This is a genomic window from Streptomyces sp. NPDC048392 (genome assembly GCF_043200575.1).
GTDB lineage: Bacteria > Actinomycetota > Actinomycetes > Streptomycetales > Streptomycetaceae > Streptomyces.
This window is the reverse complement of record NZ_JBICYB010000003.1, coordinates 114,742-171,292: the sequence shown is the minus strand read 5'-3', so window position 1 is coordinate 171,292 and position 56,551 is coordinate 114,742. Positions and strand designations below refer to the sequence as shown.

Below are 56,551 nucleotides of genomic sequence, written 5' to 3'. Positions count from 1 at the left end.
CCACCGCACGCCGGCCCCCACCGCCGTACCCCCGATGCGCGGCCCCGTGAAGGCGGCCCTGGCCGCGGCCCGCCTCCGGGACACCGCCCCTCACCACCCCGCCACCGCGCCCGTGCTGGCGGCCTGGGACGCGCTCCCCGCCTGGGCACGCGGCGAGGCCGCCATGCCGGACACGACCACCCTCTGCCACGGCGACCTCCACCTCGGCCAGCTCATACGCCACCCCGGCCCCGAAGGGCCCTGGCTGCTGATCGACATCGACGACCTCGGCACCGGCGTCCCGGCCTGGGACCTGGCCCGTCCGGCGGCCTGGTACGCCTGCGGACTGCTCCCGCCCGACGAGTGGCACCGCTTCCTGACCGCCTACCGCGCCGCCGGCGGCCCCGCCGTCCCCGCCTGCGGCGATCCCTGGCCCGCCCTGGACGTCCCGGCCCGCGCCCTCACCGCGCAGACCGCCGCCCGGGCCGTCACCAAGGCGGTCGCGGCGGACCGGCCGCTGGACGAGGTGGAGCAGTCCCTCGTCGACGCCTGCGCGCGCATGGCCCTCCGCGTCCGGCCCGCCGCCCCACGCGGCTGAACCGAATTTCCGGGCAGTAGGGTGCAACCGACCCGCGGCGGGACAGAGTCTGTCCTGGCGATACGCGAAGCAGGACCGACCGGCGAGGAGTTGAGCCGAGCATGCAGTGCCCCAAGTGCCACGCACCGATGCACACCTACAACCGCAACGGCGTTCAGATCGAGCAGTGCAGCGGCTGCCGCGGCATCTTCCTCGACTACGGCGAGCTGGAGTCGCTGACCCGCCTGGAGGCCCAGTGGTCCCAGCCCGCTCCGCCGCCGCCCGCCGCGCCGCAGGCGTACCCGGCCGCCCAGGCGCCGGCCTGGGGCGCTCCGCACGGCGGGCACGGTCACTACGGCCACCACCGTCAGAAGAGCTTCGGGCGCATGCTCTTCTCCAGCTGACCGGCCCCCGCTGATCCGCCGGGTGCGGGCTCGTCCACGGGCCCGCACACGAAGAACCCCCGGCCGTACGAGACGGCCGGGGGTTCTTCCGGTGTGGACGATACTGGGATTGAACCAGTGACCTCTTCCGTGTCAGGGAAGCGCTCTCCCGCTGAGCTAATCGTCCTGGGAGTGCGGTGTACTGCGTGCGCGATACTGGGATTGAACCAGTGACCTCTTCCGTGTCAGGGAAGCGCTCTCCCGCTGAGCTAATCGCGCGCGGATCCATACGGATCGGTGATCCTTGCGGATCAGTGGACGATACTGGGATTGAACCAGTGACCTCTTCCGTGTCAGGGAAGCGCTCTCCCGCTGAGCTAATCGTCCTTGGAGGTGGAGACGGGATTTGAACCCGTGTAGACGGCTTTGCAGGCCGTTGCCTCGCCTCTCGGCCACTCCACCAGGAGCGCAGGAGACCCGGGAGGTCCCCTGTTCCCGCGAGCGGACGACGAGGCTCGAACTCGCGACCTCAACCTTGGCAAGGTTGCGCTCTACCAACTGAGCTACGTCCGCCTGTCGGTTCGGGTCCGCTTACGCGGCCCGGCGACGTGATGAACTCTAGCGGATTCCGGGGCCAGCACAAAAACGCGTTTGTGCAGCGTGCTGCGGTGCGTCCGCTCGCGGACCTGGTCAGGGCACCCGGAAGGACACGTTCGGGTCACCCCGGGGGACACCGGCCTAGACTCGGTCACGTGCTCGATCTCCCTCCCCTCGCCCGCTTCGGCGACCGTCTCGCCACCGGTCTCCTCGACGTCACGAGCGATCCCGCCGCCCTCGACTCCGAAGGTTTCTGGGCCGTCTGCGCCGACTTCGAAGGCCGCCTGACCTGCGCACGTTTCGCGGACGTACGGACCGAGCCGGTGCCGACGCCCACGCCGGGAGCGTGGCGCGGACCCTCCGTCGGCGACTGGACGTCCTCCCTGGACCGCGCCGCGTACACGGCGGCCGTACGGCGCATCCGCGCGCACATAGCCGCCGGCGAGGTCTACCAGGCCAACCTCTGCCGGGTGCTGACCGCGCCCGTCGGACCCGGCGCCGACGTGGACGCGCTCACCGCCCTGCTGGCCCGCGGCAACCCGGCGCCGTACGCCGGAACGGTCCGGCTGCCGGGGCACGGCGTCGAGATCGCCACCGCCTCGCCCGAGCTGTTCCTGCGCCGGGACGGCCGGACGGTCGAGTCCGGGCCGATCAAGGGCACCGGGCGGACCGAGGCCGACCTGCTGCAGAAGGACTACGCCGAGAACGTGATGATCGTGGACCTGGTCCGCAACGACCTGGGGCGGGTCTGCGCCACGGGCAGCGTGGCGGTGCCCGACCTGTGCGCCGTGGAGAAGCACCCGGGCCTCGTCCACCTGGTGTCCACGGTGCGCGGCGAGCTGCGCGCGGGCACCGGCTGGCCCGAGCTCCTCGCCGCCGCCTTCCCGCCCGGCTCCGTCACCGGCGCGCCCAAGCCGAGCGCCCTGCGGATCATCGAGGCGCTGGAGACCGCGCCCCGCGGCCCGTACTGCGGGGGCGTCGGCTGGGTCGACGCCGGCCGGGGCACCGGCGAGCTGGCCGTCGGCATCCGCACCTTCTGGATCGACCGGCGCGCGGGGCGGCTGTGCTTCGGCACCGGCGCCGGCATCACCTGGGGGTCGGACCCGGAGGGCGAGTGGCGGGAGACCGAACTGAAGGCGTCCCGGCTGCTCGCGGTAGCGTCGGGGGCGTACGAGGTGAACGGAAGCGGAGAGGCGCTGGCGACGTGAAGATCTGGCTCGACGGCGGGTTGCAGGACATCGAGTCCGCCCGCGTCTCCGTCCTCGACCACGGGCTGACCGTGGGCGACGGTGTCTTCGAGACCGTGAAGGCGGTGGACGGCAGGCCTTTCGCGCCGACCCGGCACCTGGACCGGCTGACCCGCTCGGCCCGCGGCCTCGGCCTGCCCGACCCCGACCTCGACGAGGTGCGCCGCGCCTGCGCCGCCGTCCTCGACGCCAACCCGATGCCGCTCGGCCGGCTGCGCATCACCTACACCGGCGGCCACGGCCCGCTGGGCTCCGACCGCGGCGAGTACGGCCCGACCCTCGTCGTCGCCCTCGGCGAGACCGTCCGCCGCCCCGACTCCACGGCAGTGATCACCGTCCCATGGGCCCGCAACGAACGCGGTGCCCTCACCGGCCTGAAGACCACCTCCTACGCCGAGAACGTCGTCGCCCTGGCCCGCGCCCGCGAACGCGGGGCCACGGAAGCGCTGTTCGGCAACACCGTGGGGCAGCTGTGCGAGGGCACCGGGTCGAACGTCTTCGTCGTCCTCGACGGCGAGATCCACACCCCGCCGGTCACCTCCGGCTGCCTCGCCGGAATCACCCGCGCTCTGGCCGCCGAGTGGACCGGTGCGCGGGAGAGCGACCTCCCGCTGGACGTCCTGGAGCGCGCCGACGAGGTGTTCCTGACCTCCACGCTGCGGGACGTCCAGGCCGTGCACCGCGTCGACGACCGCGAACTGCCGGGCGCCCCGGGGCCGGTGACCGCCAAGGCCATGCGGATCTTCGAGGAGCGGTCCGGGAACGACCTGGACCCGTGACCCGCCGATATTCGGCTGCCGTTCTCGTCCCCCGGTGGGTAGAACTGCCGTGATGACCACGACCCTGCGGCCGACCGAGCCGCTCCAGCGCGCCGCCGACGGGACGCGTTCGCGCCACTACCAGGTGTGTGTGAACAGCCGCCCCGTCGGTGTGCTGCACCTCGGCACCTCACCCAGCCTCGGAGACTCGGTGGCCGTGATCCACGAACTGCGCGTCGACGGGCCGGACCGCCGGCGCGGCCGGGGCACGGTCGCCGCGCTGGCCGCGGAGGAGGTCGCGCGCGCGTGGGGCTGCGGGCAGATCGAGGCCGCCGCCACCGACGCCGAGGCGGGAGGCGGCACCGGGGCGGGGCCACGGCTCGCGCAGGCGCTCGGCTACGTCCTGCGCAGCCGCGGCATGACCAAGCCCCTCGGCGGCACCCCGCCCGCCCTGCCCGCGGGCAGCAGGGCACGGCCGATGACTCCGCGGGACTTCGCCGCCTGGCACGCCCACGAGTCGCAGCGCTACGCCCGGACCTGGATGGAGCGGGGCGTGCCCGAGACCGACGCGTACGCGAAGGCCCGCCGCGATCACGAGACGCTGCTGCCGCGGGGGCTGGACACCGAGGGCATGCTGTTCCGCGTGCTGGAGCACGAGGGCGAGCGGGTCGGCGTCCTGTGGCTGGCGCTGCGGGAGGACCGGGCCTTCGTCTTCGACGTCGAGGCGGACGCGGCCCACCGGGGCCGGGGGCACGGCCGCACCCTGATGCTGCTGGCCGAGGCCGAGGCGATCACCGCCGGCCGCCCACTGATCGGCCTCAACGTCTTCGCGGGGAACACCGCGGCCGAGCGGCTCTACGAGTCGCTCGGCTACGGAACCACGCGGTACAGCTACTACAAGCCGCTGCTGTAGCGGCGGACGCGGGCTCGCGCCGCTGCCGGGACCGGCCGCGGGTTGCGGTCCTTCAGTCCTGCTCGGCCAGCAGCCGGTCCGCGATCTCCGCGACGCGCTCGCGCAGCCCTTCCTGGCTCCTGCCGCCGTCGAGGCGTTCGCCGCCGATCACGTACGTGGGGGTGCCGGTCACGCCGATCGCCTTGCCCTCGGCCTGGTCGGCGTCGACGATCAGGATGTGCCGGCCGTCGATGAGGGCCGTGTCGAACTCCTCCGCGTCCAGTCCCAGTGTCCGGGCCACCTCGATCAGGAGGGCCTTCCCCTCGCGGTCCAGATCCGCGGCCCGCTCCAGAACGGCTTCGACGTACGGCCAGCCCCGGCCCTGGGCGACGGCCTCCTCGGCGGCCTGCGCGGCGGCGAAGGCGTGCTGGTGCTTCTCCAGCGGGAAGTGCCGCAGCCGCACCTCCAGACGGTCTCCGTAGCGGGCGCGCAGGGCACGGAGGTCGTCCAGGGCGGTGCGGCAGTCCGGGCACTGAAGCTCGCACCAGACCTCGAGTACGGGCGCGGCGGGGCGGGCGGGGGAGGAGTCGCTCATGCCGCCATCCTCCCAGCCCAGGAGGCGCCGCCCCAACCGCGTCGTGCCTCTCCCACCGGTACCCGCGCAGGAGCCGACCCCGAGATCTCCCTGATCCCGGGCTTTCGGCATGGCCTCACGGCGGGCCGACGGTGCAGGATGGAAGGGACGACGTACTCATGCCCCACCGAGCCCAGCCTGGAGGACCGGATGATTGCCGAGACCGTCTGCTCCGCGGTGTCCGCGGCGGGCCTGGGCATCGCGGCGGTCACCGCGTACCGCAGGCGTTTCCTCACCGCCGCCCGGATCGCCGCCTACTCGCTGGTCCCGATCGGCCTGGTGATGACCGGAGTCGTCGAGTGGCTGGCCGACACGGCCTTCAGCCCGGTGGCCTGGGCCGGATTCGGGGTGCTGGGCGTGGCCTGGGTGCTCTTCATGACCACCCGCGCCGTGGAGCGCCGCCGCGGCGGCACCCGCAAGGAACGCAGGGAGGCCCGCGCCGCGGCGCAGCGCGACGCGGTGGCTCCGGCGGCGTCCGCGCCCTCCCTGGGATCGGGTGCCCGTCCGGCCGCCGAGCCCGCGCCCCGGCCGGCGAAGGCGTCCCCGGGTGGTGAGGACGACTTCGGCGACATCGAGGCCATCCTCAAGAAGCACGGGATATGACGGGGCGACGTCGCAGGCCGAAACGGCACAGCGGTCCGAGGCCGACAGTCCGCGCTCCGGAATGATCACGATCCGACCGGACCTTGCGACATTCAACTAACTCCCGGTCTTTACGGGCGTGTTGATCGCACCGGCCCCGTCCGCTGCGTCATCATCGCGGCGAGATGCCGGACACCACTCAGCTGGATACCCAGCTGGACACGAGACAGAGCGAAACCGCGCGGGTGCAGGACGAACCACGCGGCTGCCTCTTCGCCCTTTCCCAGCCACCGCTCATGATCTTTCTTGCGGTGATCGGGTGTCTGCTGCTCATGGCTTCGTTGCACGATCTGCTGTTGCTGTGAGCCGTACCCGCGCTCCCCGGCGTCACCCGCCGGGGGCCGCGTCGCCCTCCGGGCATCCACAGCCGCTCCGGTCCGGCCCCGTCCCGGCCCGCGCTCCAGGCCAGTCGCGCTCCGGCCCCGCAGGGGCGGCGTCAGCCCGCCGCCTCCTTGCGCCGGGCCCGGTAGGCGGCCACGTGCAGGCGGTTACCGCAGGTGCGGCTGTCGCAGTACCGCCGCGAGCGGTTCCGGGACAGGTCGACGAAGGCGCGCCGGCAGTCCGGGGCCTCGCACCGCCGCAGCCGCTCCCGCTCCCCGGCGACCACGAAGAACGCCAGCGCCATCCCGCAGTCCGCGGTCAGGTGGTCCGCGACGGAGGCGCCGGGCGCGAAGTAGTGGATGTGCCAGTCGTAGCCGTCGTGGTCGGTGAGCCGGGGCGTGGTGCCTGCGGCCGCGACCAGGTCGTTGATCAGTCCCGCGGCGGTCCGGGGGTCGGGGGCGGCGAAGACCGCCGCGAACCGCCCGCGGATCCTGCGCACCGCCGAGAGGTCGATTTCCGAGAGCGCGCCCACGTCGCTGATGTCGTGCGTTCCCACGAATTCCTGGAGGGCCGCGACGTCGGGCAGTCCGTCCGGGGCCGACTCGTCCTCCGGCACGGTGTTCACCAGATCCACCACGGTGTCGAGCGCGCACCGGGTGTCGTGGGTGATCAGCACGTTTCGCTCCCTGGCCTGGGGGTCGGGCGGGCGCCCGCCGATGCTGGCCGATGGTAGTGGCTTCCGCGGCGGGCTGACCGGCCGCGAGCCCGTCCCGGTCGTCGGTCGCTCCTACAACGGCGGCCGGCCCGCCTTCGTTCCCGGGGCCGCGCACACACCGGCGCCGCCCCCGCGGAGACCCGCGGCGACGACGCCGGTGTGTGCCGTATGCGGTTGTCCGGGCCCGTGCCGTCACCCCGAGTCGACGGCGACGGGCGGCTTCACGCGGGGCCCCGCCCTAGCTTTCCGCCAGGATGTGCGAGAGCTCCTGATCGAGATCGAAGTGCCGGTGTTCCGTGCCGGGAGGCACGGCGGCGTCTGTGCGCTTCAGGAAGGACTCCAGGGCCCGCGCCGGGGCCTCGAGCAGCGCTTCGCCCTCCGGGGAGCTGAGAGCGATGCACACGACGCCCTGGCCGTGACTGCGGGACGGCCAGACACGGACGTCGCCGGTCCCGGTGGGGCGGTGGAGACCCTCGGCGAGGAGGTCGCGGGCGAACACCCACTCGACGGTTTCCTCGGCTCCGGTGTGGAAGGTGGCGTGCACGGCGTAGGGGTCGGCCGTGTCGTACCGCAGGCCTGCGGGGACAGGCAGGGAGGACTCGCTCGACACAACGAGGCGCAGGTGCAGCTCGCAGCTGACCGTGGTGTTCATAAGCGCCAGGGCCTTTCGCTCAGTGTGCGCTCGGGGATTCGCACGTCGGCGAAATCGACATGCCACCTACGGTGCCGTTGTAAACCCCTCTGAGTGTTTTGCGTGTGTTTACGTAACTCTTCCGGCCGAGAGATCGTTCGGGTCGTGCGCCCATTCCGGTGACAGGTTTCGCTCCGGTAGTGTTTGGCCGTATGGACACGGGGAGTAACAAGTCCGGCGAGGCAGCCGTGGCGGCGGACCGTACGGGGACGGACGAGGCCACGGCCGAGCGGGCGCTCGGTTCGCGGGCGCCGGAATTCGTCAAAGCGCGTCGTGCTCTGCACGTGAGCTGGCAGGTCGGGGTCTTCGTCGTCGGCCTCGCGGTCGTGGTGGCCGGCGTCATCATGCTGCCGCTGCCCGGGCCGGGCTGGGTCGTGATCTTCGGTGGCATGGCGATCTGGGCGACCGAGTTCGTCTGGGCCCAGCTCGTCCTGCGCTGGACCAAGCGCAAGGTCACCGAGGCGGCGCAGCGCGCGCTCGACCCCAGGGTGCGGCGCCGGAACATCATCCTGACCTCCGTCGGTGTGCTGATCATCGCCGTGCTGGTCGGCGTCTACCTGTGGAAGTTCGGCCTCGAGATGCCCTGGAAGATCGAGGACCAGTGAGCGCCCGCAGGGGTGCCCCGCCGCGGTCCCCGCTGGTCACGGACGCCCCTGACATGGGGTAATGTTCTTCCTGCGTCCGGGCGATTAGCTCAGTGGGAGAGCGCTTCGTTCACACCGAAGAGGTCACTGGTTCGAACCCAGTATCGCCCACCGGATCATCAGGCGGCCCGGCTCACCCTCGTGAGCCGGGCCGCTTCGCCGTGCGGACGCGTGCGGCGGGTGCGGGTACCGGCGCGGGCGCGGTCCGGGTGTCCGGGGCGTTCCGTCCGGGGGTTCCGCTTCTGCCCGTGTTCATTCAACCGTGACCTTCCGCGCCGCGGCCGTGCACGGGCTCGCCGGTGTTCGGCCCGTCGGTCGCGCCGCGCCGACCTGGGTGTTCTCCGGTCCACCGGACGACAGGCCCGGGACGGGTGTCCGGGCCGGCCGCGCTCCGCTCCCATCAATTCCTGTCCGAATCATTGACGCGCTCCCGGGCCCTCCGTACCTTGTGCCAGCAAGCGCTTACTTGAAACGATTCATGAGGCGGAAGCGACGTCGCGGGGAGGCTCGTGTGCAGCAGGGCGGGAACGCGGAACGGCAGACCGGGAGACGGACGATCCTCAAGGCGGCGGGGGCCTCACTGGCCGTCGCGGGGCTGGGGGGCACGGCCACCGCGTGTGGCGGCGGCAGCGGCTCGGGGGACGGAACGGTGACGATCCGTTACTCCTGGTGGGGTGCCGAGGACCGGGCCGAGCGCATCAACAAGACCATCGCGCTCTTCGAGAAGAAGTACCCGAAGATCAAGGTCAAGACCGACTTTCAGCCGTACACCGACTTCTGGAAGAAGTTCAACACCCAGGCCTCCGGGGGAAATCCGCCGGACGTCTTCCAGAATGCCATCGGCTTTCTCCGCAAATACGACGCGAAGAACGTCCTGCTCGATCTGGGCGGACAGGTCGAGGCGGGAAATCTCTCCATGGACGGATTCCGCGCGGGTCTGGAGAAGTTCGGCGAGATCGACGGCAAGCTCCTCGGCGTGCCCGTCGGTTCGAACTCGATGGCGCTGGTCATCGACAAGCCCGTCTACACCCGGTCCGGCGTCAAGCCCGAACAGGGCTGGACATGGGGCGACTTCGACGAGGCGATGACGAGAATCCGCGACAGGACCGGCCGGGCCGGCGACAGCGGCATGTACGGCGTCATGTACCTCTACGACCTGTACCTGCGTCAGAACGGCAGGGCGTTCTTCACCGAGGACGGACTCGGCTTCTCCGAGTCGGATCTGACCGCGTGGTGGACCAAGGCGGAGAAGGGCGTGAAGTCCGGCCTGTTCGCCGACCCCAAGAAGGCCGCCCAGATCAAGCCCAAGTCGGCGCTCTCCGCGGAGCTGGCCGGCAGCGAGTTCACCTGGGACAACTTCACCGTCCGCTACACCTCCGAGGGCGAGAGCGAGTACGGGCTGGCGCCGATCCCCACCACGGACGGCAAGAGGACCGGCCAGTACCTCGGCTCGCTGATGCTCAGCGGCTACAAGCGCACCGAGCACCCGAAGGAAGTCGCCCAGTTCATCGGCTTCATGGTGCACGACCCCGAGGTCGCCAAGATCATGGGCTACGACCGCGGCGTCCCCACCACCCAGGCCCAGTACGACGCGTACCGGCCGACCGACCCGGTCAACAAGGCCATCGCCGCCTACGAGGAGTCCCTCGTCGAGGCCGGCGTCCTGGAGCAGATCACCCCGCACCCGAACGGGGCCGACATTTGCGAGGCCGCGTTCCTGCGCATCGCCGAGGAGATGGCGCTCGGCTCGCGGTCCGTCGAGGACGCCGTCGAGCAGTTCTTCACCGAGTCGAAGACGGCTCTCGCAGGCTGATGGGAAACGCCGTGACACACGCCCCCGCGAGGGAGGGACGGACGGCCTCCGAGCCGCGGCACGGTCCGGTGAAGCCCTCGCGCCCCGCCGAGCTGAAGCGGCGGGGCCGCCGGGAGAACCTGGCCGGGTACCTCTTCATGTCCCCCTGGATCGCCGGTTTCCTGCTGCTGACGGCGGGACCGATGGCCGCCTCGCTCTACTTCGCGTTCACCGACTACAACCTGTTCGACGCCCCCAGGTGGATCGGCCTGGACAACTTCTCCGAGATGTTCGGCGACCCGCGCTGGCGCCACTCGGTCCGGGTCACCCTGTGGTACGTCGTGGTCGGCACGCCGGTCAAGCTGATCGCGGCGCTCGGGGTCGCGCTGCTGCTGGCGCAGAAGCGGCGCGGGCAGGCCTTCTACCGGGCCGCCTTCTACGCGCCGTCACTGATCGGCGCGAGCGTGTCCATCGCCATCGTGTGGAAGGCGATCTTCTCGGACGACGCGGTCGTCGACCGTGCGCAGCAGCTGTTCGGGATCGGTGCCGGCGGCTGGACCGGCGACCCGGAGCTGATCATCTACAGCCTGGTGGCGCTCACCGTCTGGCAGTTCGGCGCCCCCATGGTGATCTTCCTGGCCGGTCTCAAGCAGGTCCCGCGCGAGCTGTACGAGGCGGCCGACGTGGACGGTGCCGGCAAGGCGCGGCAGTTCTGGAACATCACGCTGCCGATGATCTCCCCCGTCCTCTTCTTCAACGTCCTGCTGGAGACCATCCACTCCTTCCAGATCTTCAGCTCGGCCTACATCGTCGGCGGCGGCGCCGGCGGCAACGCCTGCGGTCCCGCGGACGGCACGATGGTCTATACCTGCTACCTGTACGTCCAGGGCTTCGAGAACAGCCGCATGGGCCTGGCCTCCGCGATGGCGTGGATGCTGCTGGTCGCGGTCGCCCTGGTCACCGCGGTGCTGTTCTGGTCCCAGAAGCGCTGGGTGCACTACGAGGAGGGCGGCCGATGAGCGCGCAGGCCACCGACGTCACGCCGGCCACCGACGCCGGGCCGGCCCCGTCCAACGGGGCGGCGGCGCTCCGGCGCGGGCTGCCCGGGTCGCTCGCCTGGCACCTCGGGTCGCTGGCGGTCCTCGCCGTGATCCTCTACCCGCTGCTCTGGGTGGTCGGCGGCTCCTTCAAGGAGAGCGGCGACATCGTCGGCAGCCTGGACCTCTTCCCGGGCGACCCGATCACGTCCAACTACACGAGCCTCGCCGACGGCATCGCGGACATCTCGATCTCTACGTTCTTCTTCAACTCGCTCTTTCTCGCGGTCGGCTCGGTGATCGGGATCGTGGTGTCCTGCTCGCTGACGGCGTACGCCTTCGCGAAGATCGGGTTCGCGGGACGCAACCTGCTGTTCACCCTGATGATCAGCACGCTGCTGCTGCCGTACCACGTGCTGCTGATCCCGCAGTACGTGCTCTTCCGCAACATGGACATGATCAACACCTACACCCCGCTGCTGCTGGGGAAGTACCTGGCCACCGAGGCGTTCTTCGTCTTCCTGATGGTGCAGTTCATGCGCAACCTGCCCAGGGAGCTGGACGAGGCGGCCCGCCTCGACGGCTGCGGGCACCTGCGGATCTACTGGTCGATCGTGCTCCCGCTGTGCAGGCCCGCGCTCATCACCAGCGCGATCTTCACCTTCATCAACTCCTGGAACGACTTCATGGGCCCGCTGATCTACCTCAACGAGCCCGGCAAGTACACCGTCTCCCTGGGCCTGAAGATGTTCGTGGACCAGGAGGGCCTGGCGAACTACGGCGGCATGATCGCCATGTCGCTGGTCGCCCTGCTGCCCGTCCTCGCCTTCTTCCTGGCCTTCCAGCGCTATCTGATCGACGGCATGGCGACGTCCGGCCTGAAGGGCTGAGGTGAACCTCTCATGACCGGAGCGCGTGCCAAGGCCCGTCCGGAGCCGGGGGAGTCCCGGCTCGCCCAGGGCTTCGCCCTGTTCGCCGAGTGCCTGCTCACCGGCGTGTGGATCGCGGTGGCGGCGCTGCCGCTGGTCACCTACCCCGCCGCGTTCGCGGCCGGCGCGCGGCACCTCGGGCGCCGGCTGGCCCACGAGCACGGCGGCTGGCGGGAGTTCGCGGCCGACTTCCGGGCGGCGGTGCGCCGCGGATGGCTCGTCGGGATCGCCGGGTGGGCCGCCCTGGCCGCGGTGTGGGTCGACGTGCAGGCCGTGCGGAACGGTCTGCCGGGCGGCCCGCCGGTCGGCACCGTCGGCGTCCTCGCCCTGATCGGCGCGGCCGTCGCGGGACTGCGCGCGGCGGCGGCCTGGCACCCCGGCGCCTCCTGGCGGTCGCTGTGCGCGCGGGCCGGCCGCCGCACCGTGCTCGACCCCGCCGGTTCCTTCCTCCTCGTCGGCGGACTGGCCGTCGTGGTCTGCTCCGCCTGGTTCAGCGCGCCGCTGGCGGTCGCCGTCCTCGGTACCGTCGCCGCGGCGGCCGTCGCCGTGGAGGAGCGGTACCGGCGCCGCTGACGGGCGACGCCCCCGTACCAGGGCCGGCGTTCCGGTGCCGCGCCCCTCAATCTGTCATGCCCTTGACATACCTGGCACCCGCACGGAAAGGAAAGGCCATGCCCCCCATCCCCCGCAGGTCCCTTCTCAAGGCGGCCGCCGCCGCCGGCGCCGCCGCGCATTTCAGCTGGGCGCTGGGCACCAGGAACGCACAGGCCGCGCCCGCCGCCCCCGCCGCCGACGACAGCCCCGTCACCCTGACCTGGCTGGAGGACGGCGGCCTCGGCGCCGCCCCCGGCTCCACCGTCGGCGTCCCCTGGCCCAGGGGCACCTACCAGGAGGACCAGTCCTTCGCCGTCACGGACGCGGACGGCAGGTCCGTACCCGTGCAGTCCTGGCCGCTCGCGTACTGGCCGGACGGCTCCCTCAAGTGGACCGCGCACGCCGTCAACTCGGGCAGCGGCAGGCTCACCCTGGCCGCCGGTGTCCCCGCCGCACCCGCCAGGAAGGTCACCGTCGACCGGCACGGCGGCACCATCGGCATATCGACCGGCGTCATCACCGCCAGAATCGGCAAGTCCGGATCGACACTGATCAAGTCGGTCACCCGGGGCTCCAGCGAGATCGCGAAGAACGGCCGCCTCGTCCTGCTGCGCCAGCCCGAGATCGAGGACGGCGACCAGGGCTCGGTCAAGTACGAGCGCTTCGACGGCGCGATCGACGACGTGGCGGTCGAGCAGGAGGGCCCGGTCCGCGCCGTGGTCCGCGTCGACGGCAAGCACCGCAAGGGCCACCGCGGCTGGCTGCCCTTCTCCATCCGCCTCTACTTCTACGCGGGCGCCGACTCCTTCCGCATGGTGCACACCGTCACGTTCGACGGGAAGCAGGAGCCCGGCGAGGCGAGCGGCGACTTCATCCGCGGCCTGGGCGTCCGCTTCACCGTGCCCATGCGCGACGAGTCCTACGACCGCCACGTCCGCATCGGCGGCGAGGGCACCGGCCTGCTCCGCGAGGCCGTCAAGGGCATCACCGGACTGCGCCGCGATCCGGGAGCGGCCGTCCAGGCGGCCCAGTTCGCCGGGGAGAGGCTGCCCGACCCGTCCACCTGGGACCAGCGGGTCACCACCCGCCTCAAGTACATCCCCGAATGGGGCGACTACACCCTCTCCCAGCTCTCCGCCGACGGCTTCACCCTGCGCAAGCGCACCAAGAAGGGCCACGGCTGGATCGGTGCCGGCGGCGGACGGCGCGCCTCCGGCTTCGGCTACGTCGGCGGCGCGAGCGGCGGCCTCTCCTTCGGCCTGCGCGACTTCTGGGAGAAGCACCCCGCCCAGCTCGACATCCGCGATGCCCAGACCGACGAGGCCGAGATCACCCTCTGGCTCTGGTCACCCGAGGCCCAGCCCATGGACCTGCGGTTCTACCACGACGGCATGGGCCAGGACACCTACGCCGAACAGCTCGAAGGCCTCAACATCACCTACGAGGACCACGAACCCGGCTTCGGCACCCCCTACGGCATCGCCCGCACCTCGGAACTCCTGTTCTGGGCCAACGACTCCACCCCGAGCGCCGAGAAGCTCGCCGAACAGGTGGCGGCGGTACGCGTACTGCCCCAGTTGGCCGCCCCGCCCAGGCAGCTCATCAAGGCCAGGGTCTTCGGACCCGGCCTGTACTCCGAACCCGACCGCTCCACCCCGGCCAAGGCCCGGATCGAGGACCACCTCGACTTCCTCTTCGCCTACTACAGGGACCAGGTGGAGCAGCGCCGCTGGTACGGCTTCTGGGACTACGGCGACATCATGCACACCTACGACGCCGCCCGGCACGTGTGGCGCTACGACGTCGGCGGCTACGCCTGGGACAACTCCGAACTCTCCCCGGACCTCTGGCTCTGGTACGCCTACCTGCGCTCCGGCCGCGCCGACCTCTTCCGCTTCGCCGAGGCCATGACCCGGCACACCGGCGAGGTCGACGTCTACCACCTCGGCGAATGGGCCGGCCTCGGCACCCGGCACGGCGTCCAGCACTACGCCGACAGCGCCAAGCAGCAGCGCATCGCCAACACCACCTACCGGCGCTTCTACTACTTCCTCACCGCCGACGAACGCGTCGGCGACCTCATGCACGCCAACGTCGACTCCGACGAGACCTTCCTCGCCCTCGACCCGCTCCGCAAGATCCGCACCGAGCCGTACACGCCCGACCGGCACGCCCTGTCGATCGGTTTCGGCACCGACTGGAGCGGCCTGGTCTCGGCGTGGCTGACCGAGTGGGAACGCAAGGGCCCCAAGTGGGAGAAGGCCAGGGCCCGCGTCCTGTCCACCATGGAGACCATCGCCGCCCAGCCCAACGGCTTCGTCCAGGGCAGCGGCCTGTACGACCTGGACACCGGGAAGTTCGCCGTCGCCGACACCCCGAAGGTCGAGGTCTCCCACCTGTCGGCCGTCTTCGGCCTCAACGAACTCTGTGCGGAACTCATCGACCTCGTCGACCTGCCGGAGTTCAACGAGGCGTACTACGACTACTGCCGCTACTTCAACGCGAGCAAGACGGAACAGGCCGAGCGCTACGGCTCCAGCTTCGGCAGTCTGATCCTCTTCCAGGGCCACTCGCGCCTCGACGCGTACGCGGCCGCGCAAACCGGCGACGCACAGCTCGCCACGCGCGCGTGGCGGAAGTTCTACGACTCCGACGGCTACAAGGAGTCGGCGCCCTGGACGACGGAGAAGCTCGGCGGCTCCGTCACGCTGGTGCCCGGCAGCGAGGCGAGCTGGGTGTCCACCAACGACACCGCGCTCTACGGACTCGCCGCCATCGAGAACCTCGCACTCCTGGGGGACCGGATGCCGTAGTTGTCCCGTGGGGGACGCGGGTGCGGGCACACTGCACGGGTGGACTGGAACCATTACCGCTTCCGCAGCCTGTGGCCGCTGCCCGCGCCCGCTCCGGACGTCTACCGCGCTCTGGAACGCATCGAGGACTACCCCCGCTGGTGGCCACAGGTGCGCGAGGTCACCCGGCTCGACGACACGAGCGGGGTCCTACGGTTCCGCTCCCTCCTCCCGTACGACCTGACCGCGACCCTGCGGGAGGGCCGCCGGGACCCGGCGGCGGGGGTGCTTCAGGTCGCCATGAGCGGCGACATGGAGGGCTGGGCGCGCTGGACGGTCGTCCCGCGCGGCTCCGGCACCCTCGTCCGCTACGACCAGGAGGTCGTCGTGCGCAAGCCGCTGCTGCGCCGCCTCGCCGTGCCGGGGCGGCTCCTGTTCCGGGCCAACCACCGGCTGATGATGCGGGCGGGGCGGCGCGGCCTCGCCACGCACCTGGGCGGTGGCCGGCAAGCGGTTTGATGGAAACGCGCGGGGCCCTGTATTGTTCAGTGCGTTCCCGGGCGATTAGCTCAGTGGGAGAGCGCTTCGTTCACACCGAAGAGGTCACTGGTTCGAACCCAGTATCGCCCACTCGGGAAAAGCCGGTCCGTCGCCCGACGGACCGGCTTCTTCGTGTGGTCGCGTTCGTGTGCTCACGCCGCCGCCGGCAGGTCAGGCCGCAGTGGCCAGGCCGGGTCCACCGCTTCCTCGGTGCCGTTGAGCGCGAACCACGCCTGCAGCCCCCGAGCCTGCCCCGCGTGCCACACCGCCTGCAACGTGTGCAGCTCGGCGGGGGAGAGGCGCTCCAGCCGCCCCGGGAAGCGGCGCCCCACCGCCCGTACGACCTCCAGCGCCGCCTGCGCGTCGGCCGCCGCGTCGTGTGCGCCGGTCAGCTCCACGCCGTAGTGCGCGCACAGATCGGTGAGGGTGCGGCGGCCCTTGCGGTAACGGTCCAGGTGCTTGTCCAGCACTCGCGGGTCCAGCACGTGCAGCGACGTCCGCTCCAGCCAGTGGCCGAGCGACGAGGCGCGGTGCCGGCGCAACTCGCGGTCCAGCAGCGTGAGGTCGAACGGCGCGTTCATCACCACGAGCGGGCGACCGGCGCGGGCCTGCTCGCCCAGCGCCTCGGCTATCTCGTACATCACCGGTGCCGGCCAGCGGCCGTTGCGCTGCACATGCTGCTGCGTCAGCCCGTGCACGGCCGTCGCCGCCTCGGGCACCGGCACGCCCGGGTTCACCAGCCACCGGGTCACCCGCGGCCGCAGCCCGGGCGCGTCCTGGACGACGAGGGCCGCCGACACGATCCGGTCGGTCTCGGTGTCCACACCCGTCGTCTCCGTGTCGAAGGCGGCCAGCGGCCCCTCGAACCAGCTCGTCATAGGGCACTCAACTCCTCTTCCGAGCACGGCAGCTGATGCGCCGTCGTCCGTCCCGGTTCGGTGATACCCGGGCTGTTTGCGGCGTACGCCGGAAGGACACAACAGGAGTACGGGTCTTTGCAGTTCACAGACCCGCAGTGGGGATACACCAGTCTCGGAAGGCTGTTGGCCATGGCCGTAGCGCAGCCCGAACGGGGCGGGCTGCTGCCCGAGCGCACCACGCCCGCACGCGGCTCACTCGCCACCGCCGCCTGCATGGAGACCTTGCAGGTCGGCTACCTGCACGCGGTCGCGGCGGCGGCGGGCTGCTCACTCTCCCAGCCCTTCCCGGACAACGGCATCGACCGGCACGTCAGCCACAGCGCCCCCGGGCACACGGTCGACGACGAGGTCACCATCAAGGTGCAGCTCAAGGCCACGTACCAGGTTCCGCCCGGACCGCCCGGCCGCTTCTTCTCCTTCACGCTCGACAACGACCACCTGGCGAAGCTCGCCCGCACCCCCGTCTCGGTGCACAGGATCCTCGTCGTGATGATCGTTCCCCGGTCCCGGGACCAGTGGCTGCGGGCCGGCCACGACCGGCTCGACCTCAGGCACTGCTGCTACTGGACCAACCTCGCCGGACATTTGGTCACCGGCCGGCGGCGCACCACCGTGCGGATACCGACCGCGCGGGTCTTCGACGACCGGGCGCTGTGCGAGATCATGACGCGGGTCGGGACGGGAGGGGCACCATGACGCAGCGCCCGGCCGGCGAACCCCCGCGGTCCGTCGAACCCCGGGAGTCCGTCGAACCCCTGCGGCCCGCGCCGGCGTGCCCGGCCGACGCCCACCACGACCCGCCGCCCGACGGCCGCCCACCCGAGGCGGGCACCGTCGACCCGGCCGTGCTGACCGCCCTCCTCCAACGGCACGGCTGGCGGCGGCGCGGCGGCGCCCCGGGCCGGTACGGCCGCTGGACCCCACCCGGCCCGGCAGCGGGCGTCACCAGCCTGCTGGTGCCCGTCAGCCGTGCCCTCCCCGACAGCGACGACCTGCTCGGCGAGGCGCTGCTCGCCCTGTCCCGCAGCGGCACCCCCGCCGCCCGCGAGATCCTTGTCTCCCTCGCCGTCCCCAGCGACGAGATCCGCTGGAGACGCGACATACCGGCAGGGCCCGGCGACACCGCGTCCTGGACCGCCGAGGAGCGGCTGCGCTCCGCCGCCCGCCGGATGCTGCTCGCCGGAGCGCTCGCCACGCGCGCGCGTGCGGGCTACTACGGCGCCCGGCACCGGCGCGCCGCCGGCGCCGCCCTGGAGAACGTCCTGGTGGGCCCCGCCCCCGGCGGCCGCGGGCTCACGGCGTTCCTGCCGGTCAGCACCGGCCGTCCCCTCGCCGTACGCCTCCATCAGGCCCTGTACGCCGCCCGCGAGGCCATCGACCACCGGCGGGCCACCGGTGGCATGGAGGCCTTCGACTCGGCCGTCGCGGCGGGCGTCAGCCACGAGCTGACCGAGGCGCTCGTCGCCCTGGTCCGGGGCACGGAGGGGGCCCGGATCGCCGTCGGCTGGGCACCGGCCGCGGGCGTCCCCGGGGGCTGCGGCGCCCTCACCGGGCCCGTCGAGTTCTCGCCCGGCGACCTGCCCGCCCTGCGCGAGGCCGCCGCCCGCTATCTGCGCGCGGAGCCCTCCGTGCCGGTGCGGATCACCGGCACCGTCGTCCGTATGCGCCGGACCGGACCGCGCGGCCCCGGCACCGTACGGCTGCGGGTGCTGGCCGGGGCCGACGTACCGCACGTGCGGATCGCGCTGGACGAGGAGGCCTACCGGATCGCCGGGCACGCCCACCTCGTCGGGCTGCCGGTGCGGCTCCTCGGGCGGCTGGAGAGCCGGGGCGGGTTCCGCCGGTTCACCGGGGCCTGCGAGATCGCGCCCGTACAGATCGACGACGCGGAGCGGGACCGGCTGCTGAAGGCCGCCCAGGAGCACGTGGAGGTCGCGGCCCTCTTCGAGGAGGCCTGCGGCGACGGAGGAGGGCACCGACAGCGCTGATTTCGCGGTGGGCGGGCCCGGGTCGGTACGATCGCCCTCACGCGTGCGCTCCGGTATGGCGCCGCGGCCCCACCTTCAGTCAGGAGAGACCGGTGTCAGACGTCCGTGTGATCATCCAGCGGGATTCCGAGCGGGAAGAACGCGTGGTGACGACGGGCACTACGGCCGCCGAGCTCTTCGCCGGCGAGCGCTCGATCGTCGCCGCCCGCGTGTCCGGTGACCTCAAGGACCTCGCCTACGAGGTCAAGGACGGCGAGACTGTCGAAGGCGTCGAGATCTCCTCCGAGGACGGTCTGGACATCCTGCGCCACTCCACCGCGCACGTCATGGCGCAGGCCGTGCAGGAGCTGTTCCCCGAGGCCAAGCTGGGCATCGGCCCGCCCGTCAAGGACGGCTTCTACTACGACTTCGACGTCGAGAAGCCCTTCCACCCCGATGACCTCAAGGCCATCGAGAAGAAGATGCAGGAGATCCAGAAGCGCGGCCAGCGCTTCTCGCGCCGTGTCGTCACCGACGACGAGGCCCGCGAGGAGCTCGCCGACGAGCCGTACAAGCTGGAGCTGATCGGACTCAAGGGCTCCGCCTCCCACGACGACGGCGCGGACGTCGAGGTCGGCGCCGGCGAGCTGACGATCTACGACAACCTGGACGCCAGGACCGGGGGCCTGTGCTGGAAGGACCTCTGCCGGGGCCCCCACCTGCCCACCACCCGGAACATTCCGGCCTTCAAGCTGATGCGCAACGCCGCCGCCTACTGGCGCGGCAGCGAGAAGAACCCGATGCTCCAGCGCATCTACGGCACCGCCTGGCCGACCAAGGACGAGCTGAAGGCGCACCTGGAGTTCCTCGCCGAGGCCGAGAAGCGCGACCACCGCAAGCTCGGCAGCGAGCTGGACCTGTTCTCCATCCCGGAGCAGATCGGCTCCGGCCTCGCCGTCTTCCACCCCAGGGGCGGCGTGATCCGCCGGGTCATGGAGGACTACTCGCGGCGCCGCCACGAGGAGGAGGGGTACGAGTTCGTCTACACCCCGCACGCGACGAAGGGCAAGCTCTTCGAGACCTCGGGCCACCTGGACTGGTACGCCGACGGAATGTACCCGCCCATGCAGCTCGACGAGGGCGTGGACTACTACCTCAAGCCCATGAACTGCCCGATGCACAACCTGATCTTCGACGCGCGCGGCCGCTCCTACCGTGAGCTGCCGCTGCGCCTGTTCGAGTTCGGCACCGTGTACCGGTACGAGAAGTCGGGCGTCGTGCACGGCCTGACCCGGGCCCGCGGCTTCACCCAGGACGACGCGCACATCTACTGCACCCGCGAGCAGATGTCGGAGGAGCTCGACAAGACCCTCACCTTCGTCCTGAACCTGCTGCGCGACTACGGCCTGACCGACTTCTACCTGGAGCTGTCCACCAAGGACCCGGAGAAGTCCGTCGGCTCCGACGAGGCGTGGGAAGAGGCCACCGAGACGCTGCGCCAGGTCGCCGAGAAGCAGGGGCTGCCCCTGGTCCCCGACCCGGGCGGCGCCGCCTTCTACGGCCCGAAGATCTCCGTGCAGACCAAGGACGCCATCGGCCGCACCTGGCAGATGTCGACCATCCAGCTGGACTTCAACCTGCCGGAGCGCTTCGACCTGGAGTACACCGGCGCGGACGGCGCCAAGCAGCGTCCGGTCATGATCCACCGCGCGCTGTTCGGCTCCATCGAGCGCTTCTTCGCGGTGCTCCTGGAGCACTACGCGGGAGCCTTCCCGGCCTGGCTGGCCCCGGTCCAGGCGGTCGGCATCCCGATCGGCGACGCGCACGTGGAGCACCTGGAGAGATTCGCCGCGGCGGCCCGCAGGCGGGGCCTGCGCGTCGAGGTCGACTCGTCCTCGGACCGCATGCAGAAGAAGATCCGCAACGCCCAGAAGCAGAAGGTGCCCTTCATGGTCATCGCGGGCGACGAGGACATGGCGAACGGCGCGGTCTCCTTCCGCTACCGCGACGGCTCCCAGGAGAACGGCATCCCCGTCGACGAGGCCATCGCGAAGATCGTGAAGGTCGTCGAGGAGCGGGCGCAGGTCTGATCGCCGGGTTGCGACAGGGTGTGACGGGCCCCCGGGGGATCCCGGGGGCCTTTCCCCGCCGCCGTGGGCGACGCCATATGCTGCACGCATGACGAGTGAGCCGGAGCAGCAGCTGGGAGTGGGGACGCGGGACGCGTTCCAGCGCCTGTGGACGCCCCACCGGATGGCCTACATCCAGGGCGAGAACAAGCCGAGCGGCCCCGGAGCCGACGACGGCTGCCCCTTCTGCTCGATCCCGGCCAAGTCCGACGAGGACGGTCTGATCGTCCGGCGCGGTGAGCACGTGTACGCGGTGCTCAACCTGTACCCGTACAACGGCGGCCACCTGATGACCGTGCCGTACCGCCACGTCGCCGACTACACCGAGCTGAACACCGTGGAGACCGCGGAGCTGGCCGAGCTGACCAAGCAGGCGATGACGGCCCTGCGCACCGCGTCCGGCGCCCACGGCTTCAACATCGGCATGAACCAGGGCTCGGCGGCGGGCGCGGGCATCGCGGCCCACCTCCACCAGCACGTCGTGCCCCGCTGGGGCGGCGACACGAACTTCATGCCGGTGGTCGGCCACACGAAGGTGCTTCCGCAGCTGCTGGGCGACACCCGCGAGATGCTGGCCGAGGCGTGGCCCTCCGCCGCGTAGCGACGCGGGGCCACCGGGCCTACGCGTTGTAGAGGTCGGCCTTCCCCGGCGTCGGGTCCTGCACGGCCGTGCTGAGGAACGCCGAGCGCGACCCGAACTTCTCCGTGTCCACGCCGTTCTCGTCCAGCACCCTGATCGCCGCCGCGTGCACCACCCGCAGCACCGGTGCCGCCGCCCGCAACGCGTCGTCGGCCATGAAGCGGTGCCGCCACGGCTGGTCGGCCCACGCGTGCCGCAGTCCGAAGGGCTCCGGGAGCCCGATCGTGCCGCCCAGCCAGTTCAGCAGCGGCGGGTACCAGGTGAGCGGGGCGCGGACGGCGAGCCGTACCACCTCGTTCGCGGGGACCAGGGGAAGCATCACCTTGCGCGTCTCCCACGGCTTGAACGACTTGCTGACCTCCTTCGAGGGCGCCTCCGGCTTGGCGGTGAACAGCGGGTTGACCGGACCCAGCGCGTGGCCGGTCACCTCGATGCGCAGCGTCTCGTGCAGCACGGTCACCGTGATCAGCATGGTGATGACCAGCTGGCCGTCCCACAGCGTCCACTGGACGCCCAGGTAGTGCCGGTCACCGGCCCCGAACTGCTGCTTGTTGCAGATCTCCTGTATCGCGTGCGGCTTGACCTGGTACGCCTCGACGTCCGTGCCCTCCGGACGGGACACCGCCTTGGCGCCCTCCCCGATCGGCGTGACGATCCAGTGCCGTATGGACGGCTTCGTGAAACCGCCGGTGTTCAGCGGGCCGCGCTCCAGCATGCGCAGCTGGTCGTGGATGGAACGTATGACGTCCCAGCTGCGGAAGGGGTGGATCTCCCGGGTGGGATCGGCGGGCACCAGATTCTCGGCGAGCTGCCAGCTGCCCCAGCGGGTGCCCATGCCGAGTATGCCCTTGGGGCCGGCGTAGAAGACCGAGTTGGACTGCTGCTCGGCGCCGAGCTTGGCCAGGGACTGGCGCAGCTGCTCGGCCGCGGTCTCGTCGGGATGGCTGGGCACCGCCTCGGGGACCTTGGCACCGACTCCGCTGCCCGACAGCAGACCGTCCCAGCGCTCCCGCAGGTCCCTGGCGGTGCCCTCGCAGATGCGCTTGGCCCAGAACCAGCCCACGACCGGCATGACGACCGCGGCGCGCGCGTACCAGGCCCAGAAACCGGAGAAGGGCATCTTGACGAGGAACAGCGCGGCCAGCGCGGCGATCGCCACGAGGACCGCGGCGCCCAGCGCCCCGGCCTGCCGGTTCTCCGCCTTGGCGACGGTGGTGCGGATCTGGAAGCCGAGCAGCCAGACCAGCATGCCCGGCAGGAACAGCAGACCGCACAGCACGATCACCGTGGCCAGCCGCGCGTCGCGCGCCCTGCGGATGCCGTTGGCCGCCAGGCAGTGCTCGACGACCACCTGCGGTTCCGCGCCGAAGGACTGGATCAGGGGCTTGCGGCCACTGCCCAGCATGCGGTCGGCCACCGCCCGGGAGAAGGCCTCGCCGAGGTTGGGACGGAAGAGCGTGGCCCAGGAGCGGCCCGCGTTCAGGGTCGTCTGGTGCCACTCGTTGTCGGCCTTCTTGATGTCCGCCAGCTCGCTGTCCCGGTAGGCGGCCGAGGCCAGCGCGAAGGTGGCCGTCTGGCCGCCGTCGTCCGTACGCGGCACCTGCGGTCCGAAGAAGTCCGCGTAACCGCCGTCAACGGTCATTCCCGCCCCCGATCGCCACCATTGTCGCTCCTGCGGCCTTCCCGACTTCCCTGCCCCGCACACCTGTTGATCTCGTCATCAGCGTATCCGCCGCCACCGGCACGCGTCACCGGACGCCCGAAGGCGCCCTCGTGCGCGCGGGCCGGCCGCCGCACGCGCCGTCGCACGCCGGGGTGGCGCGGCTCCGGCGCGGACTACCCCCCCCCGGGCGGCCCGCGCCGGTCGCGGGACGCGCTACGAGGCCGCCCGCACCTCCTCCCGCAGCCGGTCCGCGACCTGCGCCGGCATCGGTTCGTGTCGCGCGTACCGGCGGTCGAAGCGCGCGGTGCCGTGCGAGAGGGAGCGCAGGTCCACCGCGTAGCGGCCGATCTCGATCTCCGGCACCTCGGCCCGGACCAGGGTCCGGCCGCCGCTGGTCTGCTCGGTGCCGAGCACCTTGCCGCGCCGTCCCGACAGGTCGCTCATCACGGCGCCCACGTAGTCGTCGCCGACCAGTACGCTCACCTCGGCCACCGGCTCCAGCAGATGGATCCTCGCCTGTGCGGCGGCCTCCCTGAGCGCCAGCGCGCCCGCCGTCTGGAACGCGGCGTCGGAGGAGTCCACCGAGTGCGCCTTGCCGTCCAGCAGCGTGATCCGCACGTCGATCAGCGGGTGGCCCGCGGCGACCCCCTTGGCAGCCTGCGCGCGCACGCCCTTCTCCACGGACGGGATGAACTGCCGGGGCACCGCGCCGCCGACCACCTTGTCCACGAACTCGACGCCCGAGCCGCCGGGCAGGGGCTCCACCTCGATCTCGCAGACGGCGTACTGGCCGTGCCCGCCGGACTGCTTCACGTGCCGTCCGCGCCCGGCCCCCCGGCCGCCGAACGTCTCGCGCAGGGAGACCCGGTGGGGGACGACGTCGACCTGGACGCCGTAGCGGCTGCGCAGTCGTTCCAGCGCGACGTCGGCGTGCGCCTCGCCCAGGCACCACAGGACCACCTGGTGCGTGTCCTGGTTGTGCTCCAGACGCATCGTCGGGTCCTCGGCGGCCAGTCGCGCCAGTCCCTGGGAGAGCTTGTCCTCGTCGGGTTTGCTGTGCGCCTGGATGGCGAGCGGCAGCAACGGGTCGGGCATCTCCCACGGGGCCATCAGCAGCGGGTCGTCCTTGGCCGAGAGCGTGTCCCCGGTCTCCGCGCGGCTCAGCCTGGCCACGCAGGCGAGGTCGCCCGCGATGACGTGCGTGACCGGCCGCTGCTGTTTGCCGAACGGCGTCGACAGGGCGCCGATCCGCTCGTCCGCCTCGTGGAGGGCGCGGTCCTCGTGCCCGCGGCAGGCCAGCCCGTGTCCCGAGACGTGCACCGTCTGGTCGGCGCGCAGGGTGCCGGAGAAGACGCGGACCATCGAGATCCGGCCGACGTACGGATCTGAGGACGTCTTGACGACCTCCGCGACCAACGACTCGCCGGGATCGCACATCCGCAGCTCGCGCCCGGCGCCGTCCGGCGTCGTGACCCGGGGGGCCGCGCGCTCCAGGGGTGTCGGGAACCCACGCGTGATCAGGTCCAGGAGTTCGACCGTGCCCAACCCCTGCCGGGCGCCGCCGGCGGCCGGAGCGGCGGCCAGGACGGGGAAGAACACCCCGCGCGCGACGGCCCGTTCCAGACCCTCGACGAGCGTCCTGACGTCGACCTGATCGCCGCCGAGATAGCGCTCCATGAGGGTCTCGTCCTCGCTCTCCGAGATGATCCCCTCGATCAGCATGGAGCGGGCCTCGTCGAGCTGCGGCAGCTCCGCCTCGCCCGGCTCCGACTCCACGCGCTCGCCCGAGGCGTAGTCGAACAGCTTCCGCGACAGCAGCCCCACGAGCCCGGTCACGGGCGCGTGCCCGTCGGGGGCGGGCGGGCCGTGCAGCGGCAGGTACAGCGGCAGCACGGCGTCGGGGTCGTCCCCGCCGAAGGCCTCCGCGCAGACGCGTGTCATCTCCTCGAAATCCGCGCGGGAGGCCTCGAGGTGCGTGATCACGATGGCGCGCGGCATGCCGACGGCGGCGCACTCCTCCCAGACCGTGCGGGTCGAGCCGTCCACCCCGTCGGAGGCCGAGACGACGAAGAGGGCGGCGTCCGCCGCACGCAGACCGGCCCTCAGTTCACCGACGAAGTCGGCGTACCCCGGAGTGTCCAGGAGGTTGATCTTGATGCCGTCCCATTCGACCGGCACCAGGGAGAGCTGCACGGAGCGCTGCTGCCGGTGCTCCATGTCGTCGTAGTCGGAGACGCAGCCGCCGTCCTCCACGCGGCCCGCCCGGTTCACCGCTCCCGCCGTGAGCGCGAGAGCCTCCACCAGAGTCGTCTTGCCCGATCCGGAGTGGCCGACCAGCACCACGTTCCGTACGGACGTGGGATGGTCGGCCGCCGTCGCCCTTCCGGCGGCTCCGGGATGGGTGTGTGCCTTGTCGCCCATGTCCTTGCCTCCCGTGCACGGTGAGGTCACTGTGGGCGCGGACACGCGGCACCGCGTGCACTGGCGGCTCCGGCGACGCCCGCGGTTCTTCGAGCTTTCCACTCCCGTCCCGCCGCGTCCATACGGAGGCCCCGATCCCGCCGCCCACCGGGCGGCTCCCCGAGGGCTCGGGGTGCCGCCCGGCCACCGTCCACGCGCGCGCGTGACTACGATGGGCCAGCCGGTGGCCAGCAAGGGCCGCACGGCCACACCGACCGTCGGGAAGGCCATGCTGAACAAGTACGCGCGTGCATTTTTTACGCGTGTCCTCACACCGTTCGCCGCGTTTCTCATCCGCCGGGGCGTCAGCCCGGACACGGTCACGCTCCTCGGCACCGCCGGTGTGGTCGTGGGTGCGCTGGTCTTCTACCCCATGGGTGAGTTCTTCTGGGGCACGGTGGTGATCACGCTCTTCGTCTTCTCCGACCTCGTCGACGGCAACATGGCCCGCCAGCTCGGCCGCTCCAGCCGCTGGGGCGCGTTCCTGGACTCCACGCTGGACCGGGTCGCCGACGGCGCGATCTTCGGCGGCCTCGCCCTGTGGTACGCGGGCGGCGGTGACGACAACGTGCTGTGCGCCGTGTCGATCTTCTGCCTGGCCAGCGGTCAGGTCGTGTCGTACACCAAGGCGCGCGGCGAGGCGATCGGTCTGCCGGTCGCCGTCAACGGGCTGGTCGAGCGCGCCGAGCGGCTCGTCGTCTCGCTGGTCGCCGCGGGCTTCGCCGGGCTGCACAAGTTCGGGGTGCCCGGCATCCAGTACCTGCTGCCGACCGCGCTGTGGATCGTCGCCGTCGGCAGCCTCGTCACGCTGGTCCAGCGGGTCGTCACGGTCCGCCGGGAGGCAGCCGAGGCGGACGCCGCGGCCCAGGAGAGCCAGGGCACCGAGGCGGCGAAGTGAGCGCTCGGGACCGGCTGACCGACGGCCTGTACGGCGCCGGCTGGGGCACGGTGAAGAAGCTCCCCGAGCCCGTCGCCGTACGCCTCGGCCGCGGCATCGCGGACCTCGCCTGGAAGCGGCGCGGCGCGGGTGTGCGCCGCCTGGAGAGCAACTACGCGCGCGTGGTGCCCGACGCGGGTCCCGAGCGGCTGGCAGCCCTCTCGCGCGCGGGCATGCGCTCGTACCTGCGCTACTGGATGGAGTCGTTCCGGCTCCCGGCGTGGAGCACCGAGCGGATCAGGAGCGGCTTCTCCCCCGAGGACCTGCACCATCTGACCGACGGCATGGCCGCGGGCAAGGGCGTGGTGCTCGCCCTGCCGCACCTGGCCAACTGGGACCTCGCCGGCGCCTGGGCCACCACGCACCTCGGCATCCCGTTCACCACGGTCGCCGAGCGCCTCAAGCCGGAGACCCTCTACGACCGGTTCGTCGCCTACCGCGAGGGCCTCGGCATGGAGGTCCTGCCGCACAGCGGCGGCACCGCGTTCGGCACGCTGGCCCGGCGGTTGCGCGACGGCGGCCTGGTCTGCCTGGTGGCCGACCGCGACCTGTCCGCATCCGGCGTGGAGGTCGGCTTCTTCGGCGAGACGGCCCGGATGCCGGCCGGCCCCGCCCTGCTCGCCCAGCAGACCGGCGCACTGCTGCTGCCGGTGACGCTCTGGTACGACGACTCGCCCGTCATGCGGGGCCGGGTGCACCCGCCGGTCGAGGTGCCCGAGTCAGGCACCCGGGCCGAGAAGACGTCCGTCATGACACAGGCGCTGGCCGACGCCTTCGCCACGGGGATCGCCGACCACCCGGAGGACTGGCACATGCTCCAGCGCTTGTGGCTGAAGGACCTCGACCCCGCCAAGGCCCCCCGGCCGGACGCGACCCCCCGGCCGGACGCGACCCCCCGGCCGGACACGACCCCCCGGGCGGCCGACGGGCGGGGCGCGTCGTGAGGATCGGCATCGTCTGCCCGTACTCCTGGGACGTGCCGGGCGGCGTCCAGTTCCACATCCGGGACCTCGCCGAGTACTTCATCCGGCTCGGCCACGAGGTGTCCGTCCTCGCTCCCGCCGACGACGACACCCCGCTGCCCCCGTACGTCGTCTCGGCCGGCCGCGCGGTGCCCGTGCCGTACAACGGCTCGGTGGCCCGGCTGAACTTCGGCTTCCTGTCGGCGGCCCGGGTACGCCGCTGGCTGCACGACGGCGCCTTCGACGTCATCCACATCCACGAGCCGACCTCGCCCTCGCTGGGTCTGCTGACCTGCTGGGCGGCCCAGGGCCCGATCGTGGCCACCTTCCACACCTCCAACCCGCGCTCCCGGGCGATGATCGCCGCGTACGCGATCCTCCAGGCCGCCCTGGAGAAGATCAGCGCCCGGATCGCCGTGAGCGAGTACGCCCGCCGCACGCTCGTCGAGCACCTCGGCGGGGACGCGGTCGTCATCCCCAACGGCGTCGACGTCGGCTTCTTCGCGGGCGCGGAGCCGAAGGCCGAGTGGCAGTCGGACACCATCGGCTTCATAGGGCGCATCGACGAACCCCGCAAGGGCCTTCCGGTACTCATGCGGGCCCTGCCCCGGATCCTCGCCGCCCGCCCGCAGACCCGGCTGCTGGTGGCGGGGCGCGGCGACGAGAAGGAGGCCGTCGAGAGCCTGCCCGGGGAACTGCACTCCCGTGTGGAGTTCCTCGGCATGGTCAGCGACGAGGACAAGGCCCGCTTCCTGCGCAGCGTCGACCTGTACGTGGCGCCCAACACCGGCGGCGAGAGCTTCGGCATCGTCCTCGTCGAGGCCATGTCGGCCGGCGCCCCCGTCCTCGCCTCCGACCTCGACGCCTTCGCCCAGGTCCTCGACCAGGGGGCGGCGGGCGAGCTGTTCCCCAACGAGGACGCGGACGCCCTGGCCGACGCGGCGGTGCGGTTGCTGGCCGACCCGGAACGCCGGACCGCGCTGCGGGAGCGGGGCAGCGCCCACGTACGGCGCTTCGACTGGTCCACGGTCGGCGCGGACATCCTGTCCGTCTACGAGACGGTCGCCGCGGGAGCGGCGGCGGTGGCGACGGACGACCGGGCGACGGGGCTGCTGGCGCGCTTCGGACTGGCGAGGGACTGACCCGCCCGCGCACGGGGCCCGGGGCGGGGTCCTCGCTGACGCCCACCGATAGGGTTGCGCCCCGTGACCGCAACCCTCATCTGGATCCTGGTCGTCCTCGTCGCCGTCGGCCTGTACCTGAGCTGGACGGCGGGCCGCCTGGACCGGCTGCACGCCCGGATCGACGCCGCCCGTGCCGCTCTGGACGCGCAACTGCTGCGCAGGGCGTCCGTGGCCCAGGAACTCGCCACCTCCGGGGTGCTCGACCCCGCCGCCTCCATCGTCCTGTACGAGGCCGCACACGCCGCCCGGCAGGCCGAGGAGGAGCCGCGGGAGGTCGCCGAGAGCGAGCTGAGCCAGGCCCTGCGAGCCGTGTTCGCCGAGCCGCAGCAGGTGGACGCCCTGCGCGAGGCGCCCGGGGGAGAGGCGGCGGCCCACGAACTGGCCGAGGCCGTGCGGCGCGTACCGATGGCCCGGCGCTTCCACAACGACGCGGTGGGAGCCGCCCGCAGGCTGCGCGAACACCGCAAGGTCCGCTGGTTCCGCCTCGCCGGACACGCGCCCTTCCCGCCGGCCTTCGAGATGGACGACGAGCCGCCGGCCGCCCTGGTCGAACGGGCCGCGTAGCGCACTCCGCACCGAAAACGATCCACCGCCTTCCCATTGGCCCTTGCTGTGGCCTGGTCCTCTCGCGTTTGCTCGTTGCTGCACAAACCCCTTCCCTCAGCGAGGTACCCGTGTCCAGCACGCTCTCCGAAAACCAGGCACCCGAGACCGGCACCGCCCGCGTGAAGCGCGGTATGGCCGAACAGCTCAAGGGCGGCGTCATCATGGACGTCGTCACGCCGGAGCAGGCGAAGATCGCCGAGGACGCGGGCGCCGTCGCCGTCATGGCCCTGGAGCGGGTCCCGGCCGACATCCGCAAGGACGGCGGCGTGGCCCGCATGTCCGACCCGGACATGATCGAGGGCATCATCGGCGCCGTCTCGATCCCCGTGATGGCCAAGTCCCGCATCGGCCACTTCGTGGAGGCCCAGGTCCTGCAGTCCCTCGGCGTCGACTACATCGACGAGTCCGAGGTGCTCACCCCGGCCGACGAGGTCAACCACAGCGACAAGTTCGCCTTCACGACCCCGTTCGTCTGTGGCGCCACCAACCTCGGTGAGGCCCTGCGCCGGATCGCCGAGGGCGCCGCGATGATCCGCTCCAAGGGCGAGGCCGGCACCGGCAACGTCGTCGAGGCCGTCCGTCACCTGCGCCAGATCAAGAACGAGATCGCCCGGCTGCGCGGCTACGACAACAACGAGCTGTACGCCGCCGCCAAGGAACTGCGCGCCCCCTACGAGCTGGTCCGGGAGGTCGCCGAGCTGGGCAAGCTGCCGGTGGTGCTCTTCTCCGCGGGCGGCGTCGCCACCCCGGCCGACGCCGCGCTCATGCGCCAGCTCGGCGCCGAGGGCGTCTTCGTCGGCTCCGGCATCTTCAAGTCCGGCGACCCGGCCAAGCGGGCCGCCGCCATCGTGAAGGCGACCACCTTCTACGACGACCCGAAGATCATCGCGGAGGCGTCCCGCAACCTCGGCGAGGCCATGGTCGGCATCAACTGCGACACCCTCCCCGAGACCGAGCGCTACGCCAACCGCGGCTGGTAAGGCACGGAACCCATGAGTGACACCCCCGTCATCGGTGTCCTGGCGCTCCAGGGCGACGTACGGGAGCACCTCGTCGCCCTGGCCGCGGCCGACGCCGTGGCCAGGCCGGTCAGGCGCCCCGAGGAACTCGCCGGGGTGGACGGTCTGGTCCTGCCCGGCGGCGAGTCCACCACCATCTCGAAACTGGCCGTCCTCTTCGGAGTGATGGAACCCCTGCGCGCCCGCGTGCGGAGCGGTCTGCCCGTCTACGGCACCTGCGCCGGCATGATCCTGCTGGCCGACAAGATCCTCGACCCGCGCTCCGGGCAGGAGACGGTCGGCGGCATCGACATGATCGTGCGCCGCAACGCCTTCGGCCGGCAGAACGAGTCCTTCGAGGCCGCCGTCGACGTCGAGGGCGTCGAGGGCACCCCTGTGGAGGGCGTCTTCATCCGCGCCCCCTGGGTGGAGTCCGTGGGCGCCGCGGCCGAGGTGCTCGCCGAGCACGACGGCCACATCGTCGCGGTCCGCCAGGGCAACGCGCTGGCCACGTCGTTCCACCCGGAACTGACCGGCGACCACCGCGTGCACCGCCTCTTCGCCGACATGGTGCGCGCGAACCGGGCGGCTCAGTCCTTGTAGGATTCCCGAGTTCGTTGCAGAGATGGGTTACGCGAAGGAGACAGGCAGATGTCCGGCCACTCTAAATGGGCTACGACGAAGCACAAGAAGGCCGTGATCGACGCCAAGCGCGGCAAGCTCTTCGCGAAGCTGATCAAGAACATCGAGGTCGCGGCGCGCATGGGCGGCGTCGACATCGAAGGCAACCCGACGCTGTACGACGCCATCCAGAAGGCGAAGAAGCAGTCGGTCCCGAACAAGAACATCGACTCCGCGGTCAAGCGCGGCGGCGGCCTGGAGGCCGGTGGCGCCGACTACGAGACGATCATGTACGAGGGCTACGGCCCGAACGGTGTCGCGGTGCTCATCGAGTGCCTCACCGACAACCGCAACCGCGCCGCCTCCGACGTCCGCGTCGCCATGACCCGCAACGGCGGCTCCATGGCCGACCCCGGCTCGGTCTCCTACCTGTTCAACCGCAAGGGCGTCGTGATCGTACCCAAGGGCGAGCTGGGCGAGGACGACGTCCTCGCCGCCGTCCTGGACGCGGGTGCGGAGGAGGTCAACGACCTCGGCGAGTCCTACGAGGTGCTCAGCGAGGCCACCGACCTGGTCGCCGTCCGCACCGCCCTCCAGGACGCCGGCATCGACTACGAGTCCGCCGACGCCAACTTCGTCCCGACCATGCAGGTCGAGCTGGACGAGGAGGGCGCGCGGAAGATCTTCCGGCTCATCGACGCCCTGGAGGACAGCGACGACGTGCAGAACGTCTTCGCCAACTTCGACGTGAGCGACGAGGTCATGGAGAAGGTCGAAGCCTGACGGGCCCCTGCGCAGCGGGCCGACGGGGACACATCCCGTCGGCCCGTCGCTCTGTCGGTGCCACCCGATAACCTGACGCATGTCAGAGATCACCGTCCGCGGACCGCAACCACCGATCGAGCGACCCCGATGGTGACCGGCCGGGTCCGCGAGAGCGGCGGCGGTTCAGCCGCGAAGAGGGAGGCGGGCCTTGCGCGTACTGGGGGTGGACCCGGGGCTGACCCGCTGCGGGGTCGGCGTCGTGGAGGGGGTCGCGGGCCGGCCGCTGACCATGATCGGCGTCGGCGTCGTCCGTACGCCCGCGGACGCGGACCTCGGCCACCGCCTCGTCGCCGTCGAGCAGGGCATCGAGCGGTGGCTGGACGAACACCGGCCGGAATGCGTCGCCGTGGAGCGCGTCTTCAGCCAGCACAACGTCCGCACCGTCATGGGCACCGCCCAGGCCAGCGCCGTCGCCATCCTGTGCGCCTCCCGACGCGGCCTTCCCGTCGCCCTGCACACGCCGAGCGAGGTCAAGGCGGCCGTCACCGGCAGCGGACGCGCAGACAAGGCGCAGGTCGGTGCCATGGTCACCCGCCTGCTGCGGCTCGACGCGCCGCCCAAGCCGGCCGACGCCGCCGACGCCCTCGCACTCGCCATCTGCCACATCTGGCGCGCTCCCGCGCAGAACCGGCTCCAGCAGGCGGTCGCCCTGCACGAAGCACAGGGCCCGCACCGCCCGCGGACCCCCCACCCGTCGAAAGGCCGTACCGCATGATCGCCTTCGTCAGCGGCACCGTCGCCGCCCTCGCACCCGACGCCGCGGTGGTCGAGGTCGGCGGTGTCGGCATGGCCGTCCAGTGCACGCCCGACACCCTCTCGGCCCTGCGGCTCGGCAAGCCCGCCAAGCTCGCCACCTCCCTCGTCGTCCGCGAGGACTCGCTCACCCTCTACGGCTTCGCCGACGACGACGAGCGCCAGGTCTTCGAGCTGCTCCAGACGGCCAGCGGCGTCGGCCCCCGCCTGGCCCAGGCGATGCTCGCCGTGCACCGCCCCGACGCCCTGCGCAGGGCCGTCTCCACCGGCGACGAGAAGGCGCTCACCGCCGTCCCCGGCATCGGTAGGAAGGGGGCGCAGAAGCTGCTCCTGGAGCTGAGGGACCGGCTCGGCGAGCCCATCGGCGCCCCCGCCGTCGGCGCCCCGGTCAGCACCGGCTGGCGCGACCAGCTGCACGCCGCCCTGATCGGTCTGGGGTACGCGACCCGCGAGGCCGACGAGGCCGTCACCGCCGTGGCGCCGCAGGCGGAGGCCGCCGAGGGCACACCGCAGGTGGGCCAGTTGCTCAAGGCCGCCCTGCAGACGCTGAACCGCGCCCGCTGACCGCGGCCGCCGAACCGCGCCCGACGCCAGCCACCACCGACCCACGAGGCACACCATGAACTGGGACGACACGACCGACGCAGAGGCCGCCGCCGAGCGGTTGGTGGGCGCTGTCGCCGACGGCGAGGACCAGGCCGTTGAGGCGGCCCTGCGTCCCAAGGACCTGGGCGAGTTCATCGGCCAGGAGAAGGTCCGCGAACAGCTCGACCTGGTGCTGCGCGCCGCACGCGCACGCGGGGCGACCGCCGACCACGTGCTCCTCTCCGGCGCTCCCGGCCTCGGCAAGACCACCCTCTCGATGATCATCGCGGCCGAGATGGAAGCCCCCATCCGCATCACCTCCGGTCCCGCCATCCAGCACGCCGGCGACCTCGCGGCGATCCTCTCCTCGCTCCAGGAGGGCGAGGTGCTCTTCCTCGACGAGATCCACCGCATGTCGCGGCCCGCCGAGGAGATGCTCTACATGGCGATGGAGGACTACCGCGTCGACGTGATCGTCGGCAAGGGCCCGGGCGCCACCGCCATTCCCCTGGAACTGCCCCCGTTCACCCTGGTCGGCGCCACCACGCGCGCGGGGCTGCTGCCGCCCCCGCTGCGTGACCGCTTCGGTTTCACCGCCCACATGGAGTTCTACGGACCGGCCGAACTGGAGCGCGTCATCCACCGCTCCGCCGGCCTGCTCGACGTCGAGATCGATCCCACCGGCGCCGCCGAGATCGCCGGACGCTCCCGCGGCACCCCTCGCATCGCCAACCGCCTGCTGCGCCGGGTGCGCGACTACGCCCAGGTCAAGGCCGACGGCCTGATCACCCAGGAGATCGCCGCGGCCGCCCTCGCGGTCTACGAGGTCGACGCCCGGGGGCTGGACCGTCTCGACCGGGGCGTGCTGGAGGCCCTCCTCAAGCTGTTCGGCGGCGGACCGGTCGGCCTGTCCACGCTCGCCGTGGCCGTGGGGGAGGAGCGTGAGACAGTGGAAGAGGTCGCCGAGCCCTTCCTCGTACGGGAGGGCCTGCTCGCCCGTACCCCACGCGGGCGGGTCGCCACGCCGGCCGCATGGGCGCATCTCGGCCTCACCCCGCCGCGCTCGCAGACGTCCGGAAACGGACAACAGGACTTGTTCGGGGCGTGACGGCCCGGTCGCGAGGGGCACATTCGCCGGAGCAGGAACCCCGGTGCCATGCTGAGCGTTGTTCCATGCGCGCGGACTCCCTTAGACTCCGCCGATGCCGCCCTAGCCGGTGGCGTACACACCCCCAACCATCAGGCCGCTCCCCATCGCGGTCGTGTGAAGGAAGTACCGACCCGTGAGTCTCGTGACCCTCCTCCCGTTCATCGTGCTCATCGGGGCCATGTTCCTGATGACCCGGTCGGCGAAGAAGAAGCAGCAGCAGGCCGCCAACATGCGCAACGAGATCCAGCCCGGATCCGGTGTCCGCACCATCGGGGGCATGTACGCCACGGTCAAGGAGGTCAACGAGGACACGGTCCTTCTCGACGCCGGCCCGGGTGTGGAACTGCTCTTCGCCAAGAACTCCATCGGTGCCGTCCTCACCGACGACGAGTACAACCGCATCGTCCACGGCATCGAGCACGACCTGAAGTCCGACGCGGACGTCGTGCCGGACGACGCCTCCTCCCTCACCGAGACCGACGCCCCCGCCGACGCCGTCTCCGACGACAAGTCCGTCGACCTCGGCAAGAAGGACGCGGACGACGAGCCGGCCGAAGAGCCGACGGCCGACGCCGCGCCCGCCGAGGCGAAGACGGACGAGAAGGCGAAGAAGTCCGACGGCGGTTCCGAGGCGAAGTAGGCCGCGCCCCGGGGTGCGCGGGAGGCTCCCGCGTGCCCCGCGTGATGCGCGGCTCGCACGGACCCGGACACCATGTGATGGCCGCCGTGACGCCTTCTGGGCGCGAAGCGGCCCGAGAGGGAGTACGCAAAGGTGGTAGCACCTAAAAAGGGAAAGAGTGCGAGCGCTCAGAGTAAGCCCGGGCGCTCGCTGGCCCTGATCCTGATCGCCATCGTGGCGCTCACCGGAGGCATGTTCGCCTCGGGACACACGACTCCGCGTCTCGGTATCGACCTGGCCGGCGGCACGAGCATCACACTCCGGGCGGTCCCGGAGGCGGGCCAGGAGTCCGCGATCAACAAGACCAACATGGACACCGCGGTCGAGATCATGAACCGCCGTGTCAATGGGCTGGGCGTTTCCGAGGCCGAGGTCCAGACCCAGGGCGACCGGAACATCATCGTCAACATCCCCAAGGGCACGAACTCGAAGGAAGCCCGGCAGCAGGTCGGTACCACCGCCAAGCTGTACTTCCGTCCGGTCCTGGCCACCGAGCTGTCCGGCGCCGGCGCGACCGGCAGCCCCTCGCCGAGCGAGACGGGCGGCGCCTCGGACAAGGCGACCGACAAGGCGACCGACAAGGCCGCCGACGGGGACAAGGCCGCCGACGGGGACAAGGCGAGCGGCACGCCGTCCGATTCCGCCTCGGCCGGCGCCACCACCCAGGGCCGCGCCGCCAGCGACGCCCTGAAGGCCGACCCCAGCCCGTCCGCGAAGAGCTCCGACGGCGCCTCCCCGTCCCCGAGCGCCAGCGCCCCCGGCGACGACGCCACCGCCAAGCTGCAGCAGCAGTACGCGGCCCTGGACTGCACCGACGAGGGCGCCCGCGCCAAGGCCGGCGACGGCGCCCGGCCGGGCGACTCGATGGTGGCCTGCGGCCAGAACTCGCAGGGCCAGTGGCAGAAGTACATCCTCGGCCCGGCGGCGGTCGACGGCACCGACGTGGACGAGGCCGACGCGGTCTACAACACGCAGACCGCCGCCGGCTGGACCGTGACGATGAAGTTCACGGACAAGGGCAGCAAGAAGTTCGCGGACATCACCGGCAAGCTGGCGCAGAACCAGTCTCCGCAGAACCAGTTCGCCATCGTCCTGGACAACGAGGTCGTCTCCGACCCGTACGTGAGCCAGGCGCTCACCGGCGGCAACGCGGAGATCTCCGGCAGCTTCGACCAGGAGGAGGCCCAGGGCCTCGCCAACATGCTGTCCTACGGCGCGCTGCCGCTGACCTTCAAGGAGGACAGCGTCACCACCGTCACCGCCGCGCTCGGCGGTGACCAGCTCAGGGCCGGTCTGATCGCGGGCGCGATCGGCCTCGCCCTGGTCGTCCTCTACCTGCTGTTCTACTACCGCGGCCTGTCGTTCATCGCCGTCTGCTCGCTGCTGGTCTCGGCCGGCCTCACGTACGTGATCATGGCGCTGCTCGGCCCGACCATCGGCTTCGCGCTGAACCTGCCGGCCGTGTGCGGCGCCATCGTCGCCATCGGCATCACGGCGGACTCGTTCATCGTGTACTTCGAACGCGTCCGCGACGAGATCCGGGAGGGCCGCACCCTGCGCCCCGCCGTCGAGCGGGCCTGGCCGCGCGCCCGGCGCACCATCCTGGTCTCCGACTTCGTGTCCTTCCTCGCCGCCGCGGTGCTCTTCGTCGTCACCGTCGGCAAGGTGCAGGGCTTCGCGTTCACGCTGGGTCTGACGACCCTGCTCGACGTGGTGGTGGTGTTCCTGTTCACCAAGCCGCTGCTGACGCTGATGGCCCGGCGGAACTTCTTCGCGAGCGGTCACAAGTGGTCCGGCCTCGATCCCAAGGCCCTGGGTGCCAAGCCTCCGCTGCGCCGCACCCGCCGTCCGTCCCGTCCTGCCGCCGGCCCTGTCGACCCGAAGGAGGCGTGAGAGATGTCGAAGCTCGGCAACCTCGGCGCCCGACTGCACCACGGCGAGGTCGGCTACGACTTCGTCAAGAACCGCAAGATCTGGTACGGCATCTCGATCCTCATCACCATCACCGCCATCGTCGGCCTGGCGGTGCGCGGACTGCACATGGGCATCGAGTTCCAGGGCGGTGCGGTCTTCACCACCCCTAAGAACATGAGTGCCTCGGTCTCCCAGACCGAGACCTGGGCGGAGGAGGCCTCCGGCCACGACGCGATCGTCCAGAAGCTCGGCGACGGCAGCCTCCGTATCCAGATCGCGGGCACCGACACCCAGCAGTCGGACCGGATCAAGGAGGAGCTCTCCAAGGACCTGGACGTACCGGCGGAGAAGATCAACGCCGACCTGGTCGGCCCCAGCTGGGGTGACCAGATCGCGAACAAGGCCTGGCAGGGTCTCGGGATCTTCATGGTCCTCGTGGTGATCTACCTGGCGATCGCGTTCGAGTGGCGCATGGCGCTCGCCGCGTTCGTCGCGCTGATCCACGACATCACCATCACGGTCGGCATCTACGCCCTCGTCGGCTTCGAGGTCACACCCGGCACGGTGATCGGTCTGCTGACCATCCTCGGATACTCGCTCTACGACACGGTCGTCGTCTTCGACAGCCTGAAGGAGCAGACGCGGGACATCACCAGGCAGACCCGCTGGACCTACGCCGAGGTCGCCAACCGGTCGATCAACAGCACCCTGGTGCGCTCCATCAACACCACGGTGGTCGCGCTGCTGCCGGTCGGCGGTCTGCTGTTCATCGGCGGCGGTGTCCTCGGTGCCGGCATGCTCAACGACATCTCGCTGTCGCTGTTCGTCGGTCTCGCCGCGGGCGCCTACTCGTCGATCTTCATCGCCACGCCGCTCGTCGCCGACCTCAAGGAGGCCGAGCCGCAGATGAAGGCCCTCAGGAAGCGGATCCTCGCCAAGCGTGCCCAGGCGACCGCCAAGGGTGAACCGGCGGAGTCCGCGGTCGGCGAGCAGCGGTACGCCGACGACGGGGCCGACGAGTCCGGCGACGCGGCTCCCGCGGTCGTCGGCCCCCGCAACCAGCCCGCGTCCCGCGGCAGGGGCCGCGGCCGTCCCTCGGGAAAGCGCCGATGACCGGCACGACCGACGTCTCCGAGCTGCTCCTCAGCCGCATCCGGGACGTGGCCGACCACCCGGAGCCGGGCGTGGTGTTCAAGGACATCACCCCGCTCCTGGCGGACCCGGTGGCGTTCGCCGCCCTGACCGACGCCCTCGCCGAGGTCGCCGGGGCCACCGGCGCCACGAAGGTCGTCGGTCTGGAGGCCCGCGGCTTCATCCTCGGCGCCCCGGTCGCCCTGCGGGCGGGCCTCGGCTTCATCCCCGTACGCAAGGCGGGCAAGCTCCCCGGAGCCACCCTCAGCCAGGCGTACGACCTGGAGTACGGCTCCGCCGAGATCGAGGTGCACGCCGAGGACCTGAGCGCGGGCGACCGCGTGCTGGTCGTCGACGACGTCCTCGCCACCGGCGGTACCGCCGAGGCATCGCTGGAGCTGATCCGCCGGGCCGGCGCCGAGGTCGCGGGCCTCGCCGTCCTGATGGAGCTGGGCTTCCTCGGCGGGCGGGCCCGACTGGAGCCGGCCCTGGCCGGGGCCCCGCTGAAGGCGCTGCTCACGGTCTGAGAACGCCGCGACCGTGAGCGGGCGCGGGGAGCGCGCTCGCAGCGCCCGTCACGCCCCTGAGGCGGGCCCGGAGGAATCCGGCGCCCGCCTCAGGCGTTGCAGGGGTTGACGGCCCCCACAGCGGCCTGAAGGCGATGCTGCGGCGCAGGATCGCTACCATGGGGTTTCCGGAGCCTGACCGGGGGACCCGGATCGCGCACGAGGAGTCCTCTTGCCAGACGAGGCCCAGCCACTGACCGCCGCTAAGCCCGAGTCCGCCTCGGCGTCCGCGGCGAAGCCCGCGCCGAGCGCGCCCCAGGCGAAGAACGACACGCACGGGCCGATCCAGCACGCCCCGTCCGCGCCGGTCGACAAGCCGGCCGAGCAGCAGGCGCGTCCCAAGCAGCTGCCGCCCGAGCGCCCGCAGAACGCGCCGGTGGTCCGCGCGCCCGCCGGGCAGCCCGCCCGCTCCGGCTCCTCCAACCGCGTGCGCGCCCGGCTGGCCCGCCTCGGCGTCCAGCGCGCGAACCCGTACAACCCGGTCCTGGAGCCGCTGCTGCGCATAGTGCGCGGCAACGACCCCAAGATCGAGGCGGCGACCCTGCGCCAGATCGAGCGCGCCTACCAGGTCGCCGAACGCTGGCACCGCGGCCAGAAGCGCAAGAGCGGCGACCCGTACATCACGCACCCGCTCGCCGTCACCACCATCCTCGCCGAGCTGGGCATGGACCCGGCCACACTGATGGCCGGGCTGCTGCACGACACCGTCGAGGACACCGAGTACGGCCTGGAGGACCTGCGGCGCGACTTCGGCGACGTGGTCACCCTGCTCGTCGACGGCGTCACCAAGCTGGACAAGGTCAAGTTCGGCGAGGCCGCGCAGGCCGAGACCGTGCGCAAGATGGTCGTCGCCATGGCCAAGGACCCGCGCGTCCTGGTCATCAAGCTCGCCGACCGCCTGCACAACATGCGCACCATGCGCTACCTCAAGCGCGAGAAGCAGGAGAAGAAGGCGCGCGAGACCCTGGAGATCTACGCGCCGCTCGCCCACCGGCTGGGCATGAACACCATCAAGTGGGAACTGGAGGACCTCGCCTTCGCGATCCTCTACCCCAAGATGTACGACGAGATCGTCCGCCTGGTCGCCGAGCGCGCCCCCAAGCGCGACGAGTACCTCGCCGTCGTCACCGACGAGGTCCAGCAGGACCTGCGCGCGGCCCGCATCAAGGCGACCGTCACCGGCCGTCCCAAGCACTACTACAGCGTCTACCAGAAGATGATCGTCCGCGGCCGGGACTTCGCGGAGATCTACGACCTGGTGGGCATCCGCGTCCTGGTGGACACCGTCCGCGACTGCTACGCGGCCCTCGGCACGGTCCACGCCCGCTGGAACCCGGTTCCGGGGCGGTTCAAGGACTACATCGCGATGCCCAAGTTCAACATGTACCAGTCGCTGCACACGACGGTCATCGGGCCCGGAGGCAAGCCGGTCGAGCTGCAGATCCGCACCTTCGACATGCACCGCCGCGCGGAGTACGGCATCGCCGCGCACTGGAAGTACAAGCAGGAGGCCGTCGCCGGCGCCTCCAAGGTCCGCTCCGACGCGCCCAGGTCGTCCGGCAAGGGCAAGGACGACCACCTCAACGACATGGCATGGCTGCGCCAGCTCCTCGACTGGCAGAAGGAGACCGAGGACCCCGGGGAGTTCCTGGAGTCCCTGCGCTTCGACCTCTCCCGCAACGAGGTCTTCGTCTTCACCCCCAAGGGCGACGTCATAGCGCTCCCCGCCGGGGCCACCCCCGTGGACTTCGCCTACGCCGTCCACACCGAGGTCGGCCACCGCACCATAGGAGCGCGGGTCAACGGGCGCCTGGTCCCGCTGGAGTCCACCCTGGACAACGGCGACCTGGTGGAGGTCTTCACCTCCAAGGCGGTCGGCGCGGGCCCCTCCCGCGACTGGCTCGGCTTCGTCAAGTCACCGCGCGCCCGCAACAAGATCCGCGGCTGGTTCTCCAAGGAGCGCCGCGACGAGGCGATCGAGCAGGGCAAGGACGCCATCGTCCGCGCGATGCGCAAGCAGAACCTGCCGATCCAGCGCATCCTGACCGGCGACTCCCTGGTCACGCTCGCCCACGAGATGCGCTACTCGGACATCTCCGCCCTGTACGCGGCGATCGGCGAGGGGCATGTCTCCGCGCAGAACATCGTGCAGAAACTGGTCCAGGCGCTCGGCGGCGAAGAGGCCGCCACCGAGGAGATCGACGAGTCGGTCCCGCCGGCCCGGGGTCGCGGCCGCAAACGCCGGACCAGCGCCGACCCGGGCGTCGTCGTCAAGGGCGTCGACGACGTGTGGGTCAAGCTGGCCCGCTGCTGCACGCCCGTGCCCGGCGACCCCATCATCGGCTTCGTCACCCGCGGCAGCGGGGTGTCCGTGCACCGCAGCGACTGTGTGAACGTGGACTCGCTGTCCCGGGAGCCCGAGCGCATCCTCGAGGTCGAGTGGGCGCCCACCCAGTCCTCGGTCTTCCTGGTCGCCATCCAGGTGGAGGCCCTGGACCGCTCCCGGCTGCTGTCGGACGTCACCCGGGTGCTGTCCGACCAGCACGTCAACATCCTCTCGGCGGCGGTGCAGACCTCGCGCGACCGCGTCGCCACCTCCCGCTTCACCTTCGAGATGGGCGACCCGAAGCACCTCGGCCACGTCCTGAAGGCCGTACGCGGCGTGGAGGGCGTCTACGACGTGTACCGGGTGACGTCGGCGCGCAGGCCGTCCTAGGCAGGCCCTGTCGTCGAACTCCCGTCTGCCCGGCGATGTCATGCACGCCCTCTCGCCGTACCGGGCCCTGACCCGGGTACATCCGGTACGAGGCCCGGGACCCGGCACGCCGAGAGCACGCACCCGACGCCGCGGGGCCGCCCTCCGGGCGACGACGCGAGTTGACGGCAGGAGCTAAGGCCCCGGCGGCCGTGCAGCGACACGAGAGGGGCTCCCGCACGCGCCGTGCGGGAGCCCCTCTCGTGTGCCGTCGAGCCCGGTCAGCCGCCGAACTCGTGCAGCCCCCTGAGTGCCTGGTCCAGGAGCGCCTGCCGGCCCTCCAGCTCGCGTGCCAGCTTGTCGGCCTTGGCGTCGTTGCCCTGGGCGCGCGCCTGCTCGATCTGGGAGCGCAGCTTGTCCACGGCGGCCTGGAGCTGACCGGTCAGACCCTCGGCACGCGCGCGTGCCTCCGGGTTGGTCCGGCGCCACTCGGCCTCCTCGGCCTCCTGGAGCGCCCGCTCGACCGCGTGCATCCGTCCCTCGACCTTCGGCCGGGCGTCGCGCGGCACGTGGCCGACGGCCTCCCAGCGCTCGTTGACCGAGCGGAACGCGGCACGGGCCGCCTTCAGGTCGGTGACCGGGACGAGCTTCTCGGCCTCCTCGGCCAGCCCCTCCTTGACCTTCAGGTTCTCCGCCTGCTCGGCGTCCCGCTCGGCGAAGACCGAGCTGCGGGCGGCGAAGAACACGTCCTGGGCGCCGCGGAAGCGGTTCCACAGGTCGTCCTCGTGCTCGCGCTGGGCACGGCCCGCGGCCTTCCACTCGGACATCAGGTCGCGGTAGCGCGCGGCCGTCGGTCCCCAGTCCGTCGAGCCCGACAGCGCCTCGGCCTCGGAGACCAGCCGCTCCTTGGTCCGCCGGGCCTCTTCGCGCTGTGCGTCGAGCTGCGCGAAGTGCTGCTTGCGGCGCTTGGAGAACGCGGAGCGCGCGTGCGAGAAGCGGTGCCACAGCTCGTCGTCGGACTTGCGGTCCAGGCGCGGCAGGCCCTTCCAGGTGTCGACCAGGGACCGCAGCCGCTCACCGGCCGCCCGCCACTGGTCCGAGCGGGCCAGTTCCTCGGCCTCGGCGACCAGTGCCTCCTTGGCGCCCCGCGCCTCGTCGGACTGCTTGGCACGCTGGGCCTTGCGCTCCTCACGCCGTGTCTCCACGAGTACGACGAGCTTGTCCAGCCGGACCCGCAGGGCTTCCAGGTCGCCGACCGCGTGGTGCGCGTCCACCTGCTCGCGCAGATGGCCGACGGCGGCCTGGGCGTCCTTCGCCGACAGATCGGTGGTCCGCACCCGCTTCTCGAGGAGGCCGATCTCGACAACCAGGCCTTCGTACTTGCGCTCGAAATAGGCCAGCGCCTCCTCGGGGGAGCCTGCCTGCCAGGAGCCGACGACCTTCTCGCCGTCGGCCGTACGCACGTACACGGTCCCCGTCTCGTCGACGCGGCCCCACGGGTCGCTGCTCACAGCGCCTCCTCCACATGATGCCGACGGAGGGCTTCGCTACCCCCGGGCATCGTCCACAGTTTCGTCACGGCCAACATAGGCGACCGGCGGGGGGCCTGTCCGCATCCCGCACGACCGAACTTCCGCTGATGAGGGTCAGGATTTCGTGACGGTGGCCTTGTCGATCACGACCGTCGCGTTGGGCGCGGTGTTCCCCGTCGTGGGGTCGGCCGCCTGGGCTCCCGCGGCCGCGATCTTCTTGAGAACCTTCATCCCCGCCTCGGACACGGTGCCGAAGGGCGTGTAGTCGGGCGGCAGCTGACTGTCCTGGTAGACCAGGAAGAACTGGCTGCCTCCGGTGTCGCGCCCCTGCTGCGCCTGGGGGTTGTACTGGTTGGCCATCGCGACCGTGCCCGCCGGGTACACGTTGCCCTTGAGACTCTTGTCCTTGAGGTTCTCGTCGGGAATGGTGTAGCCGGGTCCGCCCGCGCCCGTGCCCTGCGGGTCACCGCACTGCAGGACGAAGATCCCGGTGTCGGTGAGCCGGTGGCACTTGGTGTGGTCGAAGTAGCCCTTGCCGGCCAGGAAGTCGAAGGAGTTGACGGTGTGCGGCGCCGCCTTCGCCTTCAGCGCGATGTCTATGTCACCGCAGGTCGTCGCCAGCTTCATCGTGTAGTCCGCCGACTTGTCGATGGTCATCGCAGGTTCCTTCTTCCAGGTCTGCGTTTTGACCTTGCCCTCGGCGGGCTTGTCGCACGGGTCCGGCGCCTTGCTCGGAGCCGAGGCGCTCGGGCCGACCTCAGCGTTCGCGTTCGTCTTGTCGTCGTCGTCCCCCAGGACCACGCCGGTCGTGTACAGCGCGACGCTGCCGATCACAATCACGCCGAGCACCGACGCGATCGCGGCGTTGCGCATGCGCGCCCTGCGCCGCGCGGAGGTGCGTCGCTGCTGCTGCCGCAAGAACTTCTCCCGGGCGAGCTGACGCCGCCGCTGCTCCTGGGTGACCACCGGGTTCTCTCCTCATGCGTCTTCGTGTGCCGACCGGTACGCGTGGGTGCGATGAGCCGACCGTGGGCGTGTAGCCCCGTACCGTATATGGGTTCGCTGAGGAATCGGCACCGCCGGTAGGCTCTGACCATGGGCGCGACCCGTTCGCAAGCCCGCCCGAACCGACACAAACGAAGGACGATCGTGCTCATTGCCGGGTTCCCCGCCGGTGCCTGGGGGACGAACTGCTATCTCGTCGCCCCCGCCGCCGGTGAGGAGTGCGTGATCATCGATCCGGGCCACCAGGCGGCCCCCGGAGTCGAGGAAGCGATCAGGAAGCATCGGCTCAAGCCCGTCGCCGTCGTCCTCACCCACGGCCACATCGACCACGTCGCCTCGGTCGTCCCGGTGTGCGGCGCGCACGACGTGCCGGCCTGGATCCACCCCCACGACCGGTACATGATGAGCGACCCCGAGAAGGGGATCGGCCGCAGCATCGGCATGCCGCTCATGGGCGAGCTGACCGTCGGCGAGCCGGACGACGTCAAGGAGCTGACCGACGGCGCGAAGCTGGCGCTCGCGGGCCTGGAGCTGACGGTCGCGTACGCACCGGGCCATACCAAGGGGTCGGTGACCTTCGGCCTGCCCGAGGCGGCGGACGTCCCGCCGGTCATGTTCTCGGGCGACCTGCTGTTCGCCGGCTCCATCGGACGCACCGACCTCCCCGGTGGCTCCATGGACGACATGCTCGAGTCCCTGGCCCGCGTGGTCCTGCCACTCGACGACTCCACCGTGGTGCTGCCCGGTCACAACGACTACACGACCATCGGCCGGGAACGCGCCACCAACCCGTATCTGCGGCAGGTGGCCGCCGGCCAGGGCGCCTTCGAAGCGCCCCGACGAGGAATGTGACGAGAGACCTTCCGTGAGCACCTTCAAGGCCCCCAAGGGCACGTACGACCTGCTGCCGCCCGACTCCGCCAAGTTCCTGGCGGTCCGTGAGGCGATCGCGGCCCCGCTGCGCAACTCCGGCTACGGCTACATCGAGACGCCCGGCTTCGAGAACGTCGAGCTGTTCGCGCGCGGGGTCGGTGAGTCGACCGACATCGTGACCAAGGAGATGTACGTCTTCGAGACCAAGGGAGGCGACCGGCTCGCCCTGCGCCCGGAGACCACGGCCCCGGTCCTGCGCGCGGTCCTGGAGGCCAACCTGCACAAGGCGGGCAACCTGCCGGTGAAGGTCTGGTACTCGGGCTCGCAGTACCGCTACGAGCGCCCCCAGAAGGGCCGTTACCGCCACTTCTCCCAGGTCGGTGCCGAGGCGATCGGCGCCGAGGACCCGGCGCTGGACGCCGAACTGATCATCCTGGCCGACCAGTCGTACCGCGACCTGGGTCTGCGGAACTTCCGCATCCTGCTCAACAGCCTGGGCGACCAGGAGTGCCGCCCCGTCTACCGGGCCGCGCTCCAGGACTTCCTGCGCGGCCTGGACCTGGACGAGGAGACCCTGCGCCGCGCCGAGATCAACCCGCTGCGTGTCCTGGACGACAAGCGCCCGGACGTGCGGAAGCAGCTGACCGACGCCCCGCTGCTGCGCGACTACCTGTGCGACGCCTGCAAGGCGTACCACGAGGAGGTGCGCGAGCTGATCACGGCGGCGGACGTGGTCTTCGAGGACGACCCGAAGCTGGTCCGCGGCCTCGACTACTACACGCGCACGACGTTCGAGTTCGTCCACGACGGCCTCGGCTCGCAGTCCGCGGTGGGCGGGGGCGGCCGCTACGACGGCCTGTCCGAGATGATCGGCGGTCCCTCGCTGCCGTCCGTCGGCTGGGCTCTCGGCGTCGACCGCACCGTCCTCGCGCTGGAGGCGGAGGGCATCGAACCGGACATCCCGTCCGCCACCTCCGTCTTCGCGGTCCCGCTCGGGGAGGAGGCCCGCCGGATCCTCTTCGCCAAGGTCACCGAGCTGCGCAAGAACGGCGTCGCCGCCGACTTCTCCTACGGCGGCAAGGGCCTCAAGGCCGCGATGAAGGCCGCCAACCGCTCGGGCGCCCGCTACACCCTGGTCCTCGGCGAGCGCGACCTGGCCGAGGGCGTCGTCCAGCTCAAGGACATGGCGTCCGGCGAGCAGAGCGCGATCGGCGTCAACGAGATCGTGGCGGAGCTGGAGTCGAGGCTCGGCTAGCAGACCTGCACGCCTCGTCACCTCCAGGGGTGCGCGTTCTCGTTCGCGCGTGCCCCTGGGGAACGCCTGTTGGCCGGAACACACGCCACGGAGTGACCGTCGATCCGTTCATATGTTCATTGAACGGTGGTCATACAGGGTGGTGCGGCACAATGGCCCTGCCCGAAGCAGGTCCGACTCTCCAGTGACGGAATCGGCGTGATGAGCAAGACGACAGTGAAGGACGTCCCCACCGTGGCAGAGTCCGCGCCGGACCCCACCGCCGGAACACCGCGCACCGAGGGCGGCAGCCGCGCGCTCGCACTGCTGCTGGTGATCACGGGCGCGGCCGGCCTGCTCGCCGCGTGGGTCATCACGATCGACAAGCAGAAGCTGCTCGAGGCCAAGGTCGCCGGCACGACCTTCACGCCCGGCTGCAGCCTCAACCCCGTCGTCTCCTGCGGCAGCGTCATGGAGAGCGACCAGGCCTCCGTCTTCGGCTTCCCCAACCCGATGCTCGGCCTCGCCGCCTACGCCATCGTGATCTGCGTCGGCATGAGCCTGCTCGCCCGCGCCGCCTTCCCGCGCTGGTACTGGCTCACCTTCAACGCCGGCTGCCTGTTCGGCGTCGGATTCGTGTCGTGGCTGCAGTTCCAGTCCCTGTACCGGATCAACGCGCTCTGCCTGTGGTGCTGCCTGGCCTGGGTCGCGACCATCCTGATGTTCTGGTACGTGACGTCCTTCAACGTCCGCAAGGGCTTCCTGCCCGCGCCGGGCTGGCTGCGCGGGTTCTTCGGCGAGTTCACCTGGGTCCTGCCGGTGCTGCACATCGGCATCATCGGCATGATGATCCTCACCCGCTGGTGGGACTTCTGGACCAGCTGACGGGCGTCTCGCTTGTCAGTGCGGTCATTTAGGGTTCAGAGCGTGGAGCCCGATCTGTTCACCGCCGCAGCCGAAGAACGCCAGGAGAAGGACCCGACCGGCAGTCCCCTCGCCGTGCGGATGCGCCCGCGCACCCTCGACGAGGTCGTCGGCCAGCAGCATCTGCTCAAGCCCGGCTCGCCCCTGCGCCGCCTGGTCGGCGAGGGCGCCTCAGGCCCGGCCGGACCGTCCTCCGTGTTCCTCTGGGGCCCGCCGGGCACGGGCAAGACCACCCTGGCGTACGTGGTCTCCAAGGCGACCAACAAGCGCTTCGTGGAGCTGTCGGCGATCACCGCGGGCGTCAAGGAGGTCCGCGCGGTCATCGACGGCGCCCGCCGCGCGGTCGGCGGGTACGGCAAGGAGACCGTCCTCTTCCTCGACGAGATCCACCGCTTCAGCAAGGCCCAGCAGGACTCCCTGCTCCCGGCCGTCGAGAACCGCTGGGTCACCCTGATCGCCGCCACCACCGAGAACCCCTACTTCTCGATCATCTCCCCCCTGCTCTCCCGCTCGCTCCTCCTCACCCTTGAACCCCTCACCGACGACGACGTCCGGGACCTGCTGCGCCGCGCCATGACCGACGAGCGCGGGCTGGGCGGAGCCGTCGCCCTCCCCGAGGACACCGAGGCGCACCTGCTGCGCATCGCCGGCGGCGACGCCCGCCGTGCGCTGACCGCGCTGGAGGCCGCCGCCGGAGCCGCCCTCGACAAGGGCGAGACGGAGATCGCCCTGACCACGCTGGAGGAGACGGTCGACCGGGCCGCGGTGACGTACGACCGCGACGGCGACCAGCACTACGACGTCGCCAGCGCCCTGATCAAGTCCATCCGCGGTTCCGACGTGGACGCCGCCCTGCACTACCTGGCCCGCATGATCGAGGCCGGCGAGGACCCCCGCTTCATCGCGCGGCGCCTGATGATCTCCGCCAGCGAGGACATCGGCCTCGCCGACCCGAACGCGCTGCCGATCGCCGTAGCCGCCGCCCAGGCCGTCGCCATGATCGGCTTCCCCGAGGCCGCCCTCACCCTCAGCCACGCCACCATCGCCCTCGCCCTCGCCCCCAAGTCCAACGCCGCGACCACCGCCATCGGCGCCGCCCTGGACGACGTACGCAAGGGGCACGCCGGACCGGTCCCCGCACACCTGCGCGACAGCCACTACAAGGGCGCCGGCAAGCTGGGGCACGGGCAGGGGTACGTGTACCCGCACGACCTCCCGGAGGGCATCGCCGCCCAGCAGTACGCGCCGGACGGGCTGAAGGAGCGGACGTACTACACGCCGACCCGGCACGGCGCCGAGGCGCGGTACGCCGACGCCGTCGAGTGGACCCGTGGGCACCTCGGTCGCAGGCCGTCCTGAGCAGCCTGTAGAATGGCCCGAAGTGCCGAGCCCCGTGCAGTCAGAACGGGACAACCGGCCGGAACCCCCAGCGGGTTCCAGGAGCGTCGCGCACCGTCGATAGGTGTCGCGGGCAGCCCACCACCACCCGGAGTTCCGGGAGCGGTCGGTGGGCCACTCGCGTGCTGCACGTATGTGCCCAGACCAGGGGAGCGGCTGCCCGACAGGCCCCGAGAGGGACCGGACGGGTTTCCCCGGCTGCGGATTGCGACCTCCCTCAACCCTGACAAGCCGGAAACCAGGAAAGAGACACAGACAGTGGCCAACCAGCCCCGTCCCAAGGTCAAGAAGTCGCGTGCCCTCGGCATCGCGCTGACCCCGAAGGCCGTCAAGTACTTCGAGGCCCGCCCCTACCCGCCGGGTGAGCACGGCCGCGGCCGCAAGCAGAACTCGGACTACAAGGTCCGTCTGCTCGAGAAGCAGCGTCTGCGCGCGCAGTACGACCTCAGCGAGCGCCAGCTCGTCCGCGCCTACGAGCGCGCCTCCAAGACCAACATGAAGACCGGCGAGGCCCTGGTCATCGAGCTCGAGCGCCGTCTCGACGCACTGGTCCTGCGTTCGGGCATCGCCCGCACGATCTACCAGGCCCGCCAGATGGTCGTCCACGGCCACATCCAGGTCAACGGCCAGAAGGTCGACAAGCCGTCCTTCCGCGTCCGTCCGGACGACGTCGTGCAGGTGCGCGACCGCTCCAAGGAGAAGACGCTCTTCACCATCGCCCGCGAGGGTGGCTTCGCCCCCGACGGCGAGACCCCGCGCTACCTCCAGGTGAACCTCAAGGCCCTGGCGTTCCGCCTGGACCGCGAGCCGAACCGCAAGGAGATCCCGGTGATCTGCGACGAGCAGCTCGTCGTCGAGTACTACGCCCGCTGATCCAGCGGAAACGCTGCACGAGCAGGCCGCAGTACCACCAGCGGTACCTCAGCCCGCCGTCTCCCCGCCCTTCCGGGTGGGCGAGGCGGCGGGCTTCGCCGTGCGGGCGCCCGTCGCGGCCCGCCGCCCGGCCGTCGAGCGCGGAGCCGGCAGCGAGGCGGGTGCCCCGGGCCGGCGCAGCGCCCGCGACACCGCCTCGCGGCGTCCGAGCCGCGCCCCGTGCCGTACGCACTCCTCGTAGCCCTCGTCGCCCAACTGCTCCCGGGCCGCAGCCTCGCACAGCTCGTGCGGCGCGTTGTAGTGCGCCGAGCCGAACAACGGCAGCCCCACCGACGGCCACATCCGCCCCGCCGCGCCCTGCAGTACCGCCGCCTCCGCCGCGTCGCCCTCCGCCACCGTCACCAGGGCCAGCAGCTCCACCGCCAGCACCGAGCCCAACTGGTCCCGGAAGCGGTGGGCGCCGCCCAGACAGTCGGCGAGCAGCTCGCGGGCGTGCACGGGGTCGCCGTCGCTCCAGGCCGCGTAGGCCAGGACGTACAGGGCGTAGCCCCGGGCCCAGCGCTCGCCGTGGTCCTCGCACACCCGGCGCACGTCCTCGCACAGGCGCACCGCGTCCGGCAGGTCGCCCTGGAAAGCCCGGGTCATCGCCAGCTCCACCTGCCCCATCAGGACGTTGCTGTTGAGCTCGCCGATCTCCTCGTAACGGTGCAGCGCGGAGCGCAGCAGCGTCTCCGCGCGCGGCATGTCGTCCGTCACCAGTGCCAGACAGCCGGTGCGGTGTTCGGCGTACGCCACCGCCGTGGGGTCCGCCGAGCGTTCCGCCTCCTCCCGGCACTCCTGCAGCGCCGCCAGCGCGGGCACCGTGTCGCCCTGCAGGATCGCCACATGGGCGAGCACCCACAGCGCCTTCAGCCGCGACTGCCCGCCCGCCGTGCCCTCCACGTCCAGCCGCACCGCCTGCTCCAGCCAGTGCCGCCCCTCCGACAGCCGTCCGCAGCCGACCCAGTGGAACCACAGGGCACCCGCCAGGTACTGGCCCAGGTGCGCCTCGTCCGGCTCGGTCAGGCAGTGCTCCAGGGCGCCGCGCAGATTCGGCAGCTCGGCGTCCACCCGCGCGGCGACCTCGCCCTGGCGCGGCGAGAACCACTCCAGCTCGCACCAGGTCGCCAGCCCCACGTACCAGTCCCGGTGCCGCCGCCGCAGCCGGTCCGCGTCACCCGTCGCCTCCAGCCAGTCGGCGCCGTACGCCCGCACCGTGTCGAGCATCCGGTAGCGCACCCCGGCCCGGGACTCCTCGCGGGTCAGCACGGACTGCGCGAGCAGCGCGGAGAGCGCGTCGAGCACGTCCTCGGCCGGCAGCCCCGCACCGCTGCACACGTACTCGGCGGCCTCCAGGTCGAACGGCCCGGCGAACACCGAAAGCCGCGCCCACAGCAGCCGTTCCCCGGGCGTGCACAGCTCGTGGCTCCAGCCGATCGCCGTGCGCAGCGTCCGGTGCCGGGGCAGCCCGGTACGGTCCCCGCCCGTCAGCAGCCGGAAACGGTCGTCCAGCCGCCGCAGCACCTGCCCCGGCGACAGCGCGCCCAGCCGGCCGGCCGCCAGCTCGATGGCCAGCGGGATCCCGTCCAGACGCCGGCACAGCTCGCGCACCTCCCGTTGGTCCCCGTCGGGACCGGCCTCGTGGCCGCAGGTGACGTGCCGCTGTCCGGCCCGGACCGTCAGCAGCTCCACCGCCTCCGCCGGCCCCAGCGGCGCCAGCGGGACCAGCAGCTCCCCGGCCACGCCCAGCGGCCTGCGCCCCACCGCCAGCACCCGCAGCTGCGGGGCGCGGCCCAGCAGATCGGTCACCAGAGCGGCACAGGCGTCCACCAGGTGCTCGAACCCGTCCAGGACCAGCAGCAGGTCCCGCTCGGCGAGATGCGCGAACAGCGTCTCGCGCGGCAGCCGGGTCGTGTGGTCGGTCAGGCCCAGCGCCTCCACGACCGCGTAGTCCACGAACTCCTCGTCACGCACCGGCGCCAGCTCCACCCGCCACACCCCGCCGGGCGGCGCGCACCGGGCGGCCGCCCGCGCGGCGAGGCGCGACTTGCCGACGCCGCCGGCTCCGGTGACGGTCACCAGCCGCCCGGAGCCCAGCGCCCGGGCCAGCTCCGCGAGCTCCGCCGCTCTGCCCACGAAGGCGTCGAGCTCCAGCGGTAGATTGCCGTGCGGGATGCCGTCGCGCCGATGGTCTCGCATGAAACACGGAGCGTACTGAACCGAATTCACTCCGTACAATCCCTCCTCGCGGCCGCGCCGTACTCCGCCGCGCGCGGTAGGAAATCGGGTACGGAGCCCCGCGCCCGGCGCGATAGGGTCGGTGCACGACTTTCCCGATGTTCAGGCACGTATCTCAGGGAGCGGGTGCACACAGTGTCCGGTGGCGAGGTGGCCGGGATCCTGGTGGCCGTCTTCTGGGCGATCCTGGTCTCCTTCCTCGCCGTCGCACTGGCGAGGCTGGCCCAGACGCTCAGGGCGACCACCAAACTCGTGGCGGACGTGACCGACCAGGCCGTCCCGCTGCTGGCCGACGCCTCGTCGGCGGTGCGTTCCGCGCAGACCCAGATCGACCGGGTCGACGCGATCGCCTCCGACGTCCAGGAGGTCACGTCGAACGCCTCCGCGCTGTCCACCACCGTGGCCTCCACCTTCGGCGGCCCCCTGGTGAAGGTCGCGGCGTTCGGGTACGGCGTGCGCCGGGCACTCGGCGGTCGCAAGGAGGACATGTCCGCCGCCCCGGCCGGTGAGTCGCGGAGCACCGTGATCGTGGGCCGTACGGTCCCGGCCGCGCGACGGACGAAGCGGAAGAAGGGCTGACCGAGCGATGTTCCGCCGTACGTTCTGGTTCGGCACCGGCATGGCCGCCGGTGTCTGGGCCACCACCAAGGTCAACCGGAAGCTCAAGCAGCTGACCCCCGACAGCCTCGCCGCGACCGCGGCGAACAAGGCGCTCGACGCGGGCACCCGGATCAGGGACCGCGCTGTGGGCTTCGCCCTCGACGTCCGCGACAACATGGCCCAGCGAGAGGCCGAACTGGACGACGCGCTGGGCCTGAAGGCCCTCGTCGACCGGCAACTCGCCGCCCCCGGGCGCCGGGCCGCCATCGAGAACCGCAACAACCCCGAGTCCGTCGTCGACGACAGGACGACGTACTCGTACAACCGGAATGAGGACCACTGATGGAGTCGGCCGAGATTCGTCGCCGCTGGTTGAGCTTCTTCGAGGAGCGCGGTCACACCGTCGTCCCTTCGGCGTCGCTCATCGCGGACGACCCGACTCTGCTCCTGGTCCCGGCCGGCATGGTGCCGTTCAAGCCCTACTTCCTGGGTGAGGTCAAGCCGCCCTTCGACCGCGCCACCAGCGTGCAGAAGTGCGTGCGCACGCCGGACATCGAAGAGGTCGGCAAGACCACGCGGCACGGCACGTTCTTCCAGATGTGCGGCAACTTCTCCTTCGGCGACTACTTCAAGGAGGGCGCCGTCAAGTACGCCTGGGAACTGCTCACCAGTCCCCAGGACAAGGGCGGTTACGGCCTCGACCCCGAGCGTCTGTGGGTCACCGTGTACCAGGACGACGACGAGGCCGAGCGCATCTGGCACGACGTCGTGGGTGTCCCCTCCGAGCGCATCCAGCGCCTCGGCAAGAAGGACAACTACTGGTCCATGGGCGTCCCCGGACCCTGCGGCCCCTGCTCCGAGATCAACTACGACCGCGGCCCCGAGTTCGGCGTCGAGGGCGGCCCCGCCGTCAACGACGAGCGGTACGTGGAGATCTGGAACCTCGTCTTCATGCAGTACGAGCGGGGCGAGGGCATCGGCAAGGAGGAGTTCGAGATCCTCGGCGAACTGCCGAGCAAGAACATCGACACCGGCCTCGGCCTCGAACGGCTCGCCATGATTCTGCAGGGCGTGCAGAACATGTACGAGATCGACACCTCCATGGCCGTCATCGACAAGGCCACCGAACTGACCGGCGTGGCCTACGGCGACGCCCAGGACTCGGACGTCTCCCTGCGCGTGGTCACCGACCACATGCGCACCTCCGTGATGCTCATCGGTGACGGCGTCACCCCCGGGAACGAGGGCCGCGGCTACGTCCTGCGCCGCATCATGCGCCGCGCCATCCGCAACATGCGCCTGCTCGGCGCCACCGGTCCGGTCGTCAAGGACCTGATCGACGTCGTGATCGGCATGATGGGACAGCAGTACCCCGAGCTGATCACCGACCGCGAGCGGATCGAGAAGGTGGCCCTCGCCGAGGAGAACGCCTTCCTCAAGACGCTGAAGGCCGGCACCAACATCCTCGACACCGCCGTCAGCGACACCAAGGCCGCCGGCGGCACCGTCCTCGCCGGCGACAAGGCGTTCCTGCTCCACGACACCTGGGGCTTCCCGATCGACCTCACCCTGGAGATGGCCGCCGAGCAGGGGCTCTCCGTGGACGAGGACGGCTTCCGCCGCCTGATGAAGGAGCAGCGGGAGCGCGCCAAGGCCGACGCCCAGGCCAAGAAGACCGGCCACGCCGGCGCCGGTGCCTACCGGGAGATCGCCGACAAGGCCGGTGCCACCGACTTCGTCGGCTACACCGACACCGAGAGCGAGTCCACGATCGTCGGCATCCTCGTCGACGGGGCCTCCTCCCCGGCCGCCACCGAGGGCGACGAGGTCGAGATCGTCCTGGACCGCACTCCCTTCTATGCCGAGGGCGGCGGCCAGATCGGCGACACCGGCCGGATCCGGGTCGACACCGGCGCCGTGATCGAGATCCGGGACTGCCAGAAGCCGGTGCCGGGCGTGTACGTCCACAAGGGCGTCGTCCAGGTCGGCGAGGTCACCGTCGGTGCCAAGGCCCAGGCCTCCATCGACGACCGGCGTCGCAAGGCCATCGCCCGTGCCCACTCGGCCACTCACCTCACCCACCAGGCCCTGCGTGACGCCCTCGGCCCGACGGCCGCGCAGGCCGGTTCCGAGAACCAGCCCGGCCGATTCCGCTTCGACTTCGGTTCGCCGTCCGCCGTGCCGACGGCCGTGATGACCGACGTCGAGCAGAAGATCAACGAGGTGCTCGCCCGCGACCTGGACGTGCGTGCCGACGTCATGGGCATCGACGAGGCCAAGAAGCAGGGCGCCATCGCCGAGTTCGGCGAGAAGTACGGCGAACGCGTGCGCGTCGTCACCATCGGCGACTTCTCCAAGGAGCTGTGCGGCGGCACCCACGTGCACAACACGGCCCAGCTCGGCCTGGTCAAGCTGCTCGGCGAGTCGTCCATCGGCTCCGGCGTGCGCCGTATCGAGGCCCTGGTCGGCGTGGACGCCTACAGCTTCCTGGCCCGCGAGCACACGGTGGTCGCCCAGCTCCAGGAGCTGATCAAGGGCCGTCCGGAGGAGCTGCCGGAGAAGGTCTCCGCGATGCTCGGCAAGCTCAAGGACGCCGAGAAGGAGATCGAGAAGTTCCGCGCCGAGAAGGTCCTCCAGGCCGCCGGCGGCCTCGCCGACTCCGCCAAGGACGTGCGCGGCGTCGCCCTCGTGACCGGCCGGGTCCCCGACGGCACGACCGCCGACGACCTGCGCAAGCTGGTCCTCGACGTGCGCGGCCGCATCCAGGGCGGCCGGGCCGCGGTCGTGGCCCTGTTCACCACGGTGGGCGGCAAGCCCCTGACGGTCATCGCCACCAACGCCGCCGCCCGCGAGCGCGGTCTGAAGGCCGGTGACCTGGTGCGCACCGCCGCCAAGACCCTCGGTGGCGGCGGTGGCGGCAAGCCCGACCTCGCCCAGGGCGGCGGCCAGAACGCGGCCGCCGTCGGCGAGGCCGTCGACGCCGTCGAGCGCCTCGTGGCGGACAGCGCCAAGTGAACGGTCCGGACAACGACCGGTTCGGGGACCGGGTGGACGGCCCGGCGATGCGCCGCGGCCGCCGCCTGGCCGTCGACGTCGGGGACGCCCGTATCGGGGTCGCCTCGTGCGACCCCGACGGGATCCTCGCCACCCCGGTGGAGACCGTCCCCGGCCGCGACGTCCCCGCGGCGCACCGACGCCTCGGGCAGCTGGTCGGGGAGTACGAGCCGATCGAGGTCGTCGTCGGTCTGCCCCGCTCCCTCAAGGGAGGTGAGGGCCCGGCCGCGGCCAAGGTCAGGCACTTCGCGCGGGAGCTGGCCCGCGGCATCGCACCGGTGCCGGTCCGGCTGGTCGACGAGCGGATGACGACGGTGACCGCCAGTCAGGGGCTGCGCGCCTCCGGGGTGAAGTCCAAGAAGGGCCGGTCCGTCATCGACCAGGCCGCCGCCGTGATCATCCTTCAACAGGCACTCGAATCCGAACGGGTGTCAGGCAGGCCACCCGGTGAGGGCGTCGAAGTGGTCATCTGATCGCGGTACGGTAACGTTCCGCGCGATGTGGCGGCATTCGAACAGCCACCGCACAGCAAGAGGCGGAACGGAAGCGGACCCTTCGGCACAGGCCGCGCCCCCCGTCGCCTCGCGGCTCTAGGGGATCGATGACTGAGTATGGCCGGGGTCCAGACTCCGAACCGTGGCATCCGGAGGACCCGTCGTACGGGGACGGCGGATGGGGCGGTCAGCAGGCCCATGCGGGTCAGCAGCCCCCCTACGGCGGCCAGCCGCAGCAGTATCCGGAGCAGCAGGCGCGGCAGCAGTACGGCGACTGGGCCGACGATGGCCAGCCCGCGTACGGCGGCGGTCAGCCGCAGTACGACCAGTACGGTCGGCAGCACCCCGAGCCGCAGTACGACCAGTACGGTCAGCCGCAGTACGACCAGCAACACTACGACCAGCCGCAGCACGGCCAGCCGCAGCACGGCCAGCCGCATTACGACCAGCCGCAGTACGGCCAGCCGCAGTACGACCAGCAGTACGCGCCCCAGGCGCAGCCGCAGCAGGGGTACGACAGCGGCGGCTGGAGCACCGGCACGCCTCCCCAGGCGCAGTACCCGGCCGATCCGTCCGACCCCTACGGACAGCAGGCCGGGGGCTACGGCGCCGAGCAGCCCGACTTCTACGGCACCCCGGAGGCGTATCCGCCGCCGGAGCCGCCCGCCCGCCGGCGCGCCGAGCCCGAGCCGCAGCGCACCGACTGGGATCCCGGTCCCGACGAAGGAGAGCACGCCTTCTTCGCCGGAGGGGACGGCGACGACGACGATGGCGCGGCGGACGGCGGCCGCGAGGACCGCAGGAGCCGGGGCGGCAGGCCGAAGAAACGTCGCAGCGGATGTGCCTGCCTGGTGGTCTGCCTCGTGCTGGGCGGCGGCGTGGCGGGTGTCGGCTATTTCGGCTACCAGTTCTACCAGGATCGTTTCGGCGCCGCCCCGGATTTCGCGGGCGACGGCAACGGCGAGCAGGTGACCGTCACCATCCCCAAGGGGGCCGGCGGCTCCACGATCGGCCAGGAACTCAAGCGGCAGGGCGTGGTGAAGAGCGTCGACGCCTTCATCGCCGCCCAGCAGAGCAATCCCCGCGGCAAGAGCATCCAGGACGGCGTGTACACGCTGCGGAAGGAGATGTCGGCCGC

General features: G+C 71.4%; 52 protein-coding genes and 7 tRNA genes (2 of these 59 running past the window's edge). 45 read left to right on the top strand and 14 right to left on the bottom strand.

What is annotated here, in order from left to right:
• Both ACGFYH_RS07015 and ACGFYH_RS07010 read left to right on the top strand, forming a co-directional pair.
• Positions 1-577, top strand: partial view of a phosphotransferase family protein gene (locus ACGFYH_RS07015; protein WP_393802093.1) — the 3' portion only. The gene continues 356 nt to the left of window position 1, outside the view; the window shows 577 of its 933 coding nt (coding positions 357-933); its start codon lies off the left edge, out of view; its stop codon occupies positions 575-577.
• Between the two features lie 101 nt (positions 578-678).
• The gene (locus ACGFYH_RS07010) at positions 679-960 is read left to right on the top strand and encodes a zf-TFIIB domain-containing protein (protein ID WP_393802092.1); all 282 of its coding nucleotides are present in this window, start codon (positions 679-681) and stop codon (positions 958-960) included.
• 94 nt (positions 961-1,054) lie between these two features.
• Here ACGFYH_RS07010 and ACGFYH_RS07005 read toward each other — a convergent pair.
• The 5 genes from ACGFYH_RS07005 to ACGFYH_RS06985 form a co-directional block, all read right to left on the bottom strand.
• A tRNA-Val gene (locus ACGFYH_RS07005) sits at positions 1,055-1,126 on the bottom strand.
• Positions 1,127-1,146: 20 nt separating this feature from the next.
• A tRNA-Val gene (locus tag ACGFYH_RS07000) sits at positions 1,147-1,218 on the bottom strand.
• A gap of 36 nt (positions 1,219-1,254) precedes the next feature.
• A tRNA-Val gene (locus ACGFYH_RS06995) sits at positions 1,255-1,326 on the bottom strand.
• A 1-nt stretch (position 1,327) separates the two neighbouring features.
• Positions 1,328-1,401 (bottom strand) — tRNA-Cys (locus tag ACGFYH_RS06990).
• Positions 1,402-1,439: 38 nt separating this feature from the next.
• A tRNA-Gly gene (locus ACGFYH_RS06985) sits at positions 1,440-1,512 on the bottom strand.
• Between the two features lie 179 nt (positions 1,513-1,691).
• On the opposite strand from ACGFYH_RS06985, the gene ACGFYH_RS06980 reads away from it, so the two are divergent.
• Genes ACGFYH_RS06980 through ACGFYH_RS06970 form a run of 3 tightly spaced genes read left to right on the top strand, consistent with a single transcriptional unit; the run spans position 1,692 to position 4,454 of the window.
• Positions 1,692-2,744, top strand: coding sequence for a chorismate-binding protein (locus ACGFYH_RS06980; protein WP_393802091.1), 1,053 nt, complete (start codon positions 1,692-1,694; stop codon positions 2,742-2,744).
• Positions 2,741-3,562, top strand: coding sequence for an aminotransferase class IV (locus tag ACGFYH_RS06975; RefSeq protein WP_393802090.1), 822 nt, complete (start codon positions 2,741-2,743; stop codon positions 3,560-3,562). Before ACGFYH_RS06980 ends, ACGFYH_RS06975 begins: the two co-directional genes overlap by 4 nt.
• A 52-nt stretch (positions 3,563-3,614) precedes the next feature.
• Positions 3,615-4,454, top strand: coding sequence for a GNAT family N-acetyltransferase (locus tag ACGFYH_RS06970; RefSeq protein WP_393802089.1), 840 nt, complete (start codon positions 3,615-3,617; stop codon positions 4,452-4,454).
• 52 nt (positions 4,455-4,506) lie between these two features.
• Here the strand turns inward: ACGFYH_RS06970 and ACGFYH_RS06965 are convergent, their stop codons facing one another.
• Positions 4,507-5,028: a DsbA family protein gene (locus ACGFYH_RS06965; protein ID WP_393802088.1), complete on the bottom strand. Its 522-nt coding sequence runs from the start codon at positions 5,026-5,028 to the stop codon at positions 4,507-4,509.
• A 189-nt stretch (positions 5,029-5,217) separates the two neighbouring features.
• Here ACGFYH_RS06965 and ACGFYH_RS06960 point away from each other — a divergent pair, with 189 nt between their 5' ends.
• On the top strand, positions 5,218-5,670 hold the full coding sequence (locus tag ACGFYH_RS06960) for a hypothetical protein (RefSeq protein ID WP_393802087.1): 453 nt from the start codon (positions 5,218-5,220) through the stop codon (positions 5,668-5,670).
• 164 nt (positions 5,671-5,834) lie between these two features.
• Positions 5,835-6,014 (top strand): hypothetical protein, encoded by a 180-nt coding sequence (locus ACGFYH_RS06955; RefSeq protein ID WP_217170678.1) that lies wholly within the window; start codon positions 5,835-5,837, stop codon positions 6,012-6,014.
• A 131-nt stretch (positions 6,015-6,145) separates the two neighbouring features.
• Here the strand turns inward: ACGFYH_RS06955 and ACGFYH_RS06950 are convergent, their stop codons facing one another.
• Together ACGFYH_RS06950 and ACGFYH_RS06945 are read right to left on the bottom strand one after the other, a co-directional pair.
• The gene (locus tag ACGFYH_RS06950; protein ID WP_393802086.1) at positions 6,146-6,706 is read right to left on the bottom strand and encodes a CGNR zinc finger domain-containing protein; all 561 of its coding nucleotides are present in this window, start codon (positions 6,704-6,706) and stop codon (positions 6,146-6,148) included.
• Between the two features lie 277 nt (positions 6,707-6,983).
• Positions 6,984-7,397, bottom strand: coding sequence for an SsgA family sporulation/cell division regulator (locus tag ACGFYH_RS06945; protein ID WP_004002642.1), 414 nt, complete (start codon positions 7,395-7,397; stop codon positions 6,984-6,986).
• 191 nt (positions 7,398-7,588) lie between these two features.
• On the opposite strand from ACGFYH_RS06945, the gene ACGFYH_RS06940 reads away from it, so the two are divergent.
• From ACGFYH_RS06940 to ACGFYH_RS06900, 9 genes are all read left to right on the top strand, one after another.
• Positions 7,589-8,041, top strand: a complete 453-nt coding sequence (locus tag ACGFYH_RS06940) for a TIGR02611 family protein (protein WP_393802085.1) — start codon at positions 7,589-7,591, stop codon at positions 8,039-8,041.
• 78 nt (positions 8,042-8,119) lie between these two features.
• Positions 8,120-8,191, top strand: a tRNA-Val gene (locus ACGFYH_RS06935).
• A gap of 400 nt (positions 8,192-8,591) precedes the next feature.
• Positions 8,592-9,893, top strand: a complete 1,302-nt coding sequence (locus ACGFYH_RS06930; RefSeq protein WP_393802084.1) for an ABC transporter substrate-binding protein — start codon at positions 8,592-8,594, stop codon at positions 9,891-9,893.
• The gene (locus ACGFYH_RS06925; protein WP_393802083.1) at positions 9,893-10,891 is read left to right on the top strand and encodes a carbohydrate ABC transporter permease; all 999 of its coding nucleotides are present in this window, start codon (positions 9,893-9,895) and stop codon (positions 10,889-10,891) included. Before ACGFYH_RS06930 ends, ACGFYH_RS06925 begins: the two co-directional genes overlap by 1 nt.
• A complete protein-coding gene (locus ACGFYH_RS06920; RefSeq protein WP_393802082.1) occupies positions 10,888-11,799 on the top strand; it encodes a carbohydrate ABC transporter permease in 912 nt (303 codons plus the stop codon). The genes ACGFYH_RS06925 and ACGFYH_RS06920 overlap by 4 nt, the downstream gene beginning before the upstream one ends.
• A 12-nt stretch (positions 11,800-11,811) precedes the next feature.
• On the top strand, positions 11,812-12,411 hold the full coding sequence (locus tag ACGFYH_RS06915; RefSeq protein ID WP_393802081.1) for a hypothetical protein: 600 nt from the start codon (positions 11,812-11,814) through the stop codon (positions 12,409-12,411).
• A 98-nt stretch (positions 12,412-12,509) separates the two neighbouring features.
• Entirely contained in the window at positions 12,510-15,245 is a 2,736-nt protein-coding gene (locus ACGFYH_RS06910) for a Tat pathway signal sequence domain protein (RefSeq protein WP_393802080.1), read from the top strand.
• 39 nt (positions 15,246-15,284) lie between these two features.
• Positions 15,285-15,743, top strand: coding sequence for an SRPBCC family protein (locus ACGFYH_RS06905; RefSeq protein WP_393802079.1), 459 nt, complete (start codon positions 15,285-15,287; stop codon positions 15,741-15,743).
• Between the two features lie 39 nt (positions 15,744-15,782).
• Positions 15,783-15,854, top strand: a tRNA-Val gene (locus ACGFYH_RS06900).
• Positions 15,855-15,916: 62 nt separating this feature from the next.
• On the opposite strand, the gene ACGFYH_RS06895 is transcribed toward ACGFYH_RS06900, so the two are convergent.
• Entirely contained in the window at positions 15,917-16,642 is a 726-nt protein-coding gene (locus ACGFYH_RS06895; RefSeq protein ID WP_393802078.1) for a 3'-5' exonuclease, read from the bottom strand.
• Between the two features lie 171 nt (positions 16,643-16,813).
• Here ACGFYH_RS06895 and ACGFYH_RS06890 point away from each other — a divergent pair, with 171 nt between their 5' ends.
• From ACGFYH_RS06890 to ACGFYH_RS06875, 4 genes are all read left to right on the top strand, one after another.
• Entirely contained in the window at positions 16,814-17,380 is a 567-nt protein-coding gene (locus tag ACGFYH_RS06890; RefSeq protein ID WP_393802077.1) for a DUF4365 domain-containing protein, read from the top strand.
• Entirely contained in the window at positions 17,377-18,672 is a 1,296-nt protein-coding gene (locus ACGFYH_RS06885) for a hypothetical protein (protein WP_393802076.1), read from the top strand. The genes ACGFYH_RS06890 and ACGFYH_RS06885 overlap by 4 nt, the downstream gene beginning before the upstream one ends.
• A gap of 92 nt (positions 18,673-18,764) precedes the next feature.
• Complete coding sequence (thrS, locus tag ACGFYH_RS06880; protein ID WP_393802075.1) at positions 18,765-20,741, top strand: threonine--tRNA ligase; 1,977 nt, start codon at positions 18,765-18,767, stop codon at positions 20,739-20,741.
• 88 nt (positions 20,742-20,829) lie between these two features.
• Positions 20,830-21,381, top strand: a complete 552-nt coding sequence (locus ACGFYH_RS06875; RefSeq protein WP_393802074.1) for an HIT family protein — start codon at positions 20,830-20,832, stop codon at positions 21,379-21,381.
• A 19-nt stretch (positions 21,382-21,400) separates the two neighbouring features.
• Here the strand turns inward: ACGFYH_RS06875 and ACGFYH_RS06870 are convergent, their stop codons facing one another.
• A complete protein-coding gene (locus ACGFYH_RS06870; protein ID WP_393802073.1) occupies positions 21,401-23,062 on the bottom strand; it encodes a hypothetical protein in 1,662 nt (553 codons plus the stop codon).
• A 234-nt stretch (positions 23,063-23,296) separates the two neighbouring features.
• Entirely contained in the window at positions 23,297-25,504 is a 2,208-nt protein-coding gene (locus tag ACGFYH_RS06865) for an elongation factor G-like protein EF-G2 (protein ID WP_393802072.1), read from the bottom strand.
• A gap of 211 nt (positions 25,505-25,715) precedes the next feature.
• Here ACGFYH_RS06865 and pgsA point away from each other — a divergent pair, with 211 nt between their 5' ends.
• The 15 genes from pgsA (at position 25,716) to relA (ending at position 41,170) form a co-directional block, all read left to right on the top strand.
• Positions 25,716-26,441 (top strand): phosphatidylinositol phosphate synthase, encoded by a 726-nt coding sequence (gene pgsA, locus ACGFYH_RS06860; RefSeq protein ID WP_393802301.1) that lies wholly within the window; start codon positions 25,716-25,718, stop codon positions 26,439-26,441.
• The gene (locus tag ACGFYH_RS06855; protein WP_393802071.1) at positions 26,438-27,424 is read left to right on the top strand and encodes a phosphatidylinositol mannoside acyltransferase; all 987 of its coding nucleotides are present in this window, start codon (positions 26,438-26,440) and stop codon (positions 27,422-27,424) included. The genes pgsA and ACGFYH_RS06855 overlap by 4 nt, the downstream gene beginning before the upstream one ends.
• The gene (locus ACGFYH_RS06850) at positions 27,421-28,584 is read left to right on the top strand and encodes a glycosyltransferase family 4 protein (protein WP_393802070.1); all 1,164 of its coding nucleotides are present in this window, start codon (positions 27,421-27,423) and stop codon (positions 28,582-28,584) included. Before ACGFYH_RS06855 ends, ACGFYH_RS06850 begins: the two co-directional genes overlap by 4 nt.
• A gap of 63 nt (positions 28,585-28,647) precedes the next feature.
• Positions 28,648-29,190 carry a hypothetical protein gene (locus ACGFYH_RS06845; protein ID WP_393802069.1) on the top strand — a complete coding sequence of 181 codons (543 nt, stop codon included), beginning with the start codon at positions 28,648-28,650 and terminating at the stop codon, positions 29,188-29,190.
• 110 nt (positions 29,191-29,300) lie between these two features.
• A complete protein-coding gene (gene pdxS, locus ACGFYH_RS06840) occupies positions 29,301-30,212 on the top strand; it encodes a pyridoxal 5'-phosphate synthase lyase subunit PdxS (RefSeq protein WP_393802068.1) in 912 nt (303 codons plus the stop codon).
• 12 nt (positions 30,213-30,224) lie between these two features.
• On the top strand, positions 30,225-30,833 hold the full coding sequence (pdxT, locus tag ACGFYH_RS06835; RefSeq protein ID WP_393802067.1) for a pyridoxal 5'-phosphate synthase glutaminase subunit PdxT: 609 nt from the start codon (positions 30,225-30,227) through the stop codon (positions 30,831-30,833).
• A 48-nt stretch (positions 30,834-30,881) separates the two neighbouring features.
• Positions 30,882-31,634 carry a YebC/PmpR family DNA-binding transcriptional regulator gene (locus ACGFYH_RS06830; RefSeq protein ID WP_393802066.1) on the top strand — a complete coding sequence of 251 codons (753 nt, stop codon included), beginning with the start codon at positions 30,882-30,884 and terminating at the stop codon, positions 31,632-31,634.
• Positions 31,635-31,824: 190 nt separating this feature from the next.
• On the top strand, positions 31,825-32,391 hold the full coding sequence (gene ruvC, locus ACGFYH_RS06825; protein ID WP_393802065.1) for a crossover junction endodeoxyribonuclease RuvC: 567 nt from the start codon (positions 31,825-31,827) through the stop codon (positions 32,389-32,391).
• Entirely contained in the window at positions 32,388-32,993 is a 606-nt protein-coding gene (gene ruvA, locus ACGFYH_RS06820) for a Holliday junction branch migration protein RuvA (protein ID WP_393802064.1), read from the top strand. The genes ruvC and ruvA overlap by 4 nt, the downstream gene beginning before the upstream one ends.
• Positions 32,994-33,048: 55 nt before the next feature.
• Positions 33,049-34,122, top strand: coding sequence for a Holliday junction branch migration DNA helicase RuvB (ruvB, locus tag ACGFYH_RS06815; RefSeq protein ID WP_393802063.1), 1,074 nt, complete (start codon positions 33,049-33,051; stop codon positions 34,120-34,122).
• Between the two features lie 175 nt (positions 34,123-34,297).
• Positions 34,298-34,804, top strand: coding sequence for a preprotein translocase subunit YajC (gene yajC, locus ACGFYH_RS06810; protein WP_393802062.1), 507 nt, complete (start codon positions 34,298-34,300; stop codon positions 34,802-34,804).
• A 132-nt stretch (positions 34,805-34,936) separates the two neighbouring features.
• Positions 34,937-36,736, top strand: coding sequence for a protein translocase subunit SecD (secD, locus tag ACGFYH_RS06805; RefSeq protein ID WP_393802061.1), 1,800 nt, complete (start codon positions 34,937-34,939; stop codon positions 36,734-36,736).
• Positions 36,737-36,739: 3 nt separating this feature from the next.
• A complete protein-coding gene (secF, locus tag ACGFYH_RS06800) occupies positions 36,740-37,870 on the top strand; it encodes a protein translocase subunit SecF (protein WP_393802060.1) in 1,131 nt (376 codons plus the stop codon).
• Positions 37,867-38,415 carry an adenine phosphoribosyltransferase gene (locus ACGFYH_RS06795; protein ID WP_393802059.1) on the top strand — a complete coding sequence of 183 codons (549 nt, stop codon included), beginning with the start codon at positions 37,867-37,869 and terminating at the stop codon, positions 38,413-38,415. Before secF ends, ACGFYH_RS06795 begins: the two co-directional genes overlap by 4 nt.
• A 211-nt stretch (positions 38,416-38,626) precedes the next feature.
• Positions 38,627-41,170, top strand: coding sequence for a GTP pyrophosphokinase (gene relA, locus ACGFYH_RS06790; RefSeq protein WP_393802058.1), 2,544 nt, complete (start codon positions 38,627-38,629; stop codon positions 41,168-41,170).
• Between the two features lie 260 nt (positions 41,171-41,430).
• On the opposite strand, the gene ACGFYH_RS06785 is transcribed toward relA, so the two are convergent.
• Positions 41,431-42,660 carry a DUF349 domain-containing protein gene (locus ACGFYH_RS06785; protein WP_393802057.1) on the bottom strand — a complete coding sequence of 410 codons (1,230 nt, stop codon included), beginning with the start codon at positions 42,658-42,660 and terminating at the stop codon, positions 41,431-41,433.
• Between the two features lie 135 nt (positions 42,661-42,795).
• Positions 42,796-43,647 (bottom strand): peptidylprolyl isomerase, encoded by an 852-nt coding sequence (locus ACGFYH_RS06780; protein ID WP_393802056.1) that lies wholly within the window; start codon positions 43,645-43,647, stop codon positions 42,796-42,798.
• Between the two features lie 183 nt (positions 43,648-43,830).
• Here ACGFYH_RS06780 and ACGFYH_RS06775 point away from each other — a divergent pair, with 183 nt between their 5' ends.
• From ACGFYH_RS06775 to rpsD, 5 genes are all read left to right on the top strand, one after another.
• Positions 43,831-44,538 carry an MBL fold metallo-hydrolase gene (locus ACGFYH_RS06775; RefSeq protein ID WP_393802055.1) on the top strand — a complete coding sequence of 236 codons (708 nt, stop codon included), beginning with the start codon at positions 43,831-43,833 and terminating at the stop codon, positions 44,536-44,538.
• Positions 44,539-44,551: 13 nt separating this feature from the next.
• Positions 44,552-45,814: a histidine--tRNA ligase gene (hisS, locus tag ACGFYH_RS06770; protein WP_393802054.1), complete on the top strand. Its 1,263-nt coding sequence runs from the start codon at positions 44,552-44,554 to the stop codon at positions 45,812-45,814.
• A gap of 201 nt (positions 45,815-46,015) precedes the next feature.
• Positions 46,016-46,678 (top strand): vitamin K epoxide reductase family protein, encoded by a 663-nt coding sequence (locus ACGFYH_RS06765; protein ID WP_393802053.1) that lies wholly within the window; start codon positions 46,016-46,018, stop codon positions 46,676-46,678.
• Positions 46,679-46,720: 42 nt separating this feature from the next.
• Positions 46,721-48,076 (top strand): replication-associated recombination protein A, encoded by a 1,356-nt coding sequence (locus ACGFYH_RS06760; RefSeq protein ID WP_393802052.1) that lies wholly within the window; start codon positions 46,721-46,723, stop codon positions 48,074-48,076.
• A gap of 297 nt (positions 48,077-48,373) precedes the next feature.
• Positions 48,374-48,988 (top strand): 30S ribosomal protein S4, encoded by a 615-nt coding sequence (gene rpsD, locus ACGFYH_RS06755; protein WP_031035730.1) that lies wholly within the window; start codon positions 48,374-48,376, stop codon positions 48,986-48,988.
• A gap of 48 nt (positions 48,989-49,036) precedes the next feature.
• Here rpsD and ACGFYH_RS06750 read toward each other — a convergent pair whose 3' ends face one another.
• On the bottom strand, positions 49,037-51,226 hold the full coding sequence (locus ACGFYH_RS06750) for an ATP-binding protein (RefSeq protein ID WP_393802051.1): 2,190 nt from the start codon (positions 51,224-51,226) through the stop codon (positions 49,037-49,039).
• A 165-nt stretch (positions 51,227-51,391) separates the two neighbouring features.
• On the opposite strand from ACGFYH_RS06750, the gene ACGFYH_RS06745 reads away from it, so the two are divergent.
• The 5 genes from ACGFYH_RS06745 to mltG all read left to right on the top strand — a co-directional run.
• Complete coding sequence (locus ACGFYH_RS06745) at positions 51,392-51,844, top strand: DUF948 domain-containing protein (protein WP_393802050.1); 453 nt, start codon at positions 51,392-51,394, stop codon at positions 51,842-51,844.
• Positions 51,845-51,851: 7 nt separating this feature from the next.
• Positions 51,852-52,208, top strand: a complete 357-nt coding sequence (locus ACGFYH_RS06740; RefSeq protein WP_393802049.1) for a hypothetical protein — start codon at positions 51,852-51,854, stop codon at positions 52,206-52,208.
• Complete coding sequence (gene alaS, locus ACGFYH_RS06735; RefSeq protein ID WP_393802048.1) at positions 52,208-54,880, top strand: alanine--tRNA ligase; 2,673 nt, start codon at positions 52,208-52,210, stop codon at positions 54,878-54,880. Before ACGFYH_RS06740 ends, alaS begins: the two co-directional genes overlap by 1 nt.
• Before the next feature lie 47 nt (positions 54,881-54,927).
• Positions 54,928-55,392, top strand: a complete 465-nt coding sequence (ruvX, locus tag ACGFYH_RS06730; RefSeq protein WP_393802300.1) for a Holliday junction resolvase RuvX — start codon at positions 54,928-54,930, stop codon at positions 55,390-55,392.
• A 128-nt stretch (positions 55,393-55,520) separates the two neighbouring features.
• Positions 55,521-56,551: the 5' portion of an endolytic transglycosylase MltG gene (gene mltG / locus ACGFYH_RS06725; protein WP_393802047.1), read on the top strand. It continues 766 nt past the right edge of the window; the window shows 1,031 of its 1,797 coding nt (coding positions 1-1,031); it begins with the start codon at positions 55,521-55,523; its stop codon lies beyond the right edge, outside the window.

What these genes read in the sequence shown, in the direction of transcription:
- ACGFYH_RS06970 (WP_393802089.1), top strand. Translation starts at nt 3,615, where the DNA reads ATGACCACGACCCTGCGGCCGACCGAGCCGCTCCAGCGCGCCGCCGAC.
- ACGFYH_RS06890 (WP_393802077.1), top strand. Translation starts at nt 16,814, where the DNA reads ATGGCCGTAGCGCAGCCCGAACGGGGCGGGCTGCTGCCCGAGCGCACC.
- ACGFYH_RS06765 (WP_393802053.1), top strand. Translation starts at nt 46,016, where the DNA reads ATGAGCAAGACGACAGTGAAGGACGTCCCCACCGTGGCAGAGTCCGCG.
- ruvX (WP_393802300.1), top strand. Translation starts at nt 54,928, where the DNA reads ATGCGCCGCGGCCGCCGCCTGGCCGTCGACGTCGGGGACGCCCGTATC.
- ruvA (WP_393802064.1), top strand. Translation starts at nt 32,388, where the DNA reads ATGATCGCCTTCGTCAGCGGCACCGTCGCCGCCCTCGCACCCGACGCC.
- pdxT (WP_393802067.1), top strand. Translation starts at nt 30,225, where the DNA reads ATGAGTGACACCCCCGTCATCGGTGTCCTGGCGCTCCAGGGCGACGTA.
- ACGFYH_RS06965 (WP_393802088.1), bottom strand. Translation starts at nt 5,028, where the DNA reads ATGAGCGACTCCTCCCCCGCCCGCCCCGCCGCGCCCGTACTCGAGGTC.
- ACGFYH_RS06945 (WP_004002642.1), bottom strand. Translation starts at nt 7,397, where the DNA reads ATGAACACCACGGTCAGCTGCGAGCTGCACCTGCGCCTCGTTGTGTCG.
- ACGFYH_RS06895 (WP_393802078.1), bottom strand. Translation starts at nt 16,642, where the DNA reads ATGACGAGCTGGTTCGAGGGGCCGCTGGCCGCCTTCGACACGGAGACG.
- ACGFYH_RS06940 (WP_393802085.1), top strand. Translation starts at nt 7,589, where the DNA reads ATGGACACGGGGAGTAACAAGTCCGGCGAGGCAGCCGTGGCGGCGGAC.
- ACGFYH_RS06910 (WP_393802080.1), top strand. Translation starts at nt 12,510, where the DNA reads ATGCCCCCCATCCCCCGCAGGTCCCTTCTCAAGGCGGCCGCCGCCGCC.
- ACGFYH_RS06865 (WP_393802072.1), bottom strand. Translation starts at nt 25,504, where the DNA reads ATGGGCGACAAGGCACACACCCATCCCGGAGCCGCCGGAAGGGCGACG.
- ACGFYH_RS06955 (WP_217170678.1), top strand. Translation starts at nt 5,835, where the DNA reads ATGCCGGACACCACTCAGCTGGATACCCAGCTGGACACGAGACAGAGC.
- ruvB (WP_393802063.1), top strand. Translation starts at nt 33,049, where the DNA reads ATGAACTGGGACGACACGACCGACGCAGAGGCCGCCGCCGAGCGGTTG.
- ACGFYH_RS06875 (WP_393802074.1), top strand. Translation starts at nt 20,830, where the DNA reads ATGACGAGTGAGCCGGAGCAGCAGCTGGGAGTGGGGACGCGGGACGCG.
- ACGFYH_RS06795 (WP_393802059.1), top strand. Translation starts at nt 37,867, where the DNA reads ATGACCGGCACGACCGACGTCTCCGAGCTGCTCCTCAGCCGCATCCGG.
- secF (WP_393802060.1), top strand. Translation starts at nt 36,740, where the DNA reads ATGTCGAAGCTCGGCAACCTCGGCGCCCGACTGCACCACGGCGAGGTC.
- ACGFYH_RS06830 (WP_393802066.1), top strand. Translation starts at nt 30,882, where the DNA reads ATGTCCGGCCACTCTAAATGGGCTACGACGAAGCACAAGAAGGCCGTG.
- ACGFYH_RS06920 (WP_393802082.1), top strand. Translation starts at nt 10,888, where the DNA reads ATGAGCGCGCAGGCCACCGACGTCACGCCGGCCACCGACGCCGGGCCG.
- ACGFYH_RS06750 (WP_393802051.1), bottom strand. Translation starts at nt 51,226, where the DNA reads ATGCGAGACCATCGGCGCGACGGCATCCCGCACGGCAATCTACCGCTG.
- pgsA (WP_393802301.1), top strand. Translation starts at nt 25,716, where the DNA reads ATGGGCCAGCCGGTGGCCAGCAAGGGCCGCACGGCCACACCGACCGTC.
- alaS (WP_393802048.1), top strand. Translation starts at nt 52,208, where the DNA reads ATGGAGTCGGCCGAGATTCGTCGCCGCTGGTTGAGCTTCTTCGAGGAG.
- ACGFYH_RS07010 (WP_393802092.1), top strand. Translation starts at nt 679, where the DNA reads ATGCAGTGCCCCAAGTGCCACGCACCGATGCACACCTACAACCGCAAC.
- ACGFYH_RS06740 (WP_393802049.1), top strand. Translation starts at nt 51,852, where the DNA reads ATGTTCCGCCGTACGTTCTGGTTCGGCACCGGCATGGCCGCCGGTGTC.
- ACGFYH_RS06870 (WP_393802073.1), bottom strand. Translation starts at nt 23,062, where the DNA reads ATGACCGTTGACGGCGGTTACGCGGACTTCTTCGGACCGCAGGTGCCG.
- ACGFYH_RS06925 (WP_393802083.1), top strand. Translation starts at nt 9,893, where the DNA reads ATGGGAAACGCCGTGACACACGCCCCCGCGAGGGAGGGACGGACGGCC.
- ACGFYH_RS06915 (WP_393802081.1), top strand. Translation starts at nt 11,812, where the DNA reads ATGACCGGAGCGCGTGCCAAGGCCCGTCCGGAGCCGGGGGAGTCCCGG.
- ACGFYH_RS06960 (WP_393802087.1), top strand. Translation starts at nt 5,218, where the DNA reads ATGATTGCCGAGACCGTCTGCTCCGCGGTGTCCGCGGCGGGCCTGGGC.
- ACGFYH_RS06885 (WP_393802076.1), top strand. Translation starts at nt 17,377, where the DNA reads ATGACGCAGCGCCCGGCCGGCGAACCCCCGCGGTCCGTCGAACCCCGG.